This is a genomic window from Rathayibacter sp. AY2B9 (assembly GCF_002931595.1).
GTDB lineage: Bacteria > Actinomycetota > Actinomycetes > Actinomycetales > Microbacteriaceae > Rathayibacter.
This window is the reverse complement of the sequence record NZ_PSUB01000020.1, coordinates 1-40,920: the sequence shown is the minus strand read 5'-3', so window position 1 is coordinate 40,920 and position 40,920 is coordinate 1. Positions and strand designations below refer to the sequence as shown.

Sequence of the window (40,920 nt, the reverse complement as noted above, 5' to 3'; positions counted from 1 at the left end):
GGGCTTTCGCGACGAGGGCGGGGCCTCCCCTGCCGGGTGGGCGGGGAGGCGGGAGGTGCCACCGGGCCGGAGAGCTCCGGGCAGCCTTGAAGGCTATACCCGGGCTATGTGCTCCGTCCAGCGGCCGCCGCGATCCGGCGGTTCCCCCCGCCTCCGCCGTCAGCGGACGCGGACCGAGAGGCAGGTGACGCAGCCCTCGAGCTTCTCGAACTCCGAGACGTCCACGGTGAGGACGCGGTAGCCCAGGCTCCGCAGCAGCTCGGCGCTCCGGGGAGCGGAGGCGGCCATCAGGAGGGTGTCGTCGTCGAGGACGACCACGTGGGCGCCCGCCTCCTCGGGCATCGGCAGGAAGGAGGGGAACAGGCGCGGCTCGTCGACGACCGGCTCCCAGCCGATGACCGTGCCGTCGGGCAGCGCGGTCACGGCGCTCTTGAGGTGCAGCACCTTGGTCAGCGGGACCGCGACGACGTCGTACCCGCGGGGGCGGAGGATCGCGCGCAGCTGGGCTACCCCCGCCGCGTCGGTCCGGCCTCCGCGGCCGACGTAGACCGTCGATCCCACCTTGAGGACGTCGCCGCCGTCGAGCGTGCCCGGCTCCTCGATGCGGTCGACCGTCAGGCCGAGGGCGCGGACGGCCTCCTCGGCGCCTGCCGTCTCTCCGCGGCGGGACTCCGCTCCGGACCGGGCGATCACGGCGTGGTCGCCGAAGACGACGACCGCGTCCTCGAGGAAGACGGAGTCGGCGAGTCCGGGCGCCGGTGCGGCCTCGACCGTCTCCCAGCCGGCCCGCTCGAGCAGGTCGACGTACGCCTCCCACTGCTGCTGGGCGCGCTGCTGGTCGACGGGGACGCGCTCGAGGTGGGTGAGCTCGCCCGCCGAGAGGTCGGCGGCCGGGGCCCGGACGATCGCGATGCGGCGGTCGGTGACGACGGCGGCCGGCGCGCCCGTGGTGCGGAGGCGGTTCCAGAGCGCGCGGCCGACGCTCGCCGCCGAGACGGTGAACGCGAGCAGGAAGACGAGGTTGAGTCCGGCGAAGGTCTGGAAGATGGAGGCCCAGACGGCGCCCGTGACGGCCTCGCCGGTGGCGCTGGCTTGGACGAGCGTGCCGAACACGGCTCCGACCACACCCGCGACGAGTCCCGCGAGGGCGGCGCTCCAGGTGCGTCCGAGCATCCCCGCGACGGCGAGGACGAGGACGACCACGAAGCCGAGCACGCTCGAGAGCAGGAAGTAGGCGTTGACCTGCGGGATGGAGCCGGGCTGCAGCTGGTTGCCGATGAAGAAGGCCAGCAGGTTGGCGAGGTGCGCCACGAGCGCGGTCGCCGCGGCGGCGAGCAGCGCGACGAGGATCCGGCGGCCCGTCCCGGGCGCGCGGTCCCGGTTCGGGGCGATCGTGGTCGCGGCGGTCGGGGTGTCGGGAGTGGACGCGGGCGTCGAGTCGGAAGGCACCCGGTGACCCTACGCGCCCCCGCCCGCGCCTCGCCTGTCGATCCCCTAGCAGCCCCCTAAGAGCCGCCCGCCGCAAAGCAGAGCGGTTTCAGCGGCGTCCCGTGCCCAGCGATTCCCGTGACCGGCGACGCCCCCACTCCATGGAAAGCCTCACGTCGTGACGCCGACCACGCCCCGCCGCGCGAGGAGCGGCCGGGAAACCGCCCACCGCAAGGCAGAGCCGACTCAGCGGGAATCGCGTGCCAAGCGATTCACGCGGTCGGCGACGCTACCCGCTCCGCGGAACGCTCCGTGTCGCGAAGCCGACCGCGCCCCGCCGCGCAGGGAGCGGCGGGGAAGACAAGCACCGCAAGGCAGAGCCGGTTCGGCGGGGATCGCGTGCCAAGCGATTCCCGCGGTCGGCGACGCACCCCGCTCTACGGAACGCACCCCGTCGCGAAGCCGACCGCGCCCCGCCGCGCAGGGAGCGGCGGGGAGATCGAACACCACTTCTTCCACCGAGTGACGGGCGCGGAGCGCCCGTCACTCAGTGGAAGAAGTGCCGCTCCCCCGTCGTGTACATCGTGACGCCGGCGCGAGCGGCCGCGTCGATGACCTCGGCGTCGCGGACGGATCCGCCGGGCTGGACGACGGCCTTCACGCCGGCCGCGAGGAGCACCTCGAGGCCGTCGGCGAAGGGGAAGAACGCGTCGGAGGCGGCGACGGAGCCGGGGGCGCGGTCGCCGGCGCGGGTGACGGCGAGGTGGCAGGAGTCGACGCGGTTGACCTGGCCCATGCCGACGCCGACGGAGGCGCCGCCCTTGGCGAGGAGGATCGCGTTCGACTTGACGGCGCGGCAGGCCTTCCACGCGAACTCGAGGTCGAGCATCGTGTCGGCGTCGGCGGGCTCGCCGGCGACGAGCTGCCAGCCGGAGCTGACCTCGCCGGGGCCGCCGATGAAGCGGTCCGGCTCCTGCAGCAGCAGGCCGCCGGAGATCTGCTTGAACTCGCGCTCGACGGGGGCGTAGAAGTCGGGGAGCTGCAGCAGGCGCAGGTTCTTCTTGGTCTTCAGCACCTCGAGCGCCTCGGGCTCGAAGCCGGGGGCGACGAGCACCTCGGTGAAGATCTCCTTCACCGTCTCGGCCATGGCGAGGGTGACGGGCCGGTTCGCGGCGATGACGCCGCCGAAGGCCGACACCGGGTCGCACTCGTGGGCGCGGCGGTGGGCGGAGGCGATGGGGTCGATCGCCTTCGAGCTCGCGATCGCGATGCCGCACGGGTTCGCGTGCTTGATGATCGCGACGGCGGGCAGCACGAAGTCGTAGGCCGCGCGGACGGCCGCGTCGGCGTCGACGTAGTTGTTGTAGGACATCTCCTTACCGTGCAGTTGCGTCGCCTGCGCGATGCCGGTGCCGTCGGGTGAGACGTAGAGGGCCGCCTTCTGGTGCGAGTTCTCGCCGTAGCGGAGGACCTGCTGCAGGGTTCCGCGGATCTCGACCGAGCCCTCGACGCCCTCGGCCGCCTCCTGCCCGGCGAACCAGGCGGCGACGGCGGAGTCGTAGGAGGCGGTGTGCGCGAAGGCGCGGGCCGCCAGGGTGCGGCGCGCGGCGAGCGTCGTGCCGCCGTCGGCGAGGGCGGTCGCGATCCCGGAGTAGTCGGCCGGGTCGACGACGATCGCGACGTTCGCGTGGTTCTTCGCGGAGGCGCGGACGAGGGCCGGGCCCCCGATGTCGATGTTCTCGACCACGGTCGCCGGGTCGGCGCCGCCGGCGACGGTCTCGCGGAACGGGTACAGGTTCACCACGACCAGCTCGAACGCGGCGATGTCGAGCTGCTCCAGCTGCTCGCGGTGCGAGGCGAGCCTCAGGTCGGCGAGGATGCCCGCGTGCACGGCCGGGTGCAGCGTCTTCACGCGGCCGTCGAGCGACTCCGGGAACCCGGTGACGGCCGAGACGTCGGTGACCTCGTGGCCGGCGCCGCGGAGGGTCGCTGCGGTCGAGCCGGTGGAGACGAGCTCGACGCCGGCCGCGGCGAGCGCCGCTCCGAGCTCGAGCAGGCCGGTCTTGTCGCTGACCGAGATCAGCGCCCGGCGGACGGGGACCCGGTCGCGGTCGTCGTAGCTGCTGGGGTCGTGGGCGGTGATGCTCATGCGCGGGCGAGCTCCTCGAGGTCGACGGTTCCGTGGGCGATGTCGAGCACCGTCTGCACCAGCAGGCGACGCTCGATGGTCTTGATGCGCTCGTGCAGCGCGTCCTCGCTCTCGCCGGGGAGCACGGCGAGGCTCTCCTGGGCGATGACGGGGCCCGTGTCGACGCCGGTGTCGATCACGTGCACGGTGACGCCGGTCTCGGTCGCGCCGGCGGCGAGGGCGTCGCGGACGGCGTGGGCGCCGGGGAAGAGGGGCAGCAGGGCGGGGTGCGTGTTGATCATCCGCGGGCTGAGCGCGTCCACCACCACGGGCGGCAGGATGCGCATGAAGCCCGCGCAGACGACGAGGTCGGGCTCCCACTCCCGGATGCGCCGGAGCAGGGCGGCGCCCCACTCGTCGCGCGAGGAGAAGCCGCGCGGCGCGACCGTGAAGGCGGGGACTCCGCGCTCCTCGGCGTGACGGAAGCCCTCGGCGTCGGTGTCGCTGCCGACCGCGACGATGCGGGCGGGGAAGCCCTCGTCGCCGGTGGCGTCCAGCAGGGCGCGGAGGTTCGATCCGCCGCCGGAGAGGAGCACGACCAACTTCAGCACTGCGCAAGTCTAGGGGGACGCCTCCGCCGGCGTCAGCCGCGTCGGCTGCGGCCCGCGGCGAGGCCCAGGCCCGCGGCCAGCGCGAGCTCGAGGGCGGCGACCGCCCCGACGACGAGCGGGTCCGGGCCCACCTGGGCGAGCCGCCCGGGCCCGGCGGCGCCCGCCGAGAACCAGGCGAGGAGCCCGAGCAGCAGGCCGCCGACCACGCCGATCCCGCCGGCCGCGGCGGCGCCCCAGCGCAGCAGCGAGCGTCCGTCGAGCGCCTCGATCACGCCGCGCCGCAGCCGCCATCCCGCGGCGAACCCGGCGAGCAGCGGCACGAGCAGTCCGAGGAATCCGAAGGCCGAGTCCCCTGCGGGCAGTGCGGCGAGGACCGGGATCGACGGGATCGGTCCGAGCAGCGTTCCGGCCGCGCTCACGGAGGAGCCGGTGCCGAGGGCGAAGCCCGGGCCGATCAGCCAGCTCGCCGCGCAGATCACCAGGTTCGGGAGGAACGCGAGCTGTCCGAGAGTGAGGGCCAGGCCGCCGAGAGCCTCGGCGCCGAGGCTCTCGTAGAGCGCGACGACCGAGGTGTAGTGCACGACCAGCAGCACGGCGACGAGCACCGCCGCGACTCCGACCACGCCGGCCGCGGCGAGCGCTCCCCCGCGCAGCGACGCGAGGACGAGCCCGGGCCCCGGCGCGGGGACGCGGTCGAGCGCGGAGGCGGCCAGCTCGCCGAGGGGGTCGGCCTCGTCGCTGCGGGCGGAGTGGAGCGCTGCTCCGACGAGCACCCCCAGCGCGAAGACGAGCGGCGGCAGCAGCGTCCCCTGCAGGGGATCGACGGTGGCGGCCGGGTCCGCGGATCCGAGCGAGACCAGGAGCGCGATCGCCAGGTAGGTCGCGATCGCGACGAGGACGCCGATGGCCCGGAACGGCGACTCCTGGGCGCGGCGGCCGGTGCGCGCGCCGAGCAGCACGGTGAGGAGCGCGAAGGCCAGCGGAGCGATCGTCACCGGGAAGGCGTCCGCGCCTCCGGGCAGCGCGACGGCGAGGGCGGAGTCGGGGGCCAGCGCCGCCTGCAGGTCGGCCCCGTGGCCGAGCAGCCAGGCGTCGGCGGCGACCCGCCAGAACACGCCGAAGTCGACCGTCGTGTCGTACTGCACGGCCCAGAGGACGGTCAGCGGGACGAGCGGGATCGCGATCCCGATCAGCGCCGACAGCGCGGCGTCGAAGGCGGCGAGGAGGGCGACGGTGATCCGGTTCATGGGCCTGACGAGCCTAGCGGCGGCGCGCTCGGAGGCGGGTCAGGGGCGCGCCGCCCGGCCCTCTAGTGTCGGAGCCATGACGGGGACCTCGGACGCACGGACGGAGCGCGGCCTGGACCGCCTCGTGAACTTCTCGGACGCCGTCGTCGCCATCGCCATCACGTTCCTCGTCCTCCCCCTCGTCGACGTGGTCGAGGAGGGCCGCGCGGCCGATCTGGGGTCCCTACTCACCGGGCACTACGGCACCCTCTCCGCCTTCTTCATCACGTTCGCCGTGATCGGGCGGCTCTGGGCGGTCCACCACTCCGTCTTCGAGGGCGTGGCCCGGTACTCGCCCGCGCTCGTCGTCGCGAACTTCGTCTGGCTGGCCGCGGTCGTCCTGCTCCCCTTCGCGGCGAACCTGATCTCGAACGTGCTCGACACCGACGGCAGCGTCATCGCGCTCTACATCGGCACGATGATCGCGGCGAGCGCGGCGACCCTCGCGATGCAGCTCATCGTGCGCCGCGACCCGGATCTCCTGGCCCCGGGGGCGGAGCCGCGGCGCTCCCTCTCGAGGTCGCTGATCGTGATCGGCGTCCTCCTCGCGGCCCTCGTGCTCGCCGTCGCGGTGCCGGCCGTCAACATGTTCGCGCTCCTGCTGCTCCTGCTCTCGGGTCCGATCGAGCGCCTGGTGCACCGCGGGCGCCCCGGGGGACGCGCGGCCCACCGCCGGACGGAGCGCGGGCTCGACCGGCTCGTCAACTTCTCGGACGCGACCGCCGCCATCGCCATCACCGTCCTCGTCCTGCCGCTGGTGCAGCTGGCTCCCGAGGTCGCCCGGGAGGGCGGCGGAGTCCCGGCGCTGCTCGCGGAGCACCTGGACTCGGTCCTCGCCTTCGCGCTCTCCTTCGCGGTCATCGCCGTCTTCTGGATCCCCCACCACCGCGTCTTCGAGATCGCCGGGGACTACGACGGCGCCCTGGTGTGGCTGGACCTGCTCTGGCTGGCCGCGCTGGCGTTCTTCCCGTTCTCGACGAGCGCGCTGGCGCTGTTCCCGGACTCCCGGGCGACGACCGGGCTCTACATCGGCACGATGGCCGCGATGAGCGGGGCGCTGGTCCTGATCGAGCTGCGCCTCTCCCGGCACCCGGAGCTCAGGCGGCCCGGCGCAGGGCCCCTGCCGCTCGCGCCCGCCCTGCTGCCCTTCGCGCTGCTCCTCGTCGCACTGGCGCTGGCGCTGCTGATCCCGTCGGTCGGGCTCTGGTGGCTGCTCCTGCTCCTGCTGCAGCGGCCCGTCCGGGCACTGCTCGCGCGGCGCTGATCCTCAAGCGCCGGGCGTCCAGCCCAGCTGCGGGGCGATGCGCTCGGCGACGGCGCGCAGGATGCGCCGGTGCGACTCCACCCCGCCGACCGCCGGGAGCGTCACCGTGAGCGCGTCCGCCTCCGCGAGCGCCGGATCCGCGGCGAGCGATGCGACGATCCGCTCCGGGCTCCCGACATGGAGGGGGCTGAAGCGCATCGGGGCGGCGATGATCGACCGGTCGGCCGTGCGGGGGCGGCCCACGTCGTCCATCCGCGCGAGGTAGCCCTCGATGAAGGGGCGGTGCGCCTCCTCGTCGGCGGCGTCGAGCAGCGGCAGCACGATCCGGCCCGCCGTCACCCTCGACGTGCGCCCCGGGTGCGCTGCGGCGAAGGCCTCGCGGTAGGCGCGGATCTGCACCGCCTGCTGCTCGGCGAACGGCAGGCCCGTCTCCTCCGTGTTGAGCGTGGACACCTGCAGGTGCATGCCCTGCTCGCCTGCCCGGACCGCGGAGGACACCGTGCCCGCCCCGTACCAGAGCCGGCCGGCGAGGCCGGGCGCGTGCGGCTGCTGAACCAGCGGAGCGCCGACCGGGACCGACATCAGGGCCGACTCCGCGACGCCGAGCACGGCGCCCGAGAGCGCCTCGCGGAGTCGCGCGATGCGCTCCTGCGCCTCCTCGCGGAAGTCGCGCTCGGCCTGCCCGAACACCCCGTCGAAGACGGAGGAGAGATGCGCGAAGCCGCTGCTGACGCCGAGGTCGAGGCGTCCGCCCGAGAGCAGGTCCACGGTCGCGGCGTCCTCGGCGAGGCGCACGGGCGACTCGTAGCGGGCGCCGATGACCGCGGTCCCGAGGCGGAGGCGGCGGGTCCGCTGGGAGGCGGCCGCGAAGAAGGTCATCGGAGACGCGAGGTAGCGCTCGAAGTGCCGCACGCGGACCCAGCCGGTGCCGTAGCCGAGCTCCTCGGCGAGCTCGAGCAGGGCCAGCCCGTCCTCGAGGCTCCGCGCGGCGTCGCCGGGCTGCTCGGGGCCCTCCGGGTACGGCACGAAGGTCAGCAGGTCGAGTCCGAGGCGGCGTGTCACGCTGCGACGCTACTCCGGCCGGACCCGCCCCGACGACGGAACGGACGGCGCCGCCCGCCGGAGCAGGGGCACCGTCCGTTCCGACGGTGGTGCGGGGAGGACGGGCTCTAGAGCGCCGCGTAGACCTCGCGGAGCAGGGCGGCCGTCTCGGACGGCGTCTTGCCGACCTTCACGCCCGCGGCCTCGAGGGCCTCCTTCTTGGCCTGCGCGGTGCCGGCCGAGCCGGAGACGATGGCGCCGGCGTGGCCCATCGTCTTGCCCTCGGGGGCGGTGAAGCCCGCGACGTAGCCGACGACGGGCTTCGTGACGTTCGCCTTGATGAAGTCCGCGGCGCGCTCCTCGGCGTCGCCGCCGATCTCGCCGATCATCACGATCGCCTTCGTCTCGGGGTCGGCCTCGAACGCGGCGAGCGCGTCGATGTGCGTCGTGCCGATGATCGGGTCGCCGCCGATGCCGATGGCGGTCGAGAAGCCGAGGTCGCGCAGCTCGTACATCATCTGGTAGGTCAGGGTGCCCGACTTCGAGACGAGGCCGATCGGGCCCTTGCCGGTGATCGTCGCGGGGGTGATGCCCACGAGCGACTCGCCCGGCGTGATGATGCCGGGGCAGTTGGGGCCGATGATCCGGGTCTTGTTCCCCTTCTCCTGCGCGTACGCCCAGAACTCCGCGGAGTCCTGCACCGGGATGCCCTCGGTGATGACGACGAGGAGGCCGATCTCGGCGTCGATCGCCTCGATGACGGCGTCCTTCGAGAAGGCGGGCGGCACGAACGCGATGGAGACGTCGGCGCCGGTGGCCTCCATCGCCTCCTTCACGGTGCCGAAGACGGGGAGCTCGACGTCGCCGTGGGTGACGGTCGTGCCGGCCTTGCGGGCGTTGACGCCGCCGACCACGTTCGTGCCGGCCTTGAGCATCAGCGCGGTGTGCTTGGTGCCCTCGCCGCCGGTGATGCCCTGGACGATGACCTTGGAGTCCTTGGTGAGGAAGATCGACATGCTTGTTCTCTGATTCCTTGAGTCGTCGGGTCCGTTACGCGGCGGCGAGTTCGGCGGCCTTGTCGGCGCCCTCGTCCATGGTCGCGGCGAGCGTGATGAGCGGGTTGGCGGCGGCCTGGAGGATCGCGCGGCCCTCCTCGACCTTGTTGCCGTCGAGGCGGACGACGAGCGGCTTCGTGGCCGAGTCGCCGAGGATCTCGAGCGCCTGGAGGATGCCGTTGGCGACCGCGTCGCACGCGGTGATGCCGCCGAAGACGTTGACGAAGACGCTCTTGACCTGCTCGTCGCCGAGGATCACGTCGAGGCCGTTCGCCATCACCTGGGCGGAGGCTCCGCCGCCGATGTCGAGGAAGTTGGCCGGCTTCACGCCGTTGTGCCTCTCTCCGGCGTAGGCGACGACGTCGAGGGTCGACATGACCAGGCCCGCGCCGTTGCCGATGATGCCGACCTCGCCGTCGAGCTTCACGTAGTTGAGGTCGTTCTCCTTGGCCTTCGCCTCGAGCGGGTCGGCGGCGTCCTTGTCCTCGAGCGCGGCGTGGTCCGCGTGGCGGAAGCCGGCGTTCTCGTCGAGCGAGACCTTGCCGTCGAGCGCGACGATGTCGCCCTCCTCGGTGAGCACGAGCGGGTTCACCTCGACGAGCGTGGCGTCCTCGCCGGTGTAGACGTCGTACAGCTTCACCAGGACGGGCGCGACCTTGGCGATCAGCTCCTCCGGGAACTTCGCCGCGCGGGCGATCTCCTCGGCCTTGGCCTGCTCGATGCCCCGGCCGGGGACGACCTCGACGCGCGCGAGGGCGTCGGGGCGCTCGACGGCGAGCTGCTCGATCTCCATGCCGCCCTCGTAGGAGGTGAGCGAGAGGTAGGAGCGGTTGGCCCGGTCCAGCAGCACCGAGAAGTAGAACTCGCGGTCGATGCGCGCACCGCCGGCGACCATGACGCGCTTGACGACGTGGCCCTTGATGTCGAGGCCGAGGATCGACTGCGCCGCGGCGAACGCGTCCTCGGGGGTCTTCGCGACCTTCACGCCGCCCGCCTTGCCGCGGCCGCCGATCTTGACCTGCGCCTTGACGACGGTGACGCCGCCCAGCTTCTCCGCCGCGGCGCGCACCTCCTCCGGCGTGTCGGCGACGATGCCCGGGAGCACGGGGACGCCGTACTTCTCGAACAGATCACGGGCCTGGTATTCGAAGAGATCCACGCTGCATTCCCATTCCGCGCCGAGCGCGCTTGCGTTTCGAGTTCGAGGTGGCCCGGACGACGCCGGAGTCTCGGCACTGTCCCTGGGCCGCGCCGAGTCTACTCCGCACCCGCCGGGGGCTTCCCGTGCGGTCGCTCCGCGCCCGCCGGACGCCCGCCGGGGGCACCGGCTCCTCATCCGCCCGCCGCTCCCGCGTAGCGTGGAGCCATGTCGTCGGCCTCCCGCACCCCGGACGTCTTCCGCGAGGGCGTGTTCCTGCTGGCGGGCGCGCGCGCGATCCTCCTCCAGATCGCGCACCCGGCGGTCGGGCAGGGCGTCGCCGACCACTCCGACTTCGTGCACCGGGCCGTGAACCGCCTGCACGGGACGCTCTCCTACCTCTACGTCCTGCACTACGGCACTCCCGAGGACGTGCGCGCCGTCCGCCGCCGCGTGAACAGGGCGCACGTGCCCGTGCGCGGCCCCGGCTACACGGCCTTCGACCCGGAGCTGCAGCGCTGGGTCGCGGCGACGCTCACCCAGTCGATGCTGCAGCTCTACGAGCGCGCCTTCGGCGCGCTGAGCGAGGAGGAGGCGGACGACATCGTGCGCCGCTCCGTCGTCGTCGGCGCGGCCCTGCAGATGCCCGCGGACCTCTGGCCCGACTCCCGCACCGCGTTCGACGCCTACTGGGAGCGGGAGCTGGAGCGCCTCGACGTCACGCCCGCGGCCCGCCGCGTCGCCCACGACCTGCTGGGCCCGAGCATCGCCGCCTGGTACCTGCGCCCGCTCGGCCCCTACCTCCGCCTGATCACCGCCGGCCTGCTCCCGGCGGCGCTCCGCGAGCCCTTCGGCTTCCACTGGACCGCACGGCAGGAGGCGCGGTTCGAGCGGGCGCTCTCGCGCACCTTCGCCGTCTACCGCCTGCTTCCCGCGATCGTGAGGACGGCGCCCAGCCGCTACTACCTCGCCCGGGTCCGACGCGACGCTCAGAAGCCGGCCACGACCTCCCAGCCCGCGTAGGCGGCGAGCTCCAGCCCGAGCGCCTGCGCGGCCGCACGCGCCTCGTCGATCCCGCGCTCGTCGCGCACGTCGACGGTGACCGGCACGCTGTCGCCGAACCCCGCGATCTCGACCCGCGCGCTCGTCGGACCGCTGTAGAGCGGGACGTGCGCGTCCGCGGTCCGCGCGCCGACCACTCGCGAGCCGGTCGCCTCCGCGATCACCGCGAGGGCGAACGGAGCCGTCACCACCGCATCCGTGTAGAGCGTCGCCTCGCCGCGCATCGCGCCTCCCGTCGTCCGACCCGCGGAACCGGGCCGCAGCAGTCCGACTGTAGGCAGCCGCCCGCGCCTCCCGCACCCCCTTCCGCTCGGCGCCGGGATGCGCACTCCCCGCCCGTCCGTGCTGAACATCCGGTGCGGATCGCTCGACGCGGCCGCCCGGCGGATCTACGGTGAAGCACCCGGCATCCGCCGCGGCGGTCAACGACGACTGGAGCCTTGATGAGCATCACCGAACCCCGCACGGCCGAGGCCCCCGCCGCTCCCCCGCCCGCCGCCGGCTTCGGCACCCTCTCCGTCGCGGCCATCCTGGCGGAGGCGGCGCGGCGCACCCCTGACACGATCGCCATCCGCGTCGGCGAGCAGGCCGTCGACTACACGACCCTCTGGCGGCAGACCCGCGCCTACGCCGGAGCCCTGCGCGCCCAGGGGATCGGACCGGGCGACCGCGTGGCCCTGCTCGTCCCGAACGTCCCCGACTTCCCCCGCGGCTACTTCGCCGTCCTCGCGCTCGGCGCCGTGGTGGTCCCCGTGCACGCCCTGCTCAAGCACGACGAGATCGCCTACGTCCTGCGCGACTCCGGAGCCGTCGCGCTCGTGTGCGCCGCTCCGCTGCTCGCCGAGGGGGCCGCCGGAGCGGACCTCGCCGACGTTCCCGTGCTGAGCGTGATGGTGCCCGACGGCACCGCCTCGCCCCTACCGCGCCTGGAGGACCTCGCCGCGGAGGCGACCCCGATCGACGGCTACGTGCCCCGCTCCCCCTCCGACACGGCGACGATCCTCTACACCAGCGGCACCACCGGCCGCCCGAAGGGGGCGGAGGGGACGCACTTCGCGATCGTCTCGCAGTCGGACGTGCTGCTGATGAACACGTTCGACCTGCACCGCGGCGACGTGGTGCTCGGGGCGCTGCCGCTCTTCCACACCTTCGGGCAGGTCTGCGCGATGAACACGGCCTTCCGCACCGCCGCGACGGTCGTCCTGGTGCCGAAGTTCGACGGTGACGCCGCGCTCGAGGCGATGATCGCCCACGGCTGCACGGTCTTCGAGGGCGTGCCCACGATGTACGTCGCCCTGCTCGACGCCGCGACCCGGCGCGAGGACCGGCCGCCGCTGCGCTACGCGGTCTCGGGAGGCGCCGCGCTGCCCGTCGCCGTGATCGAGCGCTTCCGCGAGGTGTTCGGCGTCGAGATCTACGAGGGCTACGGGCTCACCGAGACCTCCCCGGTCGCCACCTTCAACCACGTCGGAGTCCCGCCGCGGCCGGGCACGGTCGGCACGCCGATCTGGGGCGTCGAGGTCGAGGTCGCCCGCCCCGACGTGACCGACCGAGTCGAGCTGCTCCCCCGGGGCGAGCTCGGCGAGATCGTGGTGCGCGGGCACAACCTGATGAAGGGGTACCTCGGCAACCCGGCGGCGACCGCGGAGGCGGTGATCGACGGCTGGTTCCGCACCGGCGACCTGGGCACGAAGGACGAGGAGGACTACATCCGCATCCTCGACCGCACGAAGGACATGATCATCCGCAACGGCTACAACGTGTACCCGCGCGAGGTCGAGGAGGTGCTGATCGGGCACCCGGCCGTGCAGAACGCGGCGGTCTTCGGGATCCCGGACGAGCGCCACGGCCAGGAGGTGATGGCCGCGGTGATCCTCGCCCCGTCGGCGACCGCCACCGCGGAGGAGCTGATCGCCTACGCGAACGAGCATCTCGCCGCCTTCAAGTTCCCCCGCCGCGTCGAGTTCGTCGACGCCCTCCCGCTCGGGCCCAGCGGCAAGATCCTCAAGCGGGAGCTCGTCGCGCGCTACGCCGGCTGACCACTTCCGCGAGATGCCGCTCGGGTGAGCCCGCCACGGCGTACCGCGCACCGGAGCGGCATCTCGCGGACGGCGACCAGAGGGCACACGGGAAGGGACGGACGTCAGCCGAGCAGGGACCAGACGGTCCCGGCGAGGACGGTGCCGACCGCGGCGCCCGCGAGGACCTGAGCGGGGGTGTGCGCACCGAGGCGCACCCTCGACCAGAGCACCCAGAGGACGATGGGCACGCTGATCAGCAGGGAGAGCGGTCCGTAGGCGATCAGCACGACGACGGCGCAGGTGGCGACCACCGCCGCGTGCCCGGACAACTTCCAGACCAGGTTGACCACGCCGACGGCGAGCACCACGGCCACCGTCACCACGCCGAACGTGGTCACCGCGGCAGGAGCGCCGAGCACGGCGAGCAGTACCAGGCCGGCCGCGATCGACACCAGCGCCAGCGCGATCGGCAGCGCCCGCTCGCGCCGGTCGGGCACGTGATGGTCGCCGTGGATCCGGCCGGTGCGCATCAGCAGGCGGATGACGAGGTAGGGCACCACGCCGACGAAGAGCGCCGCGAGCGCTCCCCAGGCGACGCCGAGCAGGGGCGGATCCGCGACGCGCGCGCCGACCACGACCGGCACGAGCACCGCGAGGACCGCCGGGGAGAACACCTCCGTCGCGAGCCGCGCGGCCGCCGATCCGGCCGCCACCGGACTAGATCTTCTCGATCGGCGCGACCTTGATCAGCAGCTTCTTCGCGCCCACCTGGTCGAAGAGCACGTGCGCGACGCGCTTCGAGCCCTCGCCCGTCACCGCGTTCACGCGCCCCTCACCGAAGTCGGTGTGCCGGATCCGGTCGCCCGCGATCAGCTCGAGGTCGCCGTTGTCGCGCACCATGCCGGTGATCCGGTTCGGGAACTCGCCCTTGGCCTTCGGCGCCGCGGCGAGCGCCTCCCGGAACTCGGTGTTCGATCGCGACTTGCCGAAGCCGGGCCGCTGAGCGTTCAGGGCCCGGGGCTGCGTGCCGCCGCGCGAGGTCGCCGCGCCGGGCGACTGGCGCCACTGGATCAGCTCTCCGGGGATCTCCTGCAGGAACCGGCTCGGCATCGCGACCGACGTCTCGCCGTACTGCGCGCGGGTCATCGCGAGCGAGAGGTAGAGGCGCTTGCGGGCCCGGGTGATCCCCACGTAGAACAGCCGCCGCTCCTCGGCCGGGCCGCCGGGCTCGTTCGCCGAGATGCGGTGCGGGAGCAGGTCCTCCTCGATGCCGGTGAGGAACACGGCGTCGTACTCGAGGCCCTTCGCCGTGTGCAGCGTCATCAGCGAGACGGTGCCGGAGTCGTCGTCGAGGTCGTCGGCCGCGGCGACCAGCGAGACCTCGGTGAGGAAGTCCACGAGCCCGCCGTCCGGGTTGTTGCGCGCGAACTCCTTGGTGACGGCGATGAGCTCGTCGACGTTCTCGGCGCGGGCCTCGTCCTGCGGGTCGCGGCTGGCGCGGAGCATGTCGAGGTAGCCGCTGCGGGTGAGGAGCGCCGTCAGCACCTCGTGCACCTTCGCCTCGCCGCCCTCCCGTGCGGGGTCGAGCATCAGCGCGCACTCGTCGAGGAGGGTTGCGAGGTCGACGATCGCCTTCGTCACCTTCGGGCCCATCCCGAGCGAGCCGGCGTTGCGCATCGCCTCCCGCAGGGTCACCGCGTTGGTGTCGGCGAACGACTGCAGCTGCGCCTCCGTCGCGGGGCCGATGCCCCGCTTCGGAGTGTTCATGATGCGCCGCAGCGCCAGCACGTCGGCCGGATTCGCCACCGTGATCAGGTACGCCAGTGCGTCCTTGATCTCGGCGCGCTCGTAGAACTTCGTGCCGCCCAGGATCCGGTAGGGCAGCGCGGAGCGGATGAAGATCTCCTCCAGCGCGCGGGTCTGCGCGTTGGTGCGGTAGAAGACCGCGATCTCGTCGTAGCCCGTGCCCGCCGCGTGCAGGCGGGCGATCTCGTCGACCACGAACTGCGCCTCGTCGTGACCCGAGTACCCGGTGTAGCCGACGATCTTCTCCCCGTCGCCGCTGGAGGACCAGAGGTTCTTCGCGCGACGGTCGAAGTTGTTGGAGATGACGGCGTTGGCCGCCGAGAGGATGTTCTGCGTCGAGCGGTAGTTCTGCTCGAGCAGGATCACGCGGCAGCCCGGGAAGTCGCGCTCGAACTCGACGATGTTGCGGATGTCGGCGCCGCGGAACGCGTAGATGGACTGGTCCGAGTCGCCGACGACGGTGAGCGAGGCCCCCGGGATGGAGCCGTCGGCCGTGACCGGTCCGCGGTAGGGGCGGTCGAACTGCGCCGCGGCCATCGTCGCCGGCGGCACGGGCCGGGTCAGCTCGTGGATCAGCGAGTACTGGGCGTGGTTCGTGTCCTGGTACTCGTCGACCAGCACGTGGCGGAAGCGCCGCTGGTACTTCGCGGCGACGTGCGGGAAGGCGCGGAAGAGGTAGACGGTCTGCGCGATCAGGTCGTCGAAGTCGAACGCGTTCGCCCCCTCGAGCGCCCGCGAGTAGGCCCGGAAGACCTGGAGGAACATCTCCTCGTTCGGGTCGCTGAGGTTCGCGGTGCGGGCGTAGGAGTCGACGTCGGCGAGCTCGTTCTTGAGCTTGGAGATCTTCGCGGAGGCGCTCGCGACGCTGATCCCGAGCGAGTCGGCCTCGAGGTCCTTCACGATGCGCTTGAGCAGGGCGCGCTGATCGCCCGAGTCGTAGATCGTGAACGACTTGGTCATGCCGAAGTTCTCGGCCTCGCGGCGCAGGATCCGCACGCACGCGGAGTGGAAGGTCGAGATCCACATCCCCTCGGCGCTCTGCCCCACCAGCTTCTCGACGCGCTCGCGCATCTCGGCCGCGGCCTTGTTGGTGAACGTGATCGCGAGGATCTGGCTCGGCCAGGCCTCGCCGTTGCCCAGGAGGCTCGCGATGCGCCGGGTGAGGACGCTGGTCTTGCCCGAGCCCGCACCCGCGACGATGAGCAGCGCGTCTCCGCGGTACTCGACCGCCTCGCGCTGCTGGGGGTTCAGCCCCGCGACGAGCTGCTCGTGCGCCGGGTCGGTGCGGGGCGCGTCCCCGGGGCCGCCGGGGGGACCGACGATGACCGGGGTGGCGCGGGAGTCGCTCGGATCGAAGAGGAAGCTCATGTCCCTCCGAGTGTAGATCGCCCCTCCGACACCGGGAGCGGTCAGGCGGTCCGCTGACGCGGCGCGGGAGACGTGAGCGCCCCGCCGACGTCCAGTCCGCGCCACGCGAGGGAGAAGCCGAGCACGGCGAGCGCCGACGTCGACACCGCCAGGAGCTGCAGGAGCGCGAAGGCGGTGAGGTCCTTCGTGTCGTCGGGGTAGTACTGGATGCCCTGGACGGCGAGCGCCGCGAGCAGCACCACCACGATCACCGAGCACACCAGGAGCAGCCGGTTCACCCCGCGCCGCGCGGGCCTCTTCGGCGCTCGGCCCACCTGGGCCCTGGTGGTCAGCCACGCGCAGGCGGCGGAGGCCGAGGCGAGCGCGACGAGGTCGGCCCCGAGGACGTCGCTCGCCCGGTGCCAGGAGGCGGCCATCGTCAGGTTGCCGACCAGCACCACGACCGCGCCGCCCAGCGCGAGCACGACGGTCCGCGCCCGCCCGGGCACGACCATCGCCAGGGCGAAGACCACCGAGACGGCCGCCGCGGTGTGCCCGCTCGGGAAGCTGCCGCCGGTGTACCAGGAGTCGGTGTCGACCAGCTCGGGCCGCTCGAGGACCACGTTCTTGAGCAGCTGGGTGAGCCCGGCCGTGACGACGATCGAGCCGACGGAGGCGACGGCGAGCGCCGGGCGCCTCCGGATCAGCGCGATCGCCGCGACGAGCAGGGCGCCGACGACCATGGAGAGCGGGGTGACGTCCGCGAGCGCCCCCGCGGCGGCGCCGGTGGCGCGGCCGAAGACGAGGTCGGCGCCCCGGAGCCCCGAGTTCTCGACGCCCTGGCCCTGAGGGGTGAGCACGGCGAGCCAGTAGACGACGGCGACGCCGATCACGGCGAGGACGGCGGTGGTGATCCAGCGGCGGGTGATGCGCTCTCGGGTGGACACGGGGCCTCCTCTCGAGGGTCGGGCGGGCGGTGGTGAGCCGATGATGCCAGCGCAGCCTCCGCGTCCGCTCGGCACGCGCCGGAGGAGCGCCCGATCACGATCCGGATTCAGCCGCGGAGCAGACGCTCCTGCTCGGCCGCCCGCGCCTCGATCGCCAGATCGGGCTGGTCGGCGAAGACGCCGTCCACTCCCGAGCGGAGGATCATCGCGAACTCCTCCTGCCAGCCGCCGTACTCCGCCGGGTCCTTCCCGCGGCGGTGCACCTTCTCGAGGAATCGGTTCTCGGCGCGCAGCGTCCAGCAGTAGACCTCGAGCCCGGCCGCGTGGGCGTCCTCGACGAGCGGACCGGTCCCCGTCGCCCGGCCGGCCGCGTCCCGCGAGAAGAGCATGCTCTTGTCGACGCTGATCCCGTCGACGGCTCCGGCGAGGTTCCGCAGTCCCGCCGGCGTGGTGAAGGCGGAGTAGGGGGCCGCGTCGGCGCCGTGGGCGGCCACGAGGTCGGGCGGGGCGCCCCGCGACTCGAGCAGGTAGATCCGGCGGGTGCCGACTCCGCTCACCGCGAGCCGCTCCAGCACGGTCTTCTCGAAGCTCTCGATCGTGAGCCGCGGGTCGCGCGGACCCCAGCCCGCGGCGGCGAGCTCCTCGCGCAGCAGCACGTCCAGCGGCAGCCCGATCCTGGCGAAGTACGTCGCGTGCTTGATCTCGGCGACGAGCCCCGGCGGAGCGAGCGGATCGTCCTCCGCCGCCCGGTCCAGCAGCGCCAGCAGCTCGCTGAAGCGCAGCAGCGGGAACTGGCCGTCGAACGTGGCGCTGGAGCCGCGCACCGCCGGCAGCCGCTCGCGGGCCCGCAGCTCCGACAGCTCGTCCCAGGTGAAGTCCTCGGTGAACCAGCCGGTGATCTCGCGGCCGTCGATCCGCTTGGTGGTGCGGCGTGCAGCGAACTCCGGGCGCTTCTCGACGTCCGTCGTGCCGGAGATCTCGTTCTCGTGGCGGAGGACGAGCACGCCGTCGCGGGTCGCCACCAGATCGGGCTCGAGCGCATCGGCGCCCAGCGCGATCGCCAGCTCGTAGGCGGAGCGGGTGTGCTCCGGTCGGTAGCCGCTCGCTCCGCGGTGGCCGATGACGAGCGGTGACTGGCGCGCGGGCATGCCGCGATCCTACGGGCGGCTCTGCACGGCTCGCAGCGGAGTCGAGGTCCGCTCGAAGAGAACAGCCAGACTCTGAGAGGTGCTCTCAGATAAGGTGGTGTCCATCGTCGCAGTCCTCTCGGATCCGCGGCGCACCCCGCACAGACAGCGACTCAGATCCGCGAGTTCCCTCGGAGACCAGCGCACCTGAGAGAAGAGGAACCATGGCAAGCAACAATCCGGCCTTCGGACGCCCGGAGTTCAGCAACCGCGGCTACGCCGGCCGCGTGCAGGACCTCCCGGACGTCTCCCCCGGCACGCTCGACCAGATGTACTCCCGTCCGGCCGCCGGCTCCGTCGAGACCGACCGGATGACCGTCGAGGACACCCTCGCCAAGACCGCCCTCGCCTTCGTCGTGCTCCTCGCGGGTGCGGCCGTCGGCTGGTTCGTCCCGGGCCTGATGCTCCCCGCCGTGCTCGTCGCGCTGGTGCTGGGCATCGTCAACGCGTTCAAGAAGCAGCCGTCGCCCGCCCTGATCCTCGGCTACGCCGCGACCCAGGGCATCGCGGTCGGCGCGATCTCGAAGTTCTTCGAGAGCGCGTACGCCGGAGCGGTCGTCCAGGCCCTCATGGCGACCGTCATCGTGATCGGCGTCACCCTGGCGCTGTTCATGAACGGCAAGATCCGCACCTCGCCGAAGCTCAACAAGATCTTCTTCATCGGCATGATCAGCTACGCGGTGTTCTCGCTGGTGAACCTGGGCCTCGGCCTCTTCGGCGTCGGCGGCGGCTTCGGTCTCCGCACCGGCTTCATCGGCATCGTGATCGGCCTCATCGCCGTCGCGCTCGCCACGTACTCGCTCGTGATGGACTTCGAGTTCATCCAGCAGGGCGTGCGCAACCGCCTCCCCCGCATCTACGGCTGGACCGGCGCCTACGGCATCCTGGTCACCGTCGTCTGGATGTACCTGGAGATCCTGCGCCTCGTCGCGATCTTCCGCGAGTAGCACGGCGCACCACGTCCGACGGGCGCTCGACCTCCGGGTCGGGCGCCCGTCGTCGTTCCCGGCCCCACCGCCGTTCCCGGTGCACTGCCGGGAGCGCCTGGCACGATGGAGGGATGAGCGCCGCAGACTTCCGGATCGTCGGCCTCGACGTCGCACGCGGCCTGGCCGTCCTCGGCATGTTCGCCGCCCACCTCGCCCCCGTCGAGAGCGAGATGCTCTGGAACGGCCGCAGCTCCGTCCTCTTCGCCGTGCTGGCGGGAGTGTCGATCGGGCTGATGACGGGCGGCGCGCAGCGCTCCTCGCGGCCCTGGCACGACACGGGATCGATCCTGCTCCGCGGGCTGTACCTGCTCGTCATCGGCGTCGCTCTCACCCTGCTCGGGACGCCGATCGCGGTGATCCTGCCGCACTACGGGGTGATGTTCCTCGTCGCGGCGCTGCTGCTCTTCCTGCCGCGGGCGGTCCTCGCCGTGCTGGTCGCGGTCGCGGCGATCGCCGGGCCCCTCGCGGTCGACGCGCTGACGAGCGCCGGCGGCTCCTGGCTCTCGACCCTGTCGCCCGACGAGGCGCTCCTGGCCGCGCAGCCCCTCACCTGGCTCACCCAGTACTACCCGGTGCCGTCGTGGCTGGCGTACGTGGTGCTCGGCCTCCTGATCGCGCGCTGCGACGTCCGGTCCGCGACCACCCAGCGCTGGGTCGTCGTCGGCGGCGCCGTCTCGGCCGTGCTCGGCTACGGCGGCGGGCTGCTGCTCGGGGGTCCGGAGGCGGTGGAGGCGCACGCCAGCACCACCGCCGAGCTCCTCGGGGCGGGCGGGGTCGCCTGCGTGGTCCTCGGCGCGCTGACGGCTCTGCTGCAGCGGCTGCCGCTCCTGGCACGGGCGGCGACTCCGATCGCGGCCGTCGGTGCGATGCCGCTGACGATCTACTCGCTGCAGCTCGTGGCGCTGGCGGTGTACCTGGTCCCGTACGAGCCGTTCGACTTCGAGGCGTGGCGCAGCTGGACGCTGCTCGGCGTCTTCGTGGTCGGCTCGATCGTCGCCGCTCTCCTCTGGAGGCGGCTCGTGGGGCAGGGCCCGCTGGAGTGGCTGCTCGCGCGCGCGTCGCTGCGGCCTCGGGGTCCGCGCGCGGCGCTGGGTTAGGGTGGCCGGATGATCACGCGTCGCGAGGCCGCTCAGCGCCTCGACATCCCCCTCGAGATGGCGACGCGGCACGGCATCCCCACCCGTCTGTCGGAGGAGGAGCTCGCCGCCCTCGAGCAGGATCCGCCCGCCTGGCTCGTCCAGTCGCGCGCGAACCGCACCGGCAGGCGTCCCGTGTGGGTGACCCTCGACTGCGCCGTCTGCGGCCGCTCCGAGGCCGCCCGCCCGAAGAAGTGGTGGCCCGAGTTCACGTTCCTCGTCTGCGAGGACCACTCCCCCGCCTCCTGGCCGCACCACCCCGAGGGCCACCGCCGCGACGAGTACGACGGCATCGGCACCCGCTTCATCGGCGTGCTCGACACCCCCGCCTGACCCGCGCTCGCGCGCCTGCCGCCCTCCGCCTGCGCCCCGACGCCCGGACCGCCGCGCAGACCCGCGTTCCCCGACCACCCGGCAGGAGCTCGCTTCTCGGCCGGCACCCCCGGAACATCCCCGCAGGGCCTCGGACCCCTGACCGCCACTCGATACGCCTCGCGAGGAACCGGTCGCCCCTGAGCGATCCCCCGGCCTCACCGCGGCCACCCGTTCCCTGAACAGCCACCGGAGCTCGTTCCCCGACTTTGCACCCCGGGAACGGCCCGCAGGGGCTCGTTCCCCACTGCCTGCACCCAGGAACGGCCCCGCAGGGGCTCGTTCCCCTCTACCTGCACCCGGGAACGGCCCCGCAGGGGCTCGTTCCCCCACACTCTCCCCTCAACAAGGAACGGCCCCCTCGACGGGAGCCGTTCCTGACGTTCCGCGGGTCTCCGCGCGGTCAGCTGCAAGGCGGAGAAGGGCGAGATACCGGAGGTATCGCAACCGCCGACAACGCCGCAGATGACCGTGCGGAGACCCGCGGAATCACTCCCACTCGATGGTGCCGGGGGGCTTGGACGTCACATCCAGCACCACCCGGTTCACGCCGCTCACCTCGTTGGTGATGCGGTTGGAGATTCTGGCGAGGAGGTCGTAGGGCAGGCGGGTCCAGTCGGCGGTCATCGCGTCTTCCGAGGAGACGGGGCGCAGGACGATGGGGTGGCCGTAGGTGCGGCCGTCGCCCTGGACTCCGACGGAGCGGACGTCGGCGAGGAGGACGACGGGGCACTGCCAGATCTCGGTGTCGAGGCCGGCGGCGGTGAGCTCGGCGCGGACGATGGCGTCGGCGTCCTGGAGGAGGTCGAGCCGCTCCTGGGTGACCTCGCCGACGATGCGGATGCCGAGGCCGGGTCCGGGGAAGGGCTGGCGGCCGACGATGACCTCGGGGAGGCCGAGCTCGCGGCCGATCGCGCGGACCTCGTCCTTGAAGAGGGTGCGGAGCGGCTCGACGAGGGCGAACTGCAGGTCCTCGGGGAGTCCGCCGACGTTGTGGTGGGACTTGATGTTGGCGGTGCCGGTCCCGCCGCCGGATTCGACGACGTCGGGGTAAAGCGTGCCCTGGACGAGGAAGTCGATCGTCTCGCCCTCGCCCTGCGCTTCGAGCACGAGCGCTTCGGCGGCGGCCTCGAAGGTGCGGATGAACTCGCGGCCGATGATCTTGCGCTTCTGCTCCGGGTCGCTGACGCCGGCGAGCGCGTCGAGGAACTGCTCGCGCGCGTCGACGGTGACCAGGCGGACGCCGGTCGCGGCGACGTAGTCCTCCTCGACCTGGCGGCGCTCGTCCTTGCGGAGGAGTCCGTGGTCGACGAAGACGCAGGTGAGCTGGTCGCCGATGGCACGGTGCACGATCGCAGCGGCGACGGCGGAGTCGACTCCGCCGGACAGGCCGCAGATGACGCGTCCGGTGCCGACCTGCTCGCGGATCACGGCGACCTGGTCGTCGATCACGTTGGAGGAGTTCCAGTCGGCCGGGATGCCCGCGGCGCGGTGGAGGAAGTTCTCGATGACGGCCTGGCCGTAGGCGGAGTGCTTGACCTCCGGGTGCCACTGCACGCCGTAGAGGCGGCGCTCGTCGTTGCCGAAGGCGGCGACCGGGGTGGAGCTCGTGGAGGCGAGGACCTCGAAGCCCTCGGGCGCCTGTGCGACCGAGTCGCCGTGGCTCATCCACACCGTCTGGTCGGCGGGCTGCTCGCCGAGGAGCACGCCACCGTCGGTCGAGACGGCGGCGTCCGTCGCTCCGTACTCGCGCAGCCCCGTGTTGGCGACCTCGCCGCCGAGCGTCTTCGCCATCACCTGGAAGCCGTAGCAGATGCCCAGGACCGGGACCCCGAGGTCGAAGATCGCGGGGTCGAGCTGCGGGGCGCCCTCCTCGTACACGCTGGAGGGGCCGCCCGAGAGGATGATGCCGACGGGCGACTTCGCGGCGATCTCGGCGGCCGTGGCGTTGGAGGGCACGATCTCGGAGTAGACGTTCGCCTCGCGGACCCGGCGGGCGATCAGCTGCGCGTACTGCGCGCCGAAGTCGACGACGAGGACGGGCTGCGCGGCCAAGTGCGGCTGGGGAGCGGTGGGCTGCTCGCTAATGGGGGGCCTCCACGGAGTCGGTCGGGGTCTTCGGGTCGGTGCCGGCGGTCCGGCGCTCGAGGTACTGCTCGACCTCGCGGGCGATGCGGGTCTCGACGAAGAAGGAGAGGGTGGGCACCACGCCGCCGAGCGCGATGAGCACGAAGCGCGTGAACGGCCAGCGCATGAGGCTCCACAGGCGGAAGTCGGCGAAGAGGTAGACGACGTAGAACCAGCCGTGCGCGATCAGGATGCCGGTGGACAGGTTCGCGCCGGTGCCGCTCGACGTGAACTCGCCTCCGGGCACCTCGTACATCGGGGCGAAGTGCAGGACTCCCTGCTGGCCGAAGGCGAACAGCTCGAGGTGGAAGACGTACTTGAGGAGCATCTCCGCGCAGAGCAGGAGCAGCATCACGCCGGTGATGATCGAGGTCACCCGGTAGAAGCGCAGCGCGCTCCGGATCGCAGGGAACTGCGCGGGCTTGGGCTCGAGGGGCATGACGACCAGTTTACGGTGCGGGGGCGGGGGCCTCGGCCCGGTCGCCCAGGTCGGCGCGGGCGCGCTCCTCGGCGTCGAGCGCCTCCTCTGCCTCGCGCTCCCACGCGTCCTTGACGAGGCGGAACCAGAGGTAGAGGGCGAAGCCGGCGAAGACGACCCACTCGATCGCGTAGAAGACGTTGAGCCAGTTCAGCGAGACGTCGCTCACGCGCGCCGGGGAGTCGATGGCCCCGAGGCCGGCGACCGGCTCGTCGACGACGACGTAGCCCTGGTAGACGTCCTGCGGCGGGTCCGGCCAGCGGTTGATCAGCGCGGGGACGGAGAGCGCGGTGAGGGTGGCGGGGTCCAGGCCCTCCGCCGGCACCTCCGCGGCCTCGTTGGCCACGAGGCGGCCGGTGAAGGAGGAGGGCGCCTGCTCGCTCCCGCTGTTGAGCGCGTCCGCGACGGACTGCCCCTGCGCCTCGTCCTGCGTCCAGCCGTAGGCGAGCACCAGGTCGGCGTCGGCGGTGCGGGTGCGGGCGATGACCCACCAGCCCGGCTGCTCGCCGTTCAGGCGGCCGCCGAGGATCTCGGCACCGCCCGGCACGAAGACGGACGAGCCCTCCACGCGCTGTCCGTCGGCGGTCGCCGTGATCGAGCGGGAGGGGGTCGCGACCTCGGCGAGCGGGAGCGTCGTCTCCGACACTCCGGAGTCGGGCGCGGCGGCTTCGACCGCGCGGCCGACCTGCCACTGCCCGAGCGCGGCGAAGAGCCCGGCGATCAGGAGTGCGAGCGCCAGCGCGGCGATCCAGCGCGGGCGCCGGGCCACCTGCCCGACCGTGCTCTGCGTCATTCGTCCCTCGTCCGCCCTCGATCCGTGCGGTGTCCCGCGGGCCGGATCGAGCCTAACCCGTGAGTGTGGGAGCTCCGTGGGATCAGTAGTCGGGCTCCCTCGGGCGGCGGGGCCGGGCGTCGTCGGCGCCGTCGGACTGCTGCATCGCCTGGTCGATGAGCGCCTGGCGCATCGGATCGGGGAACTCGTCGTCGAGCTCGTCCGGCTCCGCGGGGCGCCTCGGAGGAGCGGGGGCCTCCTCCGCGGAGACGGCGGGCGCGGCCATCGCCGCCTCCACGAGCGCGAAGTCCTCCTCGTCCATGGCCGTGGCCGCTGCGGGTGCCGGGCGGTGCCGCCGCCGCGAGAGGAACGCGCCGATGCTCTCGGAGCGCGAGGCGAGGATCGGCCCGACGATCGCCATGATCAGCACGTAGAGGCCGGCGAAGGGCTGGATCCGCTCGTCGAGCCCCGCCGAGAGCGAGAGCGTCGCCAGGATGAGCGCGAACTCGCCGCGGTTGTGCAGGATGAACGCCGCGTTCAGGCCCGCGCGCGGTCCGAGCTTGTTGAGCCACGCGACGAACTGCCCCGCGCCGAGGTTGAGGACGATGGTCATCACCGCGGCGATCAGCACCGGGACCACGACGCTCGGGAACGCGCCGGGATCCAGCCCGAGACCGAAGTTGACGAAGAAGAAGGCGCCGAACACGTCGCGCAGCGGGATCGCGATGTGCTCGACCCTCGACCGGAACCGCGTCGCTCCGATGACCAGTCCGATCAGGAACGCGCCGATGGCGTCCGTCACTCCGAGGACCTCGCCGATGCCGCCGAACAGGATGGCGAGACCGAAGAACAGGATCGTGAACAGCTCGTCGTCGCGAGTGCGGAAGAAGCGGGAGACGACCTTCCCGCCCCAGCGGGCGATCGCGAACATCACCACGAGGAACGCGAACGCGATGACGAGCTTGAGCACCACCGGCCACGGCTCCGTCTCGCCCGAGAGCACGACGGACACGATCGCCAGGTAGACCGCGATGAAGATGTCCTCGACGACCGTGACGCCCAGGATCATCGGCGTCTCGGGGTTCGCCAGGCGCTTGAGCTCGATCAGCAGCTTGGTGACGATCGCGCTCGAGCTCGTCGCCGTGATGCCGGCGATGATCAGCGCCTCGCGGCTCCCCCAGCCCAGCGCGAAGCCGAAGCCGAGGCCGACGGCCATGTTGACCGCGATGTAGGAGCCGCCGGAGAGGATCAGGCGGCCGGCGTTCCCGAAGAACTCGTCCTGGTCGAACTCCAGGCCGAGGTTGAACAGCAGCAGGATCAGCCCGAAGACCGCGGTCAGCTCGATGTAGCTCGACTCGAAGTCGAGCGGGAAGAGGTGGAAGTTCGGGCTCGCGAGGAGCCCGACGACCATGTAGATCGGGATGGCCGGGAGCCCGATCGTCCTCCCCAGCCGGCCGAGGACGTAGGCGACGACGAACAGGACGCCGAGGACGATGAGGTCTTCGCCGTGGTGCATCCTCAGGCTCCGGGCGGGGCGTCGACCGTCTTGGCGAAGCTGCCGGTGCGGAAGAACGCGAACGCCTTGGCGACCTTCTCGGGGCTGCCGGCGACCACGAGGGTGTCGCCGGGGAAGACGCGGAAGTCGGGGGCCGGCGCCGGATTGGCGGCGTCGCCCCGGACCACGGCGACGACGGTCAGCCCGACGATCCCGCGGTCGGCGGGCTTGCCGAGCTGCTGTCCGGCGATGTGGTCGTCGTAGTCGACGGTGAACCAGTCGATCGAGAGGCCCGGGATCTGGTCGAGCGCGGTCAGCGACTCCGTGATCTGCGTGCCGCCGAGCAGCTCGGCGAGGGTGTGCGCCTCGTCGTCGCTCAGGCGGAGGGACACCTTGGCGCCGTCCTGGTCGCCCTCGGCGAACGTGATCAGGTCGCTGTGGCCGGAGCGGTGGGCGATGACCCCGACCTTGCCGCCGTCGGCCGTCAGGAACGTGTGCAGAACGCCGACACCGGGCAGTTTGACCCTGCGGACCTCGACCATGCGTGCTCCCTCCGCGCCGTGCGGCGCTCCCACTCGGGACTTCCAGCTTAGGCGCGTGCGGAGCCCTCCTGCCGAGGGAACCCCGACCCGTCGAGGGATCCCGCGGTTCCCGGCCGGCTCGGCGGTCCTGCGTTCCCTCGCTGCCCACAGGTGGTGGGGGGAGTCTCCACAGGAGGAGCGGAGGGAGGGAAAGGGGGGGCGGAAGCGTGCAGTGGGGATCTATCGAGGCGGGGCGTGAGGCCGGTCGGACGAGTTCGTGCGGCTGCGCCGCGGTACGCGCGGACCGGCGAGTGGGCGGGGGCCTCCGCGGACGAGCGGCAGCGGGCGCGGATCGACGCCGTGGCCGCGACCTGGAGCGCGCCCTTCTTCCTCCGCGAGTCGGCGGCGGCGGCGGTCCGGGACGCCCCTTGGTCGAGCCTCTTGCGGAGACCGTGCATGTCGAGGGGCGACGGACCCGGGCAGCCGGACGTGGAACGGCGTCGCGGAGCGCGCGTCCGCCCTCACCCGCACTGATCGACGGACTCGCCGTCTCGGATCTCGCGCAGACCACCGTCGATCCGAACCGACCCGGCGTTCCTCGGGGCCGCTCGCCCGAACTCGTGCTTCTCGCCGAGAAGCGCCGGGAAGACCGGATCCGCGCGCGCGGGTCCGCAGCGTCGTCCGCCGGGCTGGCGCGAGGCCTACGACGCCAGCCCGTCCGGCCGACCCGCGCCGGCGTCCGCCGCGTCCAGTTACCCCCGGGCCGTCGAGGGAGCCCGCTGTTCGCGGCGGCCTCGACGGTCAGGATCGCCTCGGTCGGTGAGCGTCAGCTGGGCTGGTACGGCGCGACGACGACCTCGACCCGCTGGAACTCCTTGAGGTCGGAGTAGCCGGTCGTCGCCATCGAGCGGCGCAGGGCGCCGATGAGATTCGCCGTGCCGTCGGCGCCGGTTGCCGGGCCGTAGAGGACCTGCTCGAGGGTGCCGACGGTGCCGACCTCGACGCGGCGGCCGCGCGGCAGCTGCGGGTGGTGCGCCTCCGCGCCCCAGTGCCAGCCCCCGCCGGGAGCGTCGGTCGCGCGGGCCAGCGCCGAGCCGAGCATCACGGCGTCCGCGCCCACCGCGACGGCCTTCACGATGTCGCCGGAGGTGCCGAGGCCGCCGTCCGCGATGACGTGCACGTAGCGTCCGCCCGACTCGTCGAGGTAGTCGCGGCGAGCGCCGGCGACATCGGCGACCGCGGTCGCCATCGGAGCCTGGATGCCGAGCGTCGTGCGGGTGGTGGAGGCGGCACCGCCGCCGAACCCGACGAGGACGCCCGCGGCGCCCGTGCGCATGAGGTGCAGGGCCGCGGTGTAGGTGGAGGCGCCGCCGACGATGACGGGCACGTCGAGCTCGTAGATGAACTTCTTGAGGTTCAGCGGCTCGGTGTCGCGCGAGACGTGCTCGGCCGAGACGGTCGTGCCGCGGATGACGAACACGTCGACCCCGGCGTCGACGACGGTCTGGTACAGCTCCGCGGTCCGCTGGGGCGACAGGGCCCCGGCGACGGTCACGCCCGCGGCGCGGATCTCGGCCAGGCGCGCGGTCACCAGCTCGGGGCGGATCGGAGCGGAGTAGATCTCCTGCATCCGCTGCGTCGCGGTCTCGGCCGGAAGCCGGCGGATCTCCTCGAGCAGCGGCTCCGGGTCCTCGTACCGCGTCCACAGACCCTCGAGGTCGAGGACGCCCAGCGCCCCCAGATGCCCGAGCCGGATCGCCGTCGCCGGCGACACCACCGAGTCCATCGGCGCGGCGAGGATCGGCGTCGCGAACTGGTACGCGTCGATCGACCACTTCACCGACACGACCTCGGGGTCGCGCGTCCGGCGGCTCGGGACGACGGCGATGTCGTCGAAGGCGTACGCGCGGCGGGCGCGCTTGGCGCGCCCGATCTCGATCTCCATGACGCAGAGTTTACTGTGGCTCACTCCTCGCTCCGCTCGCCGCTCGCCCGCGGTCGGCCCGAGCGGGCGGTCGCGTTCCCAAGAGCGTCCCGCGTCCGCGCTACGACGATCCGCTCGCACGCGGATCGCCGGTCACCGCTGAGCGGTATCAGCCGTGGCTCGCTCCTCGCTCCGCTCGCCGCTCGCCCGCGGTCGGCCCGAGCGGGCGGTCGCGTTCCGCAGAGCGTCACGCGTCCGCGCTACGCCGATCCGCTCGCACGCGGACCGCCGGTCACCGCTGAGCGGTATCAGCCGTGGCTCGCTCCTCGCTCCGCTCGCCGCCCGCCCGCGGTCGGCCCGAGCGGGCGGTCGCGTTCCACAGAGCGGCCTACGTCCGCGCTACGCCGATCCGCTGGAAAGCGGATAGCCGGTCATCTCTCCCACCTTGCACGGGACGCCCTGATCGCTTGCCCGCGATCGGCCCGGGCGAGTGGCCACTTTCCGCAGAGGCGTACGCCCGCGCCTCGACGATCCGGCGGAACGATCGTCGGTCACCGCTCCCACCGGGCTCCGCACCAGGCCGCGATCGACGCGAGCGGGCGCACACCACCAGCAGGTGGAGCCAGCGCGGCCGCCACCACGATTCGCTGCAACGCGGGAAGCCCGTCCCCACTCCGTCGCGCTCGCGCGCGGCGCACGACCACTCCCCCGTCGGCACAGGCGGAAGCCTCCCCCCGCAGTCGCGGCGGCGCCCCGCGCCGCTCGCGCTGCGTCCCCCGCCCCTCAGCCGAGAATCGGTGCTCGTCTCCCGGAGGGAGGCGGCGGATCGGGATCGCGGCCCCTCCGGCGTGGTGGGCGTATGGGCCGCAGGCCCATCGGGCAGAGGGGCCGCGATCCCGATCCGCCGCCGGCCCCCACCAGACCCCTCAGCGCCGGTAGTTCGGCGCCTCCACCACCATCTGCACATCGTGCGGGTGCGACTCCTTCAGCCCGGCCGCCGTGATGCGCACGAACTTCCCGCGCTCCTTCAGCTCGGGGATGGTGCGCGCTCCGACGTAGAACATCGACTGGCGGAGCCCGCCGGCGAGCTGGTACGCCACGTTCGCGAGCGGGCCGCGGTAGGGCACCTGGCCCTCGATGCCCTCGGCGATCAGCTTGTCGTCGGTGGGCACGTCGGACTGGAAGTAGCGGTCCTTCGAGTAGGAGGTCCGCTCGCCGCGGGTCTGCAGGGCGCCGAGGGAGCCCATGCCGCGGTAGGTCTTGAACTGCTTGCCGTTCTGGAACACGAGGTCGCCGGGGCTCTCCTCGCAGCCCGCGAGGAGCGAGCCGAGCATCACGGTGTCGGCGCCGGCGACGAGCGCCTTGGCGATGTCGCCGGAGTACTGGAGGCCGCCGTCGGCGATCACCGGCACGCCGGACTCGCGCGCGGCGAGGGACGCCTCGTAGACCGCGGTGACCTGCGGGACTCCGACGCCGGCGACGACGCGGGTGGTGCAGATCGAGCCGGGGCCGACGCCGACCTTGATGGCGTCGGCGCCCGCGTCGACGAGGGCCTGCGCCCCGGAGCGGGTCGCGACGTTGCCGCCGATGACGTCGACGCCGGCGAACGCGGAGTCGGACTTCAGGCGGCGGATGATGTCGAGCACGCCGGCGGAGTCGCCGTTGGCGGTGTCGACGACGATCACGTCGACGCCCGCGTCGAGCAGGGCGGTGGCGCGCTGCCAGGCGTCGCCGAAGAAGCCGATCGCGGCGCCGACCCGCAGGCGGCCCTCGTCGTCCTTCGTGGCGTTGGGGTACTGCTCCGACTTGTCGAAGTCCTTGACCGTGATGAGGCCGGCGAGCTTGCCCTGCGCGTCGACGAGCGGCAGCTTCTCGATCTTGTGCTGCGCGAAGAGGGCGATGACCTCGCTGTCGGGGATGCCGACGCGTCCCGTGATCAGACCGGTGCTGGTCATCACGTCGCGGACGAGCGTGGTCGCCTTCTCGAACGGCGAGACGAAGCGCATGTCGCGGTTGGTGATGATGCCCACGAGCACGCCGGTGGAGTCGACGACGGGGAGGCCGCTGATCCGGTACTGGCCGCAGAGGTCGTCGACCTGGGCGACGGTGGCGTCCGGGGTGGTGGTGACGGGGTTCGAGACCATGCCCGACTCGCTCCGCTTCACCCGGTCGACCTGGTCGGCCTGGTCGGCGATGGAGAGGTTGCGGTGCAGGACGCCGAGGCCGCCCTGGCGGGCCATCGCGATCGCCATGCGCGCCTCGGTGACGGTGTCCATCGCCGCGGAGAGCAGCGGGGTCGCCACGCTGATGCGCTTGGTGAGACGGGAGGCCGTGTCGGCCTCGCTCGGGATGACGTCGGTGTGCCCCGGGAGGAGCATGACGTCGTCGTAGGTGAGTCCGAGGAATCCGAAGGGATCCGGCTGGTCCATCAATGCCCCTTAGCAGGTCGAGTGCGGGAGCCCGGAGAGGACGGGAGGAGTCCGCTCACGAGCGCCACGGTTGTTCGATCTTAAGCGCCGTGAGGCTCGCGGTATTCCTCGACGGCGCGGCCGCCGGGCCGCGGATGGGCGCTGGAGCGCTCTCCTCTCCCTCATAATGTCGTCACGCGTAAGTGCGGACGGTGAAACACCGCCGACACATGCGGAACGTATGGTCAACCAACGTTGTTTGACGACGGCGATTCGGGCGTGCCCGGAGACCCCATCCGTCTGTGCACCCTGACGAGAGGTAGACGTCTTGCTCACAGCCAGCCGTTCGATGCGCCGCCAGCGCTCGACGACCCTGCATCCGACGGACCGGGAGGCGCCCCGTGGATAGGAGACGCCCGAGGCTCCGAGACCGGCTCCTGGCCCTGGGTCTGCTCGCCGCGACCCTCACCGGGATCGCCGCGGCGGCCCCCGCCGCACTCGCCGCCACCACCGCCGACCAGTCGATCATCGCCTGGGTCCGCGTGCAGGGGACGAACGAGAACCTGACGGGGGTGACCGTCGAGATCGGCGGCGACGCCTCCGCGACCGTGACCACCGGCGAGGACGGCCGGGCCACGTTCCCCCTCGACGCCGCGGGCACCTACACGGTGACCGTCGACGAGGAGTCCCTGCCCGCCGACAAGGGCTACCCCGCCGCGGGTCAGAACCCGAAGCAGGTGAAGATCGTCGCCTCGCAGAACCAGATCGTGAACTTCATCGTCTCGACGGCCAACCCGAAGGGCTCCGGAGCGACCGTCCCGGTCCCGACGGACTCCGCGGCTCCGACGAGCCCCGCGACCGAGGGCACGACCGGCAACGACGCGACGAACCCCGACGGGACGTCCAACGCGGTGAACCAGCCGGTGTCGGCCGACACGTTCTGGATCATCTTCTGGCCGAAGGTCGTCACCGGCCTGATCTTCGGGCTCCTGATCGCCCTCGCGGCGATCGGCGCCTCGCTGATCTACGGCGTGACCGGCCTGAACAACTTCGCCCACGGCGAGCTGGTCACCTTCGGCGCGCTGATGGCGTACCTCTTCTCCGGGGTCTTCGGACTCCCGGCGCTGCTGGCCATCCCGATCGCGGTGATCCTCGGCGGGGCCTTCGGCTTCGTCCAGGACGGGCTGCTCTGGAAGCCGCTGCGGAAGAAGGGCATCCAGCTCATCCCGCTGATGATCGTGACGATCGGCCTCTCGCTGGCCCTGCGCTACGTGTTCGTCTTCTTCTTCGGAGCCGACCGGCTCTCGCTCCCCAACAGCACCGCTCCGTTCTTCACGGTGCCGGAGCTCGGGATCAGCCTGAAGTTCACCGACATCGTCGGCGCCGTCGTCGGCGTCGTCTGCATCGTCGCCGTGGCCTACGTCCTCACGAAGACGAAGATCGGCAAGGCGATGCGGGCGGTCTCGGACAACCGGGCCCTCGCCTCCGCCTCGGGCATCAACGTCGAGCGCGTCATCCGCGTCGTCTGGGTGATGTCGGGCGCTCTCGCCGCGCTGGCGGGCGTCTACATCGGCTACTACCAGTCGCTGCGCTGGGACACGGGAGCGTCGATCCTGCTGCTGATCTTCGCGGCGATCACGCTCGGCGGACTCGGCTCCGCCTACGGCGCGCTGGTCGGCTCGCTCATCATCGGACTGATGATGAACATCTCGACGATCTGGATCCCGGAGAACCTCAAGTACGTGGCTCCGCTCGTTCTCATGATCATCATCCTCCTGGTCAGGCCGCAGGGAATCCTGGGCCGCAAGGAACGGATCGGCTAGGACACCATGAACCTCAACTTCATCTGGCTGGCGATCGGGCAGATCGTCGATCCCACTGTCGCCGCGTACGCGCTGGCGACCATCGGCCTGGTCATCCACTTCGGATTCACGGGGCTGCTCAACTTCGGACAGGCCGGCTTCATGGCGGTGGGCGGCTACGCCTTCGCCATCACCTCGGTCAAGTTCGAGTGGCCCGTCTGGGGCTCCTTCCTCGCGACGATCGTCGCGGCGACCGTCTTCGCGCTCATCCTGGGCATCCCGACGCTCCGGCTGCGGGCCGACTACCTCTCGATCGTGACGATCGCGGCGGCGGAGATCATCCGGCTCTCGGTCAAGACCCCCGAGTTCTCGGCGATCACCGGCGGCTCGGAGGGCATCAACGGCGCGGCGAAGGCGTTCAACGACCTCAACCCGCTGCCCGAGGGCCGCTGGGGCATCGGCGTGCTCACCTACAGCCAGGACCAGTGGTGGGTGCGGATCGTCGGCTGGGGCCTCGTGCTCCTGGCCTGCCTCCTGGTGTTCCTCCTGATGCGCAGCCCCTGGGGCCGCGTCATCAAGGGCATCCGCGAGGACGAGGACGCCGTGCGCTCGCTCGGCAAGAACGTCTTCTCGTACAAGATCCAGGCGCTCATCCTGGGCGGCGTGCTCGGAGGCCTCGCAGGAGCGCTGTTCATCCTCCCCCGCTCGCTCCAGCCCGACAACTACGGCACCCAGCTCACGTTCTTCCTCTACACGATCATGCTGCTGGGCGGCGCCGCGACGGTCTTCGGACCCGTCGTCGGCTCGATCATCTTCTGGGTCGTCCTCGGTCTGACCGACGGACTGCTCACGCTCGGGATCGACACCGGGGTCCTCAACAACGACCTCATCCGCCTCACCACCGTGCAGACCGGACCCATCCGGTTCATCGTGGTGGGGGTAGCCCTCATGCTCCTGGTGATCTTCAGACCCCAGGGGATCTTCGGCAAGAAGAAGGATCTGCACTTTGCCTAAGACGCCGGTCTCGGACATCACCGAGGAAGCAATCGTCCCCGGGGTCAGGAAGAAGGACCCCATCGTCGTCGCCGACAACGTCAGCCGCCGCTTCGGCGGCCTGACCGCGGTCGACGTCGAGCACCTCGAGATCCCCCGCGGATCCATCACCGCCCTGATCGGCCCGAACGGGGCCGGCAAGACCACGTTCTTCAACCTGCTGACGGGCTTCGACAAGCCCAACACCGGCAAGTGGAACTTCAAGGGCAAGAACCTCGCCAACGTCCCGGCCTACCGGGTGTCGCGGATGGGCATGGTGCGCACGTTCCAGCTCACCAAGGCGCTCGGCGGCATGACGGTGCTCGAGAACATGCTGCTCGGCGCGAAGGGGCAGAAGGGCGAGAACATCTTCACCTCGCTCATCCGCCCGCTGTGGTCGAAGGAGGAGGACTCGATCGAGCAGCGCGCGATCCGCCTGCTCGAGAAGTTCAAGCTGGACACCAAGCGGGACGACTACGCGTCGAGCCTGTCGGGCGGCCAGAAGAAGCTGCTCGAGATGGCGCGGGCGCTGATGTCGGAGCCCGAGCTCGTCATGCTCGACGAGCCGATGGCCGGCGTGAACCCGGCGCTGACGCAGTCGCTCCTGGGTCACATCGTGAACCTGAAGGACGAGGGCATGACCGTGCTCTTCGTCGAGCACGACATGCACATGGTCAACACGATCGCCGACTGGGTGATCGTGATGGCCGAGGGCAAGGTCGTCGCCGAGGGCCCGCCCTCGACCGTGATGAACGACCCGGCCGTCATCGACGCGTACCTCGGCGCGCACCACGACACCGACCTGGGCACGATCGAGGGCCAGCTCGAGATCGCCGAGGAGATGGACTCCGACCTCGTCCGCGAGGACGTGGAGCGGCAGGCGGAGCAGGCCGGCATCCCGACGCCCGGCCACGACGCTCCGGCGGCCGGAACGGCGTCCCCGTCGGCCTCCGCGCCGACGAGCGTCGCCCCGACGACCGACGCCCCGGCCGTCGAATTCGAGAAGGACGAGAGATGACCGCCGACACGACGACTCCGAACACCCTCGAGACGCACGATCTGCACGCGGGCTACGTGCCGGGGGTCAACATCCTCAACGGCTCGAACGTCTACGTGAAGCGCGGCGAGCTCGTCGGGATCATCGGCCCGAACGGCGCCGGCAAGTCGACGCTGCTGAAGGCGATGTTCGGCCTGGTCAACATCCGCCAGGGCACCGTCCTGCTGAACGGCGAGGACATCACCGGCCTCAAGGCCGACAAGCTGGTGTCCAAGGGCGTGGGCTTCGTGCCGCAGAACAACAACGTCTTCCCGTCGCTCACCATCGAGGAGAACCTCGAGATGGGCATGTACCAGAAGCCGAAGCTGTACAAGGAGCGGCTCGAGTTCGTCACCGAGCTCTTCCCGGAGCTCAGCAAGCGGCTCAAGCAGCGCTCGGGGTCGCTCTCGGGCGGTGAGCGCCAGATGGTGGCGATGTCGCGGGCTCTGATGATGGACCCGTCGATGCTGCTGCTCGACGAGCCCAGCGCCGGCCTGTCCCCGATGCGGCAGGACGAGACCTTCGTCAACGTGCAGCGGATCAACCGCGCGGGCGTCTCGATCATGATCGTCGAGCAGAACGCGCGGCGGGCGCTGCAGATCTGCGACCGCGGCTACGTCCTCGACCAGGGCCGCGACGCCTACGAGGGCGCGGGCCGGGAGCTGATGAACGATCCGAAGGTCATCGAGCTCTACCTGGGCACGCTCGCGACGACCAACGAGGTCACCACGAGCACCCCGACCGTCGGCGGCTGACCTCCGCTGCGAAGGGCCCGTCGTCTCCGGACGGCGGGCCCTTCGTCGTTGCCGGGGCGCGGAGCGGGCGCGAGCGGGACCGAGGGGCCGGTGCGGCTCCGGGGCGGAGGCGGGGCCGCTCGCCCAGGGCGCCGTGCCGCTTGGAGACCACTCGGAGCAGGTCGGGAAGGCAGGTGGCTCGGTGCCCGGAGACGCGCCGGCACGGGGTGCCGCAGAAGGGAGGCGGGGGGGGCCGCTCTCCCGGCGTGGACAGGCCTTCACCGGTCTCTCCGCGATGCCCGCCGAACCCCCGGGAAGTCGGCGGAACGGCGGGCCGGACCTTCGGTCTCCTGTCCGCGGGACGAGGGCAGGACAGCGAGACTCTCTCCGCTTCGGCGACCCCCACGAGGGGGACAGGATATCGCCCTTCCTGCCGTAGTTTTGGGGACACGGGACAGCCCTGCAGGGGGACGTCCCGCTCCCCTCTCCCCCGGTAGGGACCGCGATCGGTCGCCGATCTCCTCCCCTCCCCGCAGCGTCTCGAGCGCCGCGTCGTCCGCCTCGAAGGAGCCGACCATGAAGAGCTACACCCCCGCCCCTGTGGAACTCGGAGCCGGCTTCGGCACCGGTGCGATCGGCGACTACGAGCGCTGGCGCGTCGTCGGCGTCTACGCCCAGGTCGTCATCGCCGAGACCACCGGCGGCAAGCGCCGCAACTACAGCCGTTCCTTCGTCACGTACCGCCTGGCGCAGGAGGCGGAGCTGCTCCGCGCCTCCTAGGCCCTCCGCACTCCACGAGCGCGCGTCCTCCCACTGGAGGGCGCGTGCTTCTGCGTTCCCGCTCGACGTCGTCGCTCCCGCCCGCGGTTCGGCAGGGCGCCCCCTCGAGGCCGGGAGAGGCGCTCGGAGGGGTTCACCGGCCGCCCGAGCCGCTCCTCCTCCCGGGTGGCTCCTCGACGCCACGCCGGGCCCTGGACGCCGCGGAGCCGTCCGCCCGCACCCGACAGCGGTCACCCTCCCGGACGACCGCCGCGCCTCGCTGCGTCCGCACGACCGGCGCGTCTCCTGCTCTGCGCTCCGGGGACGGCGAAGGGGCCCGGTCCGAAGACCGAGCCCCTCAGGGATGCGGCAGGAGCCGCGTCACCGCGTCGTCAGTTCAGCGAACCCTCGACGGTCTCCTCGAAGGAGGTGGTGTTGCCCGTGCCGTACTTGTAGATCGAGACCGAGGCCTCGCTGGTGTCGCCGTTCTCGTCGAACGAGATCGGGCCGGAGAGGCCGTCGTAGTCGACGTCCTCGCCGTCGGCGATGAGCTTCGCGCAGTCGGCGAAGGTCGTGCACTTGGTGCCGCCCTCCGAGACCGACATGAGGTTGTCGCGGATGGTCGCACCGTCCGTCGCCTTGCCCTGGAGCGCGGCGAGAGCGGTCAGGACCGTGGCGTCGTACGACTCCGGCGCATAGCTGAACACGGTCAGCGCGTCGTTGCCCTGCGACTCGACGAGCGACTGCAGCTTGCCCTGGAAGTCCTCGGACGCCTGGACGCCCGGGTTGGTGAACTGCGCGCCGGCGATGTCGACGTTGGTGTCGGACTCGCCGATGACGCCGTAGTTGCCGTCCGTGCCGTAGAGCTTCGAGAAGTCGAAGCCCTTGGCCGAGAGCTGCTCCGCGATGGTCTTGATCTCGTCGAACGAGATGACGACCAGCGCGTCGGGGTTCGGGGCGAGGACCGAGGTCAGCGCCGAGTTGAAGTCGGTCGAGGCCGGCTCGAAGATCTCCTCGGCCGCGACGGATGCTCCGCCCGCCTCGAGGGTCTCCTTGATGTTCTTCTCGAGGCCGGTGCCGTACGCGTCGTTCATGTACAGGATCGAGACGTTGGTCTTGCCGTCGCCGAGGATCTTGTTGCCGAGGATGCGGCCCTGGAGCACGTCCGAGGGAGCGGTGCGCCAGTAGTAGCCGTCGTCGTCGTAGGTCGTGAAGTCCGGCGAGGTGTTGGCCGGCGAGATCTGGACGACGCCCGCCTGGGTCACCTGGTCGATGAAGGTCTTCGAGACGCCCGAGGACGCCGCGCCGATGATGGCGGAGACGTTGTCGGCGATGAGGGACGTGGCCGACTGCGTCGCGATGTCGGTCGTGGTGTCGCCCGAGTCCTTCTGCTCCACGTCGATCGTGATGCCGGCCTTGGCGTCGTTGATGTCGACGACCGCCTGGTCGACGCCCGCGATCTCGGGCGGGCCGAGGACGGCGAGGGTGCCGGTCTGCGGGAGGATCGTGCCGATCTTGAGGGACAGGTCGCCCGAGCCGCTGTCGCCGCTCGATCCGCTGTCGCCGCCGCCGGCGCAGCCGGCGAGGACGAGAGCGCTGGCGCCCAGAATGGCGACGCCGCCGAGGGTTGCCCGGAGGGACCGCGCGCGGGCCGAGCCGGCCTTCGCGTAAACGCCCATGTTGCTCCTTGAGAGGTGTGTGTCAGTGGGAGCGGCGCCGGTGGCAACCGCTCGGCCAACCTAACCTCCGAAGCAGCCGTGAACAATACAGGGGTGTTACCAATACGTTTCGCGACCGGATCGTTACCATTCCGCTGTCGCGCCGCGCCAGGACGACGCGTTCCGCAGATCAGACGGAGGATCGGCGCCGTCTGCGCTCCGCGGCGACGAGGTCGCCTGAGAAGATCGCCAGGGCGGCCCACACCAGCGCGAAGCCGATCCAGCGCTCGAGCGGCATCTCCTCGTGCAGGACGAAGGCCCCGACGAGGAACTGCAGGAACGGCGTCAGGTACTGCACGAAGCCGACGATCGACAGCGGGAGGCGCCGGGCGGCGCCCGCGAACAGGAGCAGCGGGACGGCCGTGACGATCCCGGCCGAGGCGAGGATGAGGGCGTGCCCCGTCCCCTCCGTCGTCAGGGTCAGCCCCACCGTGGAGCCGACGACCGCCAGCTGCACCACGGCGAGCGGCGTCAGCCAGAGCGTCTCGAGCGTCAGCCCGCCGACCGCGTCCACCGTGCCGCCGACGCGGCTCTTCACCAGGCCGTAGAGGCCGAACGAGAAGGCGAGGGCGAGCGAGATCCACGGGAAGGATCCGTAGCCCACCGCGATGACCAGCACCGCGACCGCGCTGACGCCCATCGCGGCCCACTGCAGGGGCCGGAGGCGCTCGCGCAGCACCAGGACGCCCAGCAGCACCGTGACCAGCGGGTTCATGAAGTAGCCCAGGGCCGCCTCGATGACGTGGCCCGTGGTCGTGGCGATCACGTAGACCTGCCAGTTGACGTAGATGAGCACGCCCGCGATCGCCATCACGCCGAGCAGGCGGGGGCGGCGCAGCAGCGCGCCGAAGGAGCGCCAGCCGCGGAGGACCGTGAGCAGGATCACGCAGAAGACGAGCGAGAAGAGCACCCGGAACGCGACGATCTCGAACGGCGAGGCCGGCGCCATCGCGATGAAGTAGAGGGGCATCGCACCCCAGAGCAGGTAGGCCGAGAACGCGAACAGCAGCCCCGTGCCGGACATCCCGCCCGGGCGTCCCGCCGCTCCGAGCGCCTCCACTCCTTCGCCGACGGGCACGTCCGAAGGGGACGGCGAGACGGACTCGGCAGGGGTGCGGGAGCTGGTCACTCCCCCGATGCTACGCAGGCGCGGGGTGGGAGGACGGCCCCGCAGCGGGCGGATCAGGCCACTGGTCGCGAGGAGGACCGGGAACGACGGAAGGGCCCGCCGACCGAGGTCGACGGGCCCTTCCGAGGGATGCTGCCTAGCGGACGACGACCGCGAGGACGTCGCGAGCGGAGAGGACCAGCAGGTCCTCGCCACCGAACTTGACCTCGGTTCCGCCGTACTTGGAGTAGATCACCTTGTCGCCGACGGCGACGTCGAGCGGCACGCGGTTGCCGTTGTCGTCGATGCGACCGGGTCCGACGGCGACGACCTCGCCCTCCTGCGGCTTCTCCTTGGCGGTATCGGGGATGACGAGACCGGAAGCGGTCACCTGCTCCGCCTCGACCTGCTTGATGACGATGCGATCTTCGAGCGGCTTGATGGACACCGACACGGTTGACCTCTTTCTTGACGACGATGTGGGCGGAACGCGGTTCTGGCACACACGCTCCGAGAGTGCTAGATCCATCGTAGGGGCTCCGCTGGCACTCGTGCAATCAGAGTGCCAAGCGGGGCGGCGGACCCGCCGGGAGGCCGTGGCCTACCATGGCCGGATGCGACGCGACGAGCTGGTCGAGCTCCTCTCCCCCGAGGGCCTCCGGCTCCTCGACTCCCTCGACGGCTACCGGTCCGACGACCTGGTGCGGGCCGTGGCACGACTCCGGGCCGCCGGCCACTCCCCCGTCCTCGTCGCCGCGGTGCTCACCCAGGCGAGGCTCCGGCAGAAGGCGGAGGCGAAGTTCGGAGAGTTCGCCCGCTCGATGCTCTTCACGGACGCCGGACTCGAGCAGGCGACGCGGCTGCGCGTCGCCGCCCTGCACGCCGGCCGGTTCGCGGCTGCGGGAGCGGCGCGCGTCGCCGACCTCGGCAGCGGGATCGGCGGCGACGCCCTCGCGATGGCCGCGATCGACCTGGCGGTCACCGCCGTCGAGGCCGACGAGGTCACCGCGACCCTGGCCAGCTTCAACCTCGCCCCGTTCCCCGCGGCGAGCGCCGTGCACTCGACGGCCGAGGCCTTCGACCTCGACGGCTTCGACGCCGTCTACCTGGACCCGGCACGCCGCACGGCCGGCCACCGCGAGACCCGCCGGCTCGACGATCCGGACGACTACTCCCCCTCGCTCGACTTCGCGTTCGGCCTGGCCGAGCACCGTCCCGTGGGCGTGAAGGTGGGTCCCGGCTTCGACCGCGAGCGCCTGCCGCGGGACGCCGAGGCGCAGTGGGTCTCGGTCGACGGGGAGCTGGTCGAGACCGGGCTCTGGTTCGGTTCTCTGGCGCGCCCGGGCGTGCGCCGCTCCGCTCTGCTGCTCGGCGCGACCGGCTCCTCCGAGCTCACCGCGGCGGGCGACAGCGAGGACGAGGAGGTCGGCCCCCTCGGCGCGTTCGTGCACGAGCCGGACGGCTCCGCGATCCGCGCGCGCCTCCTGGGCGAGCTCGCGCGCTCCAGCGGCTCGCGGATGCTCTCGCCCGGCATCGCTTACCTGACGGGCGACGATGCGGCCGCCTCGCCCTTCCTCCGCAGCTTCCGGGTCCTCGCCGAGCTGCCGCTGGACGAGCGCACGCTGGCGAAGGAGCTGCGCACCCGCGGCATCGGCGTGCTCGAGATCAAGAAGCGCGGGGTGGACGTCGACCCCGCCCGCTTCCGCAAGCGGCTGGGCCTCTCCGGCACCGGCAGCGCGGTGCTGATCCTGACGCGGATCGCCGGGCGCCACCGCGCGCTGCTCGCGGAGCGCGTCGAGCGGCCCGCGCCGGCTCAGTAGCCGGAGGTGCCGGCGGCGAGGGCCACCACGACGAAGACGAGGAAGACCGCCAGGTAGATCAGCGAGACGGCGATGCCTGCGAACCCGGTGATGATCGCGGTCAGCGCGAAGCCGCGCGCGGCCGGCTCGCGCCGGCGTCCGAGGAAGCCGAGCACGACGGCCGGAGCCGACAGCAGGAAGCCGAAGCCGGCGGCGAAGAGCGTGATGACCAGGCCGACGATGCCGAGGATCATCCCGACGAGGCTCAGCGTGCGGGGGACGACGGGCGCCGGGCGGGCCGCGATGCACGCGTGCGCAGTCGCCTGCGCGCTGCCCCTTCTACCCACCCGACGCTGCCGCCCACGTGCGTCGTGCAGATGCCGGGCGCC

The 40,920-nt window shown here is 72.0% G+C and carries 35 protein-coding genes; 12 read left to right on the top strand and 23 right to left on the bottom strand.

The window, feature by feature from the left end; all coding sequences use genetic code 11:
* Positions 1–159 precede the first annotated feature (159 nt).
* The 4 genes from ddaH to C5C25_RS14965 all read right to left on the bottom strand — a co-directional run bounded on the left by ddaH (position 160) and on the right by C5C25_RS14965 (position 5,414).
* The gene (gene ddaH, locus C5C25_RS16965; RefSeq protein WP_308470801.1) at positions 160–1,449 is read right to left on the bottom strand and encodes a dimethylargininase; all 1,290 of its coding nucleotides are present in this window, start codon (positions 1,447–1,449) and stop codon (positions 160–162) included.
* 526 nt (positions 1,450–1,975) lie between these two features.
* On the bottom strand, positions 1,976–3,577 hold the full coding sequence (purH, locus tag C5C25_RS14975) for a bifunctional phosphoribosylaminoimidazolecarboxamide formyltransferase/IMP cyclohydrolase (RefSeq protein WP_104251068.1): 1,602 nt from the start codon (positions 3,575–3,577) through the stop codon (positions 1,976–1,978).
* The gene (purN, locus tag C5C25_RS14970) at positions 3,574–4,167 is read right to left on the bottom strand and encodes a phosphoribosylglycinamide formyltransferase (RefSeq protein ID WP_104251067.1); all 594 of its coding nucleotides are present in this window, start codon (positions 4,165–4,167) and stop codon (positions 3,574–3,576) included. Before purN ends, purH begins: the two co-directional genes overlap by 4 nt.
* Positions 4,168–4,199: 32 nt before the next feature.
* Positions 4,200–5,414 carry a DUF6350 family protein gene (locus tag C5C25_RS14965; RefSeq protein WP_104251066.1) on the bottom strand — a complete coding sequence of 405 codons (1,215 nt, stop codon included), beginning with the start codon at positions 5,412–5,414 and terminating at the stop codon, positions 4,200–4,202.
* Between the two features lie 76 nt (positions 5,415–5,490).
* On the opposite strand from C5C25_RS14965, the gene C5C25_RS14960 reads away from it, so the two are divergent.
* Positions 5,491–6,717 carry a TMEM175 family protein gene (locus C5C25_RS14960; RefSeq protein WP_181133710.1) on the top strand — a complete coding sequence of 409 codons (1,227 nt, stop codon included), beginning with the start codon at positions 5,491–5,493 and terminating at the stop codon, positions 6,715–6,717.
* Between the two features lie 3 nt (positions 6,718–6,720).
* On the opposite strand, the gene C5C25_RS14955 is transcribed toward C5C25_RS14960, so the two are convergent.
* The 3 genes from C5C25_RS14955 to sucC form a co-directional block, all read right to left on the bottom strand.
* Complete coding sequence (locus C5C25_RS14955) at positions 6,721–7,779, bottom strand: LLM class flavin-dependent oxidoreductase (RefSeq protein WP_104251064.1); 1,059 nt, start codon at positions 7,777–7,779, stop codon at positions 6,721–6,723.
* Positions 7,780–7,886: 107 nt separating this feature from the next.
* The gene (gene sucD / locus C5C25_RS14950) at positions 7,887–8,774 is read right to left on the bottom strand and encodes a succinate--CoA ligase subunit alpha (protein ID WP_104224929.1); all 888 of its coding nucleotides are present in this window, start codon (positions 8,772–8,774) and stop codon (positions 7,887–7,889) included.
* Between the two features lie 34 nt (positions 8,775–8,808).
* On the bottom strand, positions 8,809–9,972 hold the full coding sequence (gene sucC, locus C5C25_RS14945) for an ADP-forming succinate--CoA ligase subunit beta (protein WP_104251063.1): 1,164 nt from the start codon (positions 9,970–9,972) through the stop codon (positions 8,809–8,811).
* Positions 9,973–10,179: 207 nt separating this feature from the next.
* Between sucC and C5C25_RS14940 the strand changes: the two genes are divergently transcribed.
* Positions 10,180–10,974 carry an oxygenase MpaB family protein gene (locus C5C25_RS14940; protein WP_104251062.1) on the top strand — a complete coding sequence of 265 codons (795 nt, stop codon included), beginning with the start codon at positions 10,180–10,182 and terminating at the stop codon, positions 10,972–10,974.
* Here C5C25_RS14940 and C5C25_RS14935 read toward each other — a convergent pair.
* Positions 10,941–11,237 (bottom strand): hypothetical protein, encoded by a 297-nt coding sequence (locus C5C25_RS14935; protein ID WP_104224926.1) that lies wholly within the window; start codon positions 11,235–11,237, stop codon positions 10,941–10,943. The genes C5C25_RS14940 and C5C25_RS14935 overlap by 34 nt on opposite strands.
* A gap of 219 nt (positions 11,238–11,456) precedes the next feature.
* Here C5C25_RS14935 and C5C25_RS14930 point away from each other — a divergent pair, with 219 nt between their 5' ends.
* Positions 11,457–13,052, top strand: coding sequence for a long-chain fatty acid--CoA ligase (locus C5C25_RS14930; RefSeq protein ID WP_104251061.1), 1,596 nt, complete (start codon positions 11,457–11,459; stop codon positions 13,050–13,052).
* 104 nt (positions 13,053–13,156) lie between these two features.
* On the opposite strand, the gene C5C25_RS14925 is transcribed toward C5C25_RS14930, so the two are convergent.
* From C5C25_RS14925 to C5C25_RS14910, 4 genes are all read right to left on the bottom strand, one after another.
* Positions 13,157–13,747, bottom strand: a complete 591-nt coding sequence (locus C5C25_RS14925; RefSeq protein WP_104227299.1) for a phosphatase PAP2 family protein — start codon at positions 13,745–13,747, stop codon at positions 13,157–13,159.
* Between the two features lie 4 nt (positions 13,748–13,751).
* Positions 13,752–16,208, bottom strand: coding sequence for an ATP-dependent helicase (locus C5C25_RS14920; RefSeq protein WP_104251060.1), 2,457 nt, complete (start codon positions 16,206–16,208; stop codon positions 13,752–13,754).
* Between the two features lie 41 nt (positions 16,209–16,249).
* The gene (locus C5C25_RS14915) at positions 16,250–17,134 is read right to left on the bottom strand and encodes a phosphatase PAP2 family protein (RefSeq protein ID WP_104224743.1); all 885 of its coding nucleotides are present in this window, start codon (positions 17,132–17,134) and stop codon (positions 16,250–16,252) included.
* Positions 17,135–17,241: 107 nt separating this feature from the next.
* Positions 17,242–18,282, bottom strand: coding sequence for a glycerophosphodiester phosphodiesterase family protein (locus tag C5C25_RS14910; protein WP_104251059.1), 1,041 nt, complete (start codon positions 18,280–18,282; stop codon positions 17,242–17,244).
* A gap of 203 nt (positions 18,283–18,485) precedes the next feature.
* On the opposite strand from C5C25_RS14910, the gene C5C25_RS14905 reads away from it, so the two are divergent.
* The 3 genes from C5C25_RS14905 (at position 18,486) to C5C25_RS14895 (ending at position 20,779) form a co-directional block, all read left to right on the top strand.
* The gene (locus C5C25_RS14905) at positions 18,486–19,268 is read left to right on the top strand and encodes a Bax inhibitor-1/YccA family protein (protein WP_104224741.1); all 783 of its coding nucleotides are present in this window, start codon (positions 18,486–18,488) and stop codon (positions 19,266–19,268) included.
* Positions 19,269–19,381: 113 nt separating this feature from the next.
* The gene (locus tag C5C25_RS14900; RefSeq protein WP_104224740.1) at positions 19,382–20,407 is read left to right on the top strand and encodes a DUF418 domain-containing protein; all 1,026 of its coding nucleotides are present in this window, start codon (positions 19,382–19,384) and stop codon (positions 20,405–20,407) included.
* Between the two features lie 9 nt (positions 20,408–20,416).
* Entirely contained in the window at positions 20,417–20,779 is a 363-nt protein-coding gene (locus C5C25_RS14895; protein ID WP_104224739.1) for a DUF5997 family protein, read from the top strand.
* A gap of 528 nt (positions 20,780–21,307) precedes the next feature.
* Here the strand turns inward: C5C25_RS14895 and guaA are convergent.
* From guaA to guaB, 7 genes are all read right to left on the bottom strand, one after another.
* Positions 21,308–22,873 carry a glutamine-hydrolyzing GMP synthase gene (guaA, locus tag C5C25_RS14890; protein ID WP_104251058.1) on the bottom strand — a complete coding sequence of 522 codons (1,566 nt, stop codon included), beginning with the start codon at positions 22,871–22,873 and terminating at the stop codon, positions 21,308–21,310.
* 28 nt (positions 22,874–22,901) lie between these two features.
* The gene (locus tag C5C25_RS14885; protein WP_104234169.1) at positions 22,902–23,384 is read right to left on the bottom strand and encodes a DUF3817 domain-containing protein; all 483 of its coding nucleotides are present in this window, start codon (positions 23,382–23,384) and stop codon (positions 22,902–22,904) included.
* Between the two features lie 10 nt (positions 23,385–23,394).
* The gene (locus tag C5C25_RS14880; RefSeq protein WP_104251057.1) at positions 23,395–24,216 is read right to left on the bottom strand and encodes an SURF1 family cytochrome oxidase biogenesis protein; all 822 of its coding nucleotides are present in this window, start codon (positions 24,214–24,216) and stop codon (positions 23,395–23,397) included.
* Positions 24,217–24,298: 82 nt separating this feature from the next.
* Positions 24,299–25,711 carry a cation:proton antiporter gene (locus C5C25_RS14875; protein ID WP_104234167.1) on the bottom strand — a complete coding sequence of 471 codons (1,413 nt, stop codon included), beginning with the start codon at positions 25,709–25,711 and terminating at the stop codon, positions 24,299–24,301.
* A gap of 2 nt (positions 25,712–25,713) precedes the next feature.
* Positions 25,714–26,232 (bottom strand): cation:proton antiporter regulatory subunit, encoded by a 519-nt coding sequence (locus C5C25_RS14870; protein ID WP_068256939.1) that lies wholly within the window; start codon positions 26,230–26,232, stop codon positions 25,714–25,716.
* Between the two features lie 805 nt (positions 26,233–27,037).
* Positions 27,038–28,156: a GuaB3 family IMP dehydrogenase-related protein gene (locus C5C25_RS14865; RefSeq protein ID WP_104224734.1), complete on the bottom strand. Its 1,119-nt coding sequence runs from the start codon at positions 28,154–28,156 to the stop codon at positions 27,038–27,040.
* A 905-nt stretch (positions 28,157–29,061) separates the two neighbouring features.
* Entirely contained in the window at positions 29,062–30,564 is a 1,503-nt protein-coding gene (guaB, locus tag C5C25_RS14860) for an IMP dehydrogenase (protein ID WP_104224733.1), read from the bottom strand.
* Positions 30,565–30,944: 380 nt separating this feature from the next.
* Between guaB and C5C25_RS14855 the strand changes: the two genes are divergently transcribed.
* From C5C25_RS14855 to C5C25_RS14835, 5 genes are all read left to right on the top strand, one after another.
* Entirely contained in the window at positions 30,945–32,366 is a 1,422-nt protein-coding gene (locus C5C25_RS14855) for a branched-chain amino acid ABC transporter permease (RefSeq protein WP_104224732.1), read from the top strand.
* A gap of 6 nt (positions 32,367–32,372) precedes the next feature.
* Entirely contained in the window at positions 32,373–33,359 is a 987-nt protein-coding gene (locus C5C25_RS14850; protein WP_104224731.1) for a branched-chain amino acid ABC transporter permease, read from the top strand.
* The gene (locus C5C25_RS14845; protein ID WP_104251056.1) at positions 33,352–34,395 is read left to right on the top strand and encodes an ABC transporter ATP-binding protein; all 1,044 of its coding nucleotides are present in this window, start codon (positions 33,352–33,354) and stop codon (positions 34,393–34,395) included. The genes C5C25_RS14850 and C5C25_RS14845 overlap by 8 nt, the downstream gene beginning before the upstream one ends.
* Positions 34,392–35,168 carry an ABC transporter ATP-binding protein gene (locus tag C5C25_RS14840; RefSeq protein WP_104224729.1) on the top strand — a complete coding sequence of 259 codons (777 nt, stop codon included), beginning with the start codon at positions 34,392–34,394 and terminating at the stop codon, positions 35,166–35,168. Before C5C25_RS14845 ends, C5C25_RS14840 begins: the two co-directional genes overlap by 4 nt.
* Before the next feature lie 555 nt (positions 35,169–35,723).
* Positions 35,724–35,927, top strand: a complete 204-nt coding sequence (locus C5C25_RS14835) for a hypothetical protein (protein WP_104234164.1) — start codon at positions 35,724–35,726, stop codon at positions 35,925–35,927.
* 371 nt (positions 35,928–36,298) lie between these two features.
* Here the strand turns inward: C5C25_RS14835 and C5C25_RS14830 are convergent, their stop codons facing one another.
* From C5C25_RS14830 to groES, 3 genes are all read right to left on the bottom strand, one after another.
* Positions 36,299–37,585 (bottom strand): ABC transporter substrate-binding protein, encoded by a 1,287-nt coding sequence (locus C5C25_RS14830; protein ID WP_104234163.1) that lies wholly within the window; start codon positions 37,583–37,585, stop codon positions 36,299–36,301.
* A 169-nt stretch (positions 37,586–37,754) separates the two neighbouring features.
* A complete protein-coding gene (gene rarD, locus C5C25_RS14825) occupies positions 37,755–38,648 on the bottom strand; it encodes an EamA family transporter RarD (RefSeq protein WP_104224726.1) in 894 nt (297 codons plus the stop codon).
* Between the two features lie 241 nt (positions 38,649–38,889).
* Positions 38,890–39,186, bottom strand: a complete 297-nt coding sequence (groES, locus tag C5C25_RS14820; protein WP_097167691.1) for a co-chaperone GroES — start codon at positions 39,184–39,186, stop codon at positions 38,890–38,892.
* A gap of 160 nt (positions 39,187–39,346) precedes the next feature.
* Here groES and C5C25_RS14815 point away from each other — a divergent pair, with 160 nt between their 5' ends.
* On the top strand, positions 39,347–40,552 hold the full coding sequence (locus tag C5C25_RS14815) for an SAM-dependent methyltransferase (RefSeq protein WP_104251055.1): 1,206 nt from the start codon (positions 39,347–39,349) through the stop codon (positions 40,550–40,552).
* On the opposite strand, the gene C5C25_RS14810 is transcribed toward C5C25_RS14815, so the two are convergent.
* Positions 40,546–40,785, bottom strand: a complete 240-nt coding sequence (locus tag C5C25_RS14810; protein ID WP_104251054.1) for a hypothetical protein — start codon at positions 40,783–40,785, stop codon at positions 40,546–40,548. The two genes, C5C25_RS14815 and C5C25_RS14810, sit on opposite strands and share 7 nt — an antisense overlap.
* Positions 40,786–40,920 lie beyond the last annotated feature (135 nt).

Bases quoted from the DNA above. Each gene is read 5' to 3' on its own strand.
- C5C25_RS14900 (WP_104224740.1), top strand. From the start codon at position 19,382: ATGAGCGCCGCAGACTTCCGGATCGTCGGCCTCGACGTCGCACGCGGC.
- C5C25_RS14880 (WP_104251057.1), bottom strand. From the start codon at position 24,216: ATGACGCAGAGCACGGTCGGGCAGGTGGCCCGGCGCCCGCGCTGGATC.
- C5C25_RS14895 (WP_104224739.1), top strand. From the start codon at position 20,417: ATGATCACGCGTCGCGAGGCCGCTCAGCGCCTCGACATCCCCCTCGAG.
- C5C25_RS14865 (WP_104224734.1), bottom strand. From the start codon at position 28,156: ATGGAGATCGAGATCGGGCGCGCCAAGCGCGCCCGCCGCGCGTACGCC.
- C5C25_RS14910 (WP_104251059.1), bottom strand. From the start codon at position 18,282: ATGCCCGCGCGCCAGTCACCGCTCGTCATCGGCCACCGCGGAGCGAGC.
- C5C25_RS14850 (WP_104224731.1), top strand. From the start codon at position 32,373: ATGAACCTCAACTTCATCTGGCTGGCGATCGGGCAGATCGTCGATCCC.
- C5C25_RS14835 (WP_104234164.1), top strand. From the start codon at position 35,724: ATGAAGAGCTACACCCCCGCCCCTGTGGAACTCGGAGCCGGCTTCGGC.
- C5C25_RS14965 (WP_104251066.1), bottom strand. From the start codon at position 5,414: ATGAACCGGATCACCGTCGCCCTCCTCGCCGCCTTCGACGCCGCGCTG.
- C5C25_RS14875 (WP_104234167.1), bottom strand. From the start codon at position 25,711: ATGCACCACGGCGAAGACCTCATCGTCCTCGGCGTCCTGTTCGTCGTC.
- C5C25_RS14960 (WP_181133710.1), top strand. From the start codon at position 5,491: ATGACGGGGACCTCGGACGCACGGACGGAGCGCGGCCTGGACCGCCTC.
- rarD (WP_104224726.1), bottom strand. From the start codon at position 38,648: ATGTCCGGCACGGGGCTGCTGTTCGCGTTCTCGGCCTACCTGCTCTGG.
- C5C25_RS14905 (WP_104224741.1), top strand. From the start codon at position 18,486: ATGGCAAGCAACAATCCGGCCTTCGGACGCCCGGAGTTCAGCAACCGC.
- guaB (WP_104224733.1), bottom strand. From the start codon at position 30,564: ATGGACCAGCCGGATCCCTTCGGATTCCTCGGACTCACCTACGACGAC.
- sucD (WP_104224929.1), bottom strand. From the start codon at position 8,774: ATGTCGATCTTCCTCACCAAGGACTCCAAGGTCATCGTCCAGGGCATC.
- C5C25_RS14885 (WP_104234169.1), bottom strand. From the start codon at position 23,384: ATGCCCCTCGAGCCCAAGCCCGCGCAGTTCCCTGCGATCCGGAGCGCG.
- C5C25_RS14810 (WP_104251054.1), bottom strand. From the start codon at position 40,785: ATGATCCTCGGCATCGTCGGCCTGGTCATCACGCTCTTCGCCGCCGGC.
- C5C25_RS14830 (WP_104234163.1), bottom strand. From the start codon at position 37,585: ATGGGCGTTTACGCGAAGGCCGGCTCGGCCCGCGCGCGGTCCCTCCGG.
- C5C25_RS14815 (WP_104251055.1), top strand. From the start codon at position 39,347: ATGCGACGCGACGAGCTGGTCGAGCTCCTCTCCCCCGAGGGCCTCCGG.
- C5C25_RS14870 (WP_068256939.1), bottom strand. From the start codon at position 26,232: ATGGTCGAGGTCCGCAGGGTCAAACTGCCCGGTGTCGGCGTTCTGCAC.
- C5C25_RS14920 (WP_104251060.1), bottom strand. From the start codon at position 16,208: ATGAGCTTCCTCTTCGATCCGAGCGACTCCCGCGCCACCCCGGTCATC.
- C5C25_RS14940 (WP_104251062.1), top strand. From the start codon at position 10,180: ATGTCGTCGGCCTCCCGCACCCCGGACGTCTTCCGCGAGGGCGTGTTC.
- C5C25_RS14930 (WP_104251061.1), top strand. From the start codon at position 11,457: ATGAGCATCACCGAACCCCGCACGGCCGAGGCCCCCGCCGCTCCCCCG.
- C5C25_RS14840 (WP_104224729.1), top strand. From the start codon at position 34,392: ATGACCGCCGACACGACGACTCCGAACACCCTCGAGACGCACGATCTG.
- C5C25_RS14935 (WP_104224926.1), bottom strand. From the start codon at position 11,237: ATGCGCGGCGAGGCGACGCTCTACACGGATGCGGTGGTGACGGCTCCG.
- purH (WP_104251068.1), bottom strand. From the start codon at position 3,577: ATGAGCATCACCGCCCACGACCCCAGCAGCTACGACGACCGCGACCGG.